The organism is Bradyrhizobium sp. USDA 3311, assembly GCF_054062495.1.
Genome location: NZ_JBSSFI010000001.1, coordinates 7,444,267 through 7,501,627, shown reverse-complemented (window position 1 = coordinate 7,501,627; position 57,361 = coordinate 7,444,267). Strand labels below are relative to the sequence as shown.

At 67.0% G+C, this 57,361-nt stretch carries 46 protein-coding genes, 1 pseudogene and 3 riboswitches (2 of these 50 running past the window's edge); of the genes and pseudogenes, 28 read left to right on the top strand and 19 right to left on the bottom strand.

The window, feature by feature from the left end; translation table 11 throughout:
* Together ACVWW6_RS35940 and ACVWW6_RS35935 are read left to right on the top strand one after the other, a co-directional pair.
* Positions 1-9,985 carry the 3' portion of a leukotoxin LktA family filamentous adhesin gene (locus ACVWW6_RS35940; RefSeq protein ID WP_456682412.1) on the top strand. 7,073 nt of this gene lie to the left of the window's left edge, so 9,985 of the gene's 17,058 nt are visible here — the last part of the coding sequence; its start codon lies off the left edge, out of view; it ends in the stop codon at positions 9,983-9,985.
* Positions 9,986-9,989: 4 nt separating this feature from the next.
* Positions 9,990-11,675 carry a ShlB/FhaC/HecB family hemolysin secretion/activation protein gene (locus tag ACVWW6_RS35935; protein WP_456682411.1) on the top strand — a complete coding sequence of 562 codons (1,686 nt, stop codon included), beginning with the start codon at positions 9,990-9,992 and terminating at the stop codon, positions 11,673-11,675.
* A gap of 125 nt (positions 11,676-11,800) precedes the next feature.
* Here the strand turns inward: ACVWW6_RS35935 and bluB are convergent, their stop codons facing one another.
* The 3 genes from bluB to cobU are packed head-to-tail and all read right to left on the bottom strand — an operon-like array spanning position 11,801 to position 13,720.
* Positions 11,801-12,433 carry a 5,6-dimethylbenzimidazole synthase gene (gene bluB / locus ACVWW6_RS35930; RefSeq protein WP_011086038.1) on the bottom strand — a complete coding sequence of 211 codons (633 nt, stop codon included), beginning with the start codon at positions 12,431-12,433 and terminating at the stop codon, positions 11,801-11,803.
* A gap of 4 nt (positions 12,434-12,437) precedes the next feature.
* Entirely contained in the window at positions 12,438-13,220 is a 783-nt protein-coding gene (gene cobS / locus ACVWW6_RS35925) for an adenosylcobinamide-GDP ribazoletransferase (RefSeq protein ID WP_456682410.1), read from the bottom strand.
* The gene (gene cobU / locus ACVWW6_RS35920; RefSeq protein ID WP_456682409.1) at positions 13,217-13,720 is read right to left on the bottom strand and encodes a bifunctional adenosylcobinamide kinase/adenosylcobinamide-phosphate guanylyltransferase; all 504 of its coding nucleotides are present in this window, start codon (positions 13,718-13,720) and stop codon (positions 13,217-13,219) included. Before cobU ends, cobS begins: the two co-directional genes overlap by 4 nt.
* Before the next feature lie 127 nt (positions 13,721-13,847).
* Between cobU and cbiB the strand changes: the two genes are divergently transcribed.
* Entirely contained in the window at positions 13,848-14,789 is a 942-nt protein-coding gene (cbiB, locus tag ACVWW6_RS35915) for an adenosylcobinamide-phosphate synthase CbiB (protein WP_456682408.1), read from the top strand.
* Positions 14,790-14,800: 11 nt separating this feature from the next.
* A complete protein-coding gene (gene cobD, locus ACVWW6_RS35910; RefSeq protein ID WP_456682407.1) occupies positions 14,801-15,766 on the top strand; it encodes a threonine-phosphate decarboxylase CobD in 966 nt (321 codons plus the stop codon).
* On the opposite strand, the gene ACVWW6_RS35905 is transcribed toward cobD, so the two are convergent.
* Positions 15,755-17,203 carry a cobyric acid synthase gene (locus ACVWW6_RS35905; protein WP_456682406.1) on the bottom strand — a complete coding sequence of 483 codons (1,449 nt, stop codon included), beginning with the start codon at positions 17,201-17,203 and terminating at the stop codon, positions 15,755-15,757. The two genes, cobD and ACVWW6_RS35905, sit on opposite strands and share 12 nt — an antisense overlap.
* Positions 17,204-17,214: 11 nt before the next feature.
* On the bottom strand, positions 17,215-17,850 hold the full coding sequence (gene cobO, locus ACVWW6_RS35900; protein ID WP_060911286.1) for a cob(I)yrinic acid a,c-diamide adenosyltransferase: 636 nt from the start codon (positions 17,848-17,850) through the stop codon (positions 17,215-17,217).
* Positions 17,851-17,890: 40 nt separating this feature from the next.
* A riboswitch (cobalamin riboswitch) is annotated at positions 17,891-18,110 on the top strand.
* Positions 18,111-18,206: 96 nt separating this feature from the next.
* On the opposite strand from cobO, the gene ACVWW6_RS35895 reads away from it, so the two are divergent.
* Genes ACVWW6_RS35895 through cobJ form a run of 7 tightly spaced genes read left to right on the top strand, consistent with a single transcriptional unit; the run spans position 18,207 to position 26,129 of the window.
* Positions 18,207-18,581: a DUF1636 family protein gene (locus ACVWW6_RS35895; RefSeq protein ID WP_060911287.1), complete on the top strand. Its 375-nt coding sequence runs from the start codon at positions 18,207-18,209 to the stop codon at positions 18,579-18,581.
* Entirely contained in the window at positions 18,578-19,627 is a 1,050-nt protein-coding gene (cobW, locus tag ACVWW6_RS35890) for a cobalamin biosynthesis protein CobW (RefSeq protein WP_011086046.1), read from the top strand. The genes ACVWW6_RS35895 and cobW overlap by 4 nt, the downstream gene beginning before the upstream one ends.
* Complete coding sequence (gene cobN, locus ACVWW6_RS35885) at positions 19,627-22,875, top strand: cobaltochelatase subunit CobN (RefSeq protein WP_456682405.1); 3,249 nt, start codon at positions 19,627-19,629, stop codon at positions 22,873-22,875. Before cobW ends, cobN begins: the two co-directional genes overlap by 1 nt.
* Complete coding sequence (cobG, locus tag ACVWW6_RS35880) at positions 22,872-24,035, top strand: precorrin-3B synthase (RefSeq protein ID WP_456682404.1); 1,164 nt, start codon at positions 22,872-22,874, stop codon at positions 24,033-24,035. Before cobN ends, cobG begins: the two co-directional genes overlap by 4 nt.
* Positions 24,035-24,664, top strand: a complete 630-nt coding sequence (locus ACVWW6_RS35875) for a precorrin-8X methylmutase (RefSeq protein WP_456682403.1) — start codon at positions 24,035-24,037, stop codon at positions 24,662-24,664. Before cobG ends, ACVWW6_RS35875 begins: the two co-directional genes overlap by 1 nt.
* 2 nt (positions 24,665-24,666) lie before the next feature.
* Complete coding sequence (locus ACVWW6_RS35870) at positions 24,667-25,398, top strand: precorrin-2 C(20)-methyltransferase (RefSeq protein WP_271613364.1); 732 nt, start codon at positions 24,667-24,669, stop codon at positions 25,396-25,398.
* Positions 25,395-26,129: a precorrin-3B C(17)-methyltransferase gene (cobJ, locus tag ACVWW6_RS35865; protein WP_011086051.1), complete on the top strand. Its 735-nt coding sequence runs from the start codon at positions 25,395-25,397 to the stop codon at positions 26,127-26,129. The genes ACVWW6_RS35870 and cobJ overlap by 4 nt, the downstream gene beginning before the upstream one ends.
* Here the strand turns inward: cobJ and ACVWW6_RS35860 are convergent.
* Positions 26,105-26,851 carry a cobalt-precorrin-6A reductase gene (locus ACVWW6_RS35860; protein ID WP_456682402.1) on the bottom strand — a complete coding sequence of 249 codons (747 nt, stop codon included), beginning with the start codon at positions 26,849-26,851 and terminating at the stop codon, positions 26,105-26,107. The two genes, cobJ and ACVWW6_RS35860, sit on opposite strands and share 25 nt — an antisense overlap.
* On the opposite strand from ACVWW6_RS35860, the gene cbiE reads away from it, so the two are divergent.
* The 8 genes from cbiE to cobT all read left to right on the top strand — a co-directional run bounded on the left by cbiE (position 26,850) and on the right by cobT (position 34,052).
* Positions 26,850-28,031, top strand: a complete 1,182-nt coding sequence (cbiE, locus tag ACVWW6_RS35855) for a precorrin-6y C5,15-methyltransferase (decarboxylating) subunit CbiE (protein WP_456682401.1) — start codon at positions 26,850-26,852, stop codon at positions 28,029-28,031. The genes ACVWW6_RS35860 and cbiE overlap by 2 nt on opposite strands.
* Positions 28,028-28,396: a cobalamin biosynthesis protein gene (locus tag ACVWW6_RS35850; protein ID WP_456682400.1), complete on the top strand. Its 369-nt coding sequence runs from the start codon at positions 28,028-28,030 to the stop codon at positions 28,394-28,396. Before cbiE ends, ACVWW6_RS35850 begins: the two co-directional genes overlap by 4 nt.
* Positions 28,393-29,175: a precorrin-4 C(11)-methyltransferase gene (gene cobM / locus ACVWW6_RS35845; protein ID WP_456682399.1), complete on the top strand. Its 783-nt coding sequence runs from the start codon at positions 28,393-28,395 to the stop codon at positions 29,173-29,175. The genes ACVWW6_RS35850 and cobM overlap by 4 nt, the downstream gene beginning before the upstream one ends.
* The gene (locus ACVWW6_RS35840) at positions 29,175-30,485 is read left to right on the top strand and encodes a cobyrinate a,c-diamide synthase (RefSeq protein ID WP_456682398.1); all 1,311 of its coding nucleotides are present in this window, start codon (positions 29,175-29,177) and stop codon (positions 30,483-30,485) included. Before cobM ends, ACVWW6_RS35840 begins: the two co-directional genes overlap by 1 nt.
* Complete coding sequence (cobA, locus tag ACVWW6_RS35835; RefSeq protein ID WP_028172122.1) at positions 30,482-31,213, top strand: uroporphyrinogen-III C-methyltransferase; 732 nt, start codon at positions 30,482-30,484, stop codon at positions 31,211-31,213. Before ACVWW6_RS35840 ends, cobA begins: the two co-directional genes overlap by 4 nt.
* A 50-nt stretch (positions 31,214-31,263) precedes the next feature.
* Positions 31,264-31,478, top strand: a riboswitch (cobalamin riboswitch).
* A gap of 37 nt (positions 31,479-31,515) precedes the next feature.
* The gene (locus ACVWW6_RS35830) at positions 31,516-32,193 is read left to right on the top strand and encodes an energy-coupling factor ABC transporter permease (RefSeq protein ID WP_304552042.1); all 678 of its coding nucleotides are present in this window, start codon (positions 31,516-31,518) and stop codon (positions 32,191-32,193) included.
* A 46-nt stretch (positions 32,194-32,239) separates the two neighbouring features.
* On the top strand, positions 32,240-32,989 hold the full coding sequence (gene cobF, locus ACVWW6_RS35825; RefSeq protein WP_456682397.1) for a precorrin-6A synthase (deacetylating): 750 nt from the start codon (positions 32,240-32,242) through the stop codon (positions 32,987-32,989).
* Positions 32,990-32,999: 10 nt separating this feature from the next.
* A complete protein-coding gene (cobT, locus tag ACVWW6_RS35820; protein WP_456682396.1) occupies positions 33,000-34,052 on the top strand; it encodes a nicotinate-nucleotide--dimethylbenzimidazole phosphoribosyltransferase in 1,053 nt (350 codons plus the stop codon).
* Between the two features lie 6 nt (positions 34,053-34,058).
* Here cobT and ACVWW6_RS35815 read toward each other — a convergent pair whose 3' ends face one another.
* Positions 34,059-34,631 (bottom strand): histidine phosphatase family protein, encoded by a 573-nt coding sequence (locus ACVWW6_RS35815; protein WP_060911296.1) that lies wholly within the window; start codon positions 34,629-34,631, stop codon positions 34,059-34,061.
* A gap of 72 nt (positions 34,632-34,703) precedes the next feature.
* Positions 34,704-34,905, top strand: a riboswitch (cobalamin riboswitch).
* A 113-nt stretch (positions 34,906-35,018) separates the two neighbouring features.
* Between ACVWW6_RS35815 and ACVWW6_RS35810 the strand changes: the two genes are divergently transcribed.
* Entirely contained in the window at positions 35,019-37,367 is a 2,349-nt protein-coding gene (locus ACVWW6_RS35810) for a TonB-dependent receptor (RefSeq protein ID WP_456682395.1), read from the top strand.
* A 12-nt stretch (positions 37,368-37,379) separates the two neighbouring features.
* Positions 37,380-38,801: pseudogene (locus tag ACVWW6_RS35805) on the top strand (PepSY domain-containing protein).
* Between the two features lie 155 nt (positions 38,802-38,956).
* Here ACVWW6_RS35805 and ACVWW6_RS35800 read toward each other — a convergent pair.
* Together ACVWW6_RS35800 and ACVWW6_RS35795 are read right to left on the bottom strand one after the other, a co-directional pair.
* Positions 38,957-40,324 carry an amidase gene (locus ACVWW6_RS35800; RefSeq protein ID WP_456682394.1) on the bottom strand — a complete coding sequence of 456 codons (1,368 nt, stop codon included), beginning with the start codon at positions 40,322-40,324 and terminating at the stop codon, positions 38,957-38,959.
* Positions 40,305-41,495, bottom strand: coding sequence for an MFS transporter (locus ACVWW6_RS35795; RefSeq protein WP_456682393.1), 1,191 nt, complete (start codon positions 41,493-41,495; stop codon positions 40,305-40,307). The genes ACVWW6_RS35800 and ACVWW6_RS35795 overlap by 20 nt, the downstream gene beginning before the upstream one ends.
* Positions 41,496-41,521: 26 nt before the next feature.
* On the opposite strand from ACVWW6_RS35795, the gene ACVWW6_RS35790 reads away from it, so the two are divergent.
* Positions 41,522-41,857, top strand: coding sequence for a hydroxyisourate hydrolase (locus ACVWW6_RS35790; RefSeq protein WP_304553749.1), 336 nt, complete (start codon positions 41,522-41,524; stop codon positions 41,855-41,857).
* On the opposite strand, the gene ACVWW6_RS35785 is transcribed toward ACVWW6_RS35790, so the two are convergent.
* From ACVWW6_RS35785 to ACVWW6_RS35770, 4 genes are read right to left on the bottom strand one after another with little or no spacing between them, the layout of a single operon-like run.
* Complete coding sequence (locus ACVWW6_RS35785) at positions 41,858-42,673, bottom strand: ABC transporter permease (protein ID WP_028172112.1); 816 nt, start codon at positions 42,671-42,673, stop codon at positions 41,858-41,860.
* A complete protein-coding gene (locus ACVWW6_RS35780; RefSeq protein WP_456682392.1) occupies positions 42,673-43,536 on the bottom strand; it encodes an ABC transporter permease in 864 nt (287 codons plus the stop codon). Before ACVWW6_RS35780 ends, ACVWW6_RS35785 begins: the two co-directional genes overlap by 1 nt.
* Positions 43,537-43,555: 19 nt before the next feature.
* Entirely contained in the window at positions 43,556-44,602 is a 1,047-nt protein-coding gene (locus ACVWW6_RS35775; protein WP_456682391.1) for an ABC transporter substrate-binding protein, read from the bottom strand.
* Between the two features lie 29 nt (positions 44,603-44,631).
* Positions 44,632-45,726 (bottom strand): ABC transporter ATP-binding protein, encoded by a 1,095-nt coding sequence (locus ACVWW6_RS35770; RefSeq protein ID WP_456682390.1) that lies wholly within the window; start codon positions 45,724-45,726, stop codon positions 44,632-44,634.
* An 88-nt stretch (positions 45,727-45,814) separates the two neighbouring features.
* Between ACVWW6_RS35770 and ACVWW6_RS35765 the strand changes: the two genes are divergently transcribed.
* A complete protein-coding gene (locus ACVWW6_RS35765) occupies positions 45,815-47,194 on the top strand; it encodes an amidase (RefSeq protein WP_456682389.1) in 1,380 nt (459 codons plus the stop codon).
* On the opposite strand, the gene ACVWW6_RS35760 is transcribed toward ACVWW6_RS35765, so the two are convergent.
* Both ACVWW6_RS35760 and ACVWW6_RS35755 read right to left on the bottom strand, forming a co-directional pair.
* Positions 47,195-47,944, bottom strand: coding sequence for an aspartate/glutamate racemase family protein (locus ACVWW6_RS35760; protein WP_456683219.1), 750 nt, complete (start codon positions 47,942-47,944; stop codon positions 47,195-47,197). It abuts the gene before it with no gap.
* Positions 47,945-47,946: 2 nt separating this feature from the next.
* A complete protein-coding gene (locus ACVWW6_RS35755) occupies positions 47,947-48,681 on the bottom strand; it encodes a GntR family transcriptional regulator (protein ID WP_370163210.1) in 735 nt (244 codons plus the stop codon).
* A gap of 174 nt (positions 48,682-48,855) precedes the next feature.
* On the opposite strand from ACVWW6_RS35755, the gene ACVWW6_RS35750 reads away from it, so the two are divergent.
* From ACVWW6_RS35750 to hydA, 5 genes are read left to right on the top strand one after another with little or no spacing between them, the layout of a single operon-like run.
* Positions 48,856-49,860 carry an ABC transporter substrate-binding protein gene (locus ACVWW6_RS35750; protein ID WP_456682388.1) on the top strand — a complete coding sequence of 335 codons (1,005 nt, stop codon included), beginning with the start codon at positions 48,856-48,858 and terminating at the stop codon, positions 49,858-49,860.
* On the top strand, positions 49,844-50,695 hold the full coding sequence (locus tag ACVWW6_RS35745) for an ABC transporter permease (RefSeq protein ID WP_161535640.1): 852 nt from the start codon (positions 49,844-49,846) through the stop codon (positions 50,693-50,695). Before ACVWW6_RS35750 ends, ACVWW6_RS35745 begins: the two co-directional genes overlap by 17 nt.
* The gene (locus ACVWW6_RS35740; protein WP_011086077.1) at positions 50,695-51,471 is read left to right on the top strand and encodes an ABC transporter ATP-binding protein; all 777 of its coding nucleotides are present in this window, start codon (positions 50,695-50,697) and stop codon (positions 51,469-51,471) included. Before ACVWW6_RS35745 ends, ACVWW6_RS35740 begins: the two co-directional genes overlap by 1 nt.
* A 3-nt stretch (positions 51,472-51,474) precedes the next feature.
* A complete protein-coding gene (locus ACVWW6_RS35735; RefSeq protein ID WP_456682387.1) occupies positions 51,475-52,212 on the top strand; it encodes a maleate cis-trans isomerase family protein in 738 nt (245 codons plus the stop codon).
* Positions 52,173-53,633 carry a dihydropyrimidinase gene (gene hydA, locus ACVWW6_RS35730; protein ID WP_456682386.1) on the top strand — a complete coding sequence of 487 codons (1,461 nt, stop codon included), beginning with the start codon at positions 52,173-52,175 and terminating at the stop codon, positions 53,631-53,633. The genes ACVWW6_RS35735 and hydA overlap by 40 nt, the downstream gene beginning before the upstream one ends.
* A 45-nt stretch (positions 53,634-53,678) precedes the next feature.
* Here the strand turns inward: hydA and ACVWW6_RS35725 are convergent, their stop codons facing one another.
* The 4 genes from ACVWW6_RS35725 to ACVWW6_RS35710 form a co-directional block, all read right to left on the bottom strand.
* Positions 53,679-54,515, bottom strand: a complete 837-nt coding sequence (locus ACVWW6_RS35725) for an ABC transporter substrate-binding protein (RefSeq protein WP_456682385.1) — start codon at positions 54,513-54,515, stop codon at positions 53,679-53,681.
* A 71-nt stretch (positions 54,516-54,586) separates the two neighbouring features.
* Complete coding sequence (locus ACVWW6_RS35720; protein ID WP_456682384.1) at positions 54,587-55,075, bottom strand: MaoC family dehydratase; 489 nt, start codon at positions 55,073-55,075, stop codon at positions 54,587-54,589.
* A gap of 10 nt (positions 55,076-55,085) precedes the next feature.
* On the bottom strand, positions 55,086-56,669 hold the full coding sequence (locus ACVWW6_RS35715; RefSeq protein WP_456682383.1) for an acyl CoA:acetate/3-ketoacid CoA transferase: 1,584 nt from the start codon (positions 56,667-56,669) through the stop codon (positions 55,086-55,088).
* Positions 56,670-56,685: 16 nt separating this feature from the next.
* Positions 56,686-57,361 carry the 3' portion of an acyl-CoA dehydrogenase family protein gene (locus tag ACVWW6_RS35710; RefSeq protein ID WP_028172101.1) on the bottom strand. Its footprint extends 467 nt past the window's final position, so 676 of the gene's 1,143 nt are visible here — the last part of the coding sequence; its start codon lies off the right edge, out of view; the stop codon is at positions 56,686-56,688.

The following is a 57,361-nucleotide window of genomic DNA, read 5'->3' as shown; positions in this document are numbered from 1 at the left end:
GGGCGGCAACGTCACGGGCACGCAAGTCAACGTCTCGGCCACCAGCGCCAACGCGGCCAAGATGTATCTGCTCGGCGCGGGCTTTGCCAAGAATCTCGGCATTGGCGCCGGCATCGGCTACACCAGCGTCAACAGCACCGTGGTCGCCAACCTCAGCGACTACGGACGCAACGGCGCCGGCGTGCTGGTGGCCGCGGATACGCCTTTGGCCGTCGCGGCGCCCGCCGTCAACGTCCTGGCGGTCGTCAAGGATGCGACCGACGGACCTTATGCCGGCAAGACCATCGATACCGAGGCGATCGCCGGCGGTGCGGCGCTTTACTTCGGCGCTCAGGCCTCGGTGGCGGTCGGCAATGTCAGCAACACCGTGGTGGCCTTGCTTGGCGGCCAGATCACCGGCACGGGGGGCAACGGCGTCGCCGTCCTGGCGCAGGATTCAACGAGCCAGGTCGTCTTCACCGGCGGCGCAAGTGCCGGCGCCGTGGCCGCCGGCGCTTCGGTCGCAACGGCAAGCCGAAACAGCTCCGTCACAGCGCGGGTCCTGGACGACGCTACCGTCAACACTTCGACATTGGGTGTCGGGGCCTCGGGCGCTGGCACCTTGACGACGACGGCAACGGCGCTCTCGGGCGGTATCGTCGCCGGCGCCGGCGCGGATGCAGAGGCCCACGAAAACTCGGGCGTGCTCGCCGAGATCGGATCCGGCGCAGTCATCACCACGTCTGCGACCGGCGACGGCACGCTGGTGGGAGCCGCGATCAAGCCGAATCTGTTGAGCGAGGCGATCGGCGTGTCGGTCGGCGGCGGCGCGGTCGGCGTCGCCATCGCCCAATCGACCGTCGGAGCCACGGTCACGGCCGATGTCGGTGACAACACCAGCTTCTCGGGTGGCAAGCTCGCCGTGACCGCCATGGCGCTCGTCCCCATCATCGGCACGCAAACGAACGGAACCACGACCACGCCGATCTATGGCACGACGACCTGGGCCAAGGCGCTCGCCGGCGGCGGCGGCTCGCTGATCGGCGCGCAGGGCAGTTTCGCAAGGGCCTCCGAAAACGCGACGGTCAAGGCCTATGGCGGGGCGGGAATCCGGCTCCCCAATGCCGACGTGTCCATCACGGCTGAAAACGACAGCTCGCAATATGCCGAGGGGACCGGTCTTTCGAGCGGCTTCCTGGCCCTCGGCGCCACCGTGGCCCAAACGTCGTCGGACGCGAAAACCTACGCCTATCTGGGCGCGCCCGCAGATATGGACGCCCTGAACCGCGCCGCCTACACCGGCAAGCTCACGATCCAGGCGGACGGCAGGGACACGAATTTCTCCAACGCGATAGTCGGCGCGGGCGGTACCTATGCCGGTGCGGCGGCGGTCGCCACCACCAGCTCGACCGCCGTAACCAATGCGCGGTTCGACGGCGGCTCGACGGACGACACGCTCTATCTCGGCGGCCTCACGATCGAGGCGACGCATACCACGAATTACGCCGCGAGCGGCGACGCCTATCAGGCGTCCACGGCGGGCGTGTCCGCCGGCAAGACCAGGAACGACGTCGACTCCACCACGACAGCCGAGATCGGGACGCATCTGATCATCAACTCGGCGGCCGGCGACATGGTCGTCATCGCCAACGACATCGTCAACCAAGCCGGCGGCGGCGCGCGATCGGGCTCGGGCGGCTCATTCTCGGGAGCGGCGGCGCTGAGCGAGTCCTTCGTGACCCAGCGCGTCAATACCAATATCGGCGCCGGCACGGTGCTGAGCCTCAACGACGATCCCAGGACCTCGACCGCGGTGATCAACATCGAGGCCTACAACACGCTGAGCACCAACGATACCGCGAGCCTCGCCACCGCCAGCTTCTTCGCCGGCGGCGGCGCCGAATCCAACATGACGGCGAATGCCACGCTCGCGGTCAACATCAACGCCCGCGAGCTGTTCAGCGCCGGCAAGATCTATGTCGGCACGGCCGCGAAGATGGCGGCGGCGAACAACGCCAATGCCAGCCTCTACGGCGCGATCGCGGGCGTCGGCGCCAGCACCAACAGTTGGGTCCATGCCAACCAGTCCGTCAATGTCGGCGACAACGCGAAGATCGTGGCCTGGCGTGACATCACCATGTATGCCGGCCTGTCCGGCGATGGCACCGTCTTCAGCAGCGTGCAGGCGACGGCGACGACGGTGGTCTACAACAACACCGCCATTCCGATCTCGGCGCTCTATCGCGGCACGGCCAATGCCGACGACACCACGAGCCTGACGCTCGCTCCGACCTCGAGCATTCTCGGCGCGCGCGACATCTATCTCGGCGCCACGCAGGGGCAGGTCACGGCCACCGGCAACGGCAGCAATTACAACCCGTATCTCGACATCTTCAGCGCCAAGAACAGCGACAACCACAGCCACACCAGTGGAACCGGCGACGTCGCGCTCAACGGCCGGGTGGTTGCTGGCGTCAACAACGATTTGACGATCACGATCAATCTGGGCGCATCCACGCCGACATTGAGCACGACCAGTCCGGACTCGACGCTGACCAACGGCTCCTCGTCGGTCCTCGAGTCCGTCTCCGACGTCAACCACTTCAGTCCGGTGATGAGCTGGAACCACCAGACGGTTCAGTACACTATCGTCGGCAACTTCAATCCTTACGATCTGGTCGTCAGCCAGCTGGCGACGCTGACCGGCCTGACCGCGACGCAGGTCCGCGCGCAGCTCGCGGCGGCGACTCCGACGGCGCCCGCCATCATGTCGCCGTCCGGCACCGATCCGACCGGCGACATCCAGCGGCAGATCGACACGCTGATCAAGCAGGCGCCGTTCACCTCCGACGCGCCCGGCAACGCCTTTGCGTTCGGCGACATCCTGGTGTCCGCCGGCAACGTCTCGATCCTGGCGCAGAAGCTCACCGGAAACAGCGGCACGAATCCTGCCGCGCCCGCGGTCATCGCGCGCAGCTCGCCATTGATCAAGATCGAGAACAAGGGCCTCGACTTCATGAGCCTGGGCAACCTCACGGTCACCGATGTGACCGGAGGTAACATCACCTATCGCCAGATCGACCATGTCGACCCGGATTCGCATTCCAATGTGACCTTCACCGCGATGCCGAGCGCGACGCCGGTCATCGACGTCTCCGCCACCTACAACCGCCTGGATCCCGACTCCGGTCAGGGCATTGACCAGAACGGCAACGTGCTGACCCGCACGCCCGACATCTATTTCAATGGCGCCGTCAACAACGCGAACGGCCTGCTCAAGATCATCAACAATCTCGGCAGCGTCGTCGCATCGCAGTCGCTCAGCGCCGCGACCGTCCAGATCGTGGTGCCCAAAGGCACCTTCACCTTCCTCGGCGGTATCGGGAGCTTCTACGACAGCGGCAGCGCGGTCACCTCGCAATGGGCCACCACTGAAAACAGGCCGGAAGACACGCTGACCGCGGTGATGACGGCGGCGACCTATCTCGGCGCCTACGGCGACTACTATACCGCTCCGCATATCGCTTCGGGAACCGATCACCCCTATTTCTATTACTGCTGCACCGACGGCAGCCACGGAGTGTATCAACCCGTCGGCAACGCCGACGCCAGCACGATCTTCACCGCGCGCATGCTGATGACGTATTACGACGGCACCTCGCTCTATTCATCGATCTTCCTGCCGGTGGGCAGGGGTACGCCTGGGAACACCAGCACTCCCGATGCCGGCAGCGTGCCTGACATCGCGACCCTCAAGATCATCGAGGGGCAGTCGCAGGACTCGGCCAATGTCGTGCTCGCGCAGTGGAAGAAAACGACTTATGACGGCCGCAACGTCTACACCGATAGCGGTCCGTACAAGACGCCGTTCAACTGTGCGTCAGCCTGCGACAGCTCGGGCTTCTTCCAGGTGATCAACATCCAGCCGGATGCGATCACGCCGAAGACCGCGGATTCGCCGGCCACCGCGACAGCCACCCGGACCATCAGCGGCCAGGCGGTCATCATCTCGGCGTCGGTGATCAACATCAACGGCATCATCCAGGCCGGCTCGAGCAGCAACTACTCGGTCAACATCGGCGCCGCTGCGTACGATGCCATCTATGGCAGCAACGGCCTCAAGAATCGCAACGGCGGCGCGGATTTTGCCGCGGCCCAGGCCAATGCGCGGAACGGCGTCTATTACGACATCTCGGGCTCCGTGACGGCGTCGGCCAGCGGCGACGCCAAGATCGGGGTCAGGTACAACGCTCTCACCGACCAGCTCATCCTGAATGGCGTGGCGCAGGGCGCCGGCGGCTACGTCTACCTCAACGGCAAGATCATCTCGACCTCGACCGACAACACCCAGACCCAGGGTAACATCGAGATCAAAGGCGGCGCCGGCACGGTCACCGTCAACAACACCAGCGGGCTCCAGCTCGTCACCAACACCATCAATACCAGCGTCACTGCCCAGAGCGTGGTCGAGATCGTCGACCAGCTCAAGGGGAAGACGACGTGGTGGGTTTACGATCCCAAGGCTGCAAGCAGCCAGCAGGTGTCGCGGTACGAGACCAACAGTGTCACTGCGGCCGCGATCGACCCGTCGATGCTTACGGCCAGGACCGGTACGGCGGGCGTCCAGTACGCGACGCAGGAGAACATGCTCTATCAATGGGTCGACACCGCGACGCTGGATCGTCTACCCACCAGCACGCAGTTCGACTATGGCTGGAGCTTCACGCCCAATCAGGTCACCGGCGAGAACTGGACCCGCTCGACCAACCTGGTTTCAGGCACGCAGAGCAGCAACTATCAGAAAGTCACCACCGCCACAGGCAGCTATCACTGGGCGGGAGGCGTGAATCCGGATGGGAGCCCCGTTGGACTCAACACCCATTCCAACGCGTGCTGCGGCGCGGACGCCCAGTACAACTGGTACCAGGCGATCTATGATCACCTGACGCTCACGCTGACCAACACGGTCAAGGCGTCGAACCCGATCAACATCAAGTTCATCGGCGGCAGTAGCAGCGACGTCGTGGTCAATTCGACCTCCGGCATCGTCATCAACGGGTCGATCAACAACCAGCAGGGCACGACGACGCTTGCCGCCACCGGCACCAACTCGTCGATCACCGTCGGCGCCAATGCCAACAACCCGGTGATCTCGGGGACGAGCGTGACGCTTCGGGGTGACGGCGGTATCGGCACGCTCGGCACCACCAAGGCGCCCGTCCAGGTGCAGCTCTATGGCGGCAGCCTGACCGCGAGCTCGATCGACCGCGACATCGCGATCTCGGCCATCGGGGCGCTGTCGATCAACCAGGTGAAGGTGAATGCCGCGGGCGCCACGCCGCAGGGCAACGTCCTCCTGTCGGCGACCGGCGACATCAACTCGGCTTCCGCCTACAACGTCGCCAACCCGGTCGTGATCGGCAAGAATATCGAGATCAACTCCACGTCCGGTGCGATCGGCGCGACGAGCGCCGTCGTCAACAACGCCTCCACCCTGACCAATATCAATCCGCTGGTGATCCAGGCGACGGGGACGGTTCAGGCGAGCGGCGCCGTCGATGGCGGCGTGCTCGACAGCTCTTCGGCCACGGGCACCTACATCATCCAGTCCAAGGGCGACCTTCGCCTCGGCACGATCCAGTCGACCGGCGGTCCGGTGTTCCTTGAGGCTGCCGGCTCCGACGGCAACCAGGCCAGCATCCTGAACGGCCGGGCGGCGGTCGGCCTCACCCAGGCGCAGAGCCAGCATCTGCAGGATGTCTGGGCCAGCCTCGACCTGCTCAGCGGCAACGCCGCCACCAACGCCGTCAACAGCTACCAGTCGATGGTGACGTCGGCCTATAACGACTACTTCCAGCTCAGGAACATCGCCTTCCCGAACGGCAGCACCTACAATCCGACCTCAGTGGGGCAGACGGTGCTGCGGGCGCAGGTGGCGGCCAAACTCGGCATCGACCCGGCCGACGTCACCACGACGCAGATGAAGACCGAGGCCACGACGCGGTTCCTGCGGGATCAGTTCCTGCTCGGCAAGATCACCACCGACGAGCTCAAGACCTCGCTGACCAGCCTGCTCGGCAGCGCTCCTTCGGATCCGCTCGGAACGCTGTTCGGCAGCTCGCTGTCGTCGACCCTGTTCACCAAGTTGTTCGACGGCGTCTCGACGGCCAATCAGCGCATGCCGACCAATACGGCGCTGCAGACGGCGCTGAACGCCTATAATGCGACCTACAGCTACACGCTGGCCTCGACCGAGCGGGTCTACGGCATCATCACGGCGGGCTCGCAGTGGACGCAGAGCCAGCTCGCCTACACGGTGTCGCCGTCGGCCGTCGGCGCGGCGCCGCCGCCGATCGACGACAACGTGGTCGCCAATGTCAGTGCGAACCAGATCATGCTCTACGCGCCGCGCGGCTCGGTCGGCAATTCGGCGGCGCCCCAGACGTTCACCTTCACCAGCGTCGATGCCTCCTCGCTGACGCCGGAGCAGAGGGGATTGCTGGCCACCGCCGGTCCGGGCCAGCTCACCGTCGGTGCGGTCACCGATCCCACGACCCATGTCACGACCTATACGGTCAGCCTGTCGCAGCAGAACCTCGTCGTGGTCGACAACCCGATCGCGATCTCGGCCAAGGCGCTGACCAACATCTACCTCGGCAGCAAGAACAGCCTCGCGCTCGGCGGCGTCACCGCGAATTACGGCCCGATCGCGGCCGCGCAGGCTGGCGGCATCCAGGTGACCGGCCGCGGCGACGTCAAGCTCGACGCCGTGACCAGCATCTTCGCCAATGTGAGCGGGCCGGTCATATCAGGTGATATCGGCAACCTGACCCTGATCGCGGAGCGCGGCAATGTCGGTGCAGCCGGGGCCGCCGGAAGCAATCCCGCGACCAACACGAACGCGCTTCAGATCGCGTTCGCCGATCCGAGCAACGACCAGCTCGACCAGGTTTCGTCGGCGCAGGGCATCTACGTGAAGCAGACCACCGGCGATCTCGTCCTCGGCAATATCGCCGCCGGCAATGCGATCCAGCTCGCCGCGACGGGCAGCATCTACGCCGAATCCGACTTCACGGATCGCACGGCGATCCACATCCTGGGCGTCGACCTCGATCTGCGCGCCGGCGGCAATATTGGCTTCAACGGTTCGACCTTCCAGCCGCTGCAGGTGAACATCTCGGGCGCGGTGACCGGCTCGGCGGTCGGCGACCTCAGCATCCTCGCGGTCGCCGGCGATCTGATGGTCGGCACGAGCGGCGCCTATGGGGCGCTGACGGCCGGCGGCGCACTGACGCTGAACGTGCCGCGCGGCGCGCTCACCATCAATACCAGCATCACCAGCGACGGCCTGATGCAGCTGCTCGCCAACCGCGGCATGACCTTCGCGGCCGGCGCCAGCGCGGCGCCGGTGGTTGCGACCAGCAGCTCGGGCGGCGTGACGCTGGTCGCCGCGACGCTGTCGATGGGCGCCTATTCGGCCATCAACGCGGCTGGTGTGATCTCGGTGACCACCACGGGCGATGCGACGATCGGCCAGCTGAATTCGTTGCTGTCTTACGCGGCGGCCTCGAACGCGCCCTCGATCATCGTTACCGCAGGCGGCGTCGCCTCGCTCGGAGCGATCATCGACAATGGCGACGGCCAGACCAAGTTTGTGGCATCCGGCGCGGGCGCCGGGGTGTCGCTGAACGCGTCGAACGGCATCGGCAACGCGACGAGTCGGTTCACGCTCAACGCGGTACGGCTGTCGGCGAGCGCGAGCGCCGGGGGCATCTACCTGAAGGCGCTGACCGACACCGAGGCGAGCCTGCTCTCCGCGGTGAAGGGCAACGTGGACATCATCGGCACCGGTGGGCTAACGCTCGACCAGGTGCTGGCGGGCACCGCGACCGGTGCGAGCGGCAGCTTCAGTGTCGTCGCCAACAACGGCAGCATCGTCATCGGCACCGCCGACAGCAGCGGCTCGCAGACGGTTCATGCCGGCCAGAACGTGACATTCAAGTCGCTCGCGACCACCGGCAACAGCGGTGACGTCGGCAACATCAATGTCACTGCCGACAACGGCTTCATCCTGGCCCAGACCGTGACATCAGGCGGCGTGACCACCCTGGGCGCGGTCTCGGCCAACGGCTCGGCGACGCTGCTTGCCGCCACGACCATCACCGGCAACACGCTCGCTACGACGACGGGCTCGGCGCTGCTGACGGCCGGCAGCGGCCCGATCAACTGGAATACGCTCAACGTCGGCACGACGCTGGGCGCGATGGCAAGCCAGGGCAGCATCACCTTCCGGACCGCGCAGAGCGGCGGCACGCAGACCATCCGCGCCCGCGACAACGTGACCTTCAACGCCCTGACCGCCACGGGCATCACCGGCGATGCCGGCAGCATCAATGTCACCGCTGACAACGGCTTCATCCTGGCGCAGACGGTGACGTCGGGCGGCGTGACGAGCCAGGGCTCGGTCTCGGCCCATGACTCGGCGAGCTTGGTTGCCGCCACGACCATCACCGGCAACACGTTCGCCGCCACGACCGGCGCGGGGCTGCTGACGGCCAGCGGCGGCCCGATCAACTGGAACGTCCTCAACGTCGGCACGACGCTGGGCGCGACGGCGAGCCAGGGCAGCATCACCTTCCAGACCGCGCAGAGCGGCGGCGCGCAGACTATCCACGCCCGGGACAACGTGACGTTCAACGCCCTGACCGCCACGGGCATCACCGGCGATGCCGGCAGTATCAATGTCAATGCCGACAACGGCTTCATCCTGGCGCAGACGGTGATGGCCGGTGGCGTGCCGACGCTGGGGTCGGTCACGGCCAACGGCTCGGCCAGGCTGATCGCGGCGGGCACCAACACCGGTCATAACCTCACAGCCTCGACCGGCAACGCGGTCCTGGGCGGAACGGTCGTTCATTGGGATAATCTCAACGTGGGCGGCACGCTCGGCATCACCGCGACCGCGGGGGGGATCACCGTTGGCACCGCCACCAGCGGCGGCACGCAGACCGTGCACGCCGTGAACGACATTGTCTTCAGCCAGCTTACCACGACGGGTATCCCGGGCGATGCCGGTGACCTCGACGTCAAGTCCGACACGGGCTCGCTCCGCGGCGGATCAATCTCAGCGCACGGCGATACACATTTCGAGGTGGCCGGATCGGTCTCGTTCGACCGGATCAGCGGCGACACCGTCAAGATGACCTCGTCGGGTGACCTGACGATCGGCTGGGTCAGCGTCGTCAGGGAGCTCGATCTTGCGGCAGACACGATCAACGTCAGGGGCGAGCAGATCCGCTCGAACCCAGCGGTCCCGCTGATCATGAACATCACCGGCTACAACGGCGGCGTTGCGAAGTCCGCCAACATCTCGATCGACCCGGACAGCATCATCGTCAACCAGTTCAAGGTGGTGGACGCGAACTTCTTCACCGATGCGCACGCCGTGACGATCCTGAACGGCTATGTCCCGGGCCAGCTCCTGCTCACCACCGCCACGCAGCAGGTGTTGCTCAACAACCGCACGCTGGCGCCGTCCAACGGGCCGACGATCCAGCTGTACCAGCCGGACGGCGTGTTCACGATGAGCCAGGTCGGCAACGCCAATGTCAGCAATGCCTATGTGGTGTTCTACACCGGCGACATCTCGGCAACCGTCACCAATTACGGTCCTAACCACATCTGCTGCAGCAACTTCACCGGCGCCAGCATGGTGCGCAACATTTCCGTCGACGGCGAGGGTAGCGAGAGCATCGAAACCTGGATTGCGAAGAAGGACGGCGGGACGTTCTACCTGCTCGGCCTCTCCGGCCAGGCTCGTCTCGATGCGCTGCTGACGCCGCGACCGGTCGAAACCATCGGTTCCGGTCCCGCCGTCAATATCGAGGGGCTGAGCGACATGCGCAAGCTGCGCCGCCAAGGGCAGCGTACGGGACGTCAGGGCTGGAAGGACGCCGCGATTGAAACAGCGAAGCCGGCCGTTGGCCGTCTCGCGGAAGCGTGGTAGCGGGATGCGGATCCTGGGGGCAGCATTGGGGGTCGGGCTGGCAGCTTGCTGCATTGTCTCCGCGCGCTCCCAGTCGATCAATCCCGGCGTGATCCAGAACGACGTCGACCGGCAGCGCCGGCAGCTCGAACAGCAGAGCGCGCCGCCCAAGATCAACGGGCCGGCGGTGATTGGCGGCGAGCGGGAGAAGTCCCAGCTGTTGAAACCGGGCGGGCCGAAATTCCGCCTGCGCAAGGTGGAGTTTGACGCGTCGAAGTTCATCACGCCCGCGGAGCTCGACGAGATCGCGAAGAAATATGTCGGCAAGGATGTCGACATCGCCTCGCTGTTGCAGCTCGTCGCCGACATCAATGCCGTCTACACCGCGCGCGGCATCGTCACCGGCATCGCGACGCTGCCCGATCAGGATGCCAAGGGCGGGGTGGTCAAGATCAAGCTGACCGAAGGCCGGCTCCAGAAGACGACCATCGAAGGCAACAAGCAGACTCGCACCGACTACATCCTTCAGCGCGTCAAGGAGCCGGAAGGCGAAGTCCTCGACGTTCCAAAGCTCAATCGCGACGTGATCTGGTTCAACCGCACCAACGATGTGCAGATCAAGGCGCTGCTCCAGCCCGGCACGAGCTTCGGCCTGACCGATCTGCAGTTCGCTGTGATCGAGCCGCCGATCGATACCTTGCAGCTCTTCGTCGACAACCAGGGCGTGGAGAACACCGGCCGTTGGGAAGGCGGCACGTTCTACAAGCGCCACGGCCTGTTCGGCGTCGACGACCGCCTGACCTTCTATGGCGTGCGCTCCGACGGCAATCTCAACGGCAACGCCGCCTACAGCATTCCGGTCAATCCCTGGGGCGGCCGCGTCGGCGTCAGCTACACCGAAGGCAAGATCAAGATCATCCAGGGACCGTTCGTCGCGCTCGACGTCACCGGACGCTCCAGCCAAGCCGCGATCAATTTCAGCCAGCCGATCTGGGTGACACAGAACTGGCTGGTGCTGTTCAACGCCGCCGAGACCGAGGGCAAGACGGTCAGCCGCTTCGCCACGGTCGCCGTCACCGACGATCATTACGACAAGGCCACGGCCGGATTTTCGGTGACCAATTCCGGCAACAGCTATTCGATCACGGTCTCGCCGGCGGTGAACTACATCGCGTGGCAGGACCACGTGCTCGGCAACAACCGCGCGTTCAACACCTATACCGGCTCGTTGATCGCGACCAGCGCGGCGGGACCGGCGAATTTCAGCGCCAACGTGCTTGCGAGCTGGCAGTACACGCAGGAGAAGCTGCTGCCGGGCGACCAGATCTTCTCGATCGGCGGTCCGACCACTGTGCGTGGTTATCCCTCCAACTCGGCGTCCGGCGACAGCGGCTATTATTTCAACGCCGAGCTGCACTACAATTGGTCGTCATGGCTCAAGGGCTTTGACACCTACATCTTCACCGACTGGGGTGCGGTGTATTCGACATTCCCCGGCGTCACCGAACTGGGCTCCGTCGGCGTCGGCTTCTCCTGGACCTACGCGCCGTTCATGACCTTTGAGGCAAACTACGCGACGCCGCTGAAGATGGCGGTCTCGACCCAGAACCACTACGAGGCCTATGGCCGCATCATTTTCCGGCCGCTGTTGATGTTCCAGAAACAGGAAAGCGCCGCGCCCGTGGCGGCGGTTGCCGGCAGCAAGTCGTAGCGGCAGGTTGCCTCTCTCTCCGTCGTCATTGCGAGGAGCTCTTGCGACGAAGCAATCCAGACTACCTCCGCGGCAAGATTCTGGATTGCTTCGCTACGCTCGCAATGACGGAGGAGGGCGCCGCCCTAGCGCCGCAGCGTGAATTCGTTCGCGCTGCGCCGGTGCTCCCATTTCGCCTGCTCCAGCTCGGGCTGGTCGCATTCGACTTCCGGATAGCCGATGCAGAGATAGGCGATGAATTTCCAGGTATCAGGCACGTCTAGAATAGTGTGGATGCGATCGGGATGCAGGATCGACACCCAGCCGAGGCCAATGCCTTCCGCACGTGCGGCGAGCCACATTGCGGTGATCGCCGCGACGACTGAATACTCGGTCGTCTCCGGCATGGTCGCGCGCCCGAGGCCGTGCCCGGTGTCGCTGGCCTTGTCCGCGAACACGGCGAGGTGGCCGGGGGCCTGTTCGAGGCCCGACAGCTTTAGGGTGGCATAGCGCGCGGCGCGTTCACCGGCATACGCATTCAGCGCGTCGCCGTTGCAGGTCCTGAAATCGTCGATCACGGCAGTGCGCCGTGCGGCATCGTCGACGATGACGAAGCGCCAGGGTTGGCTGAGGCCGACCGACGGGGAAAGACAGGCCGTCTCAATCAGGCGTTCCACCGCGCCGTCCGGCAAGGGATCGGTGCGAAAGCGGCGCACGTCACGGCGCCATACGAACAGCTCGCGCAAGTGTTGGCGGAAGGTGTCGTCGAACTCGACCATGAGGTCATCGTCCCATCTGGAAGGCCGCGGCAACGAGCAGGATCACGATTTCGCCGGTCTGCTCGAAGGCGCCGAGAATGTCGCCGGTCTGCCCGCCGATCTGGCGGATGGCAAGCCGTGCCAGGATCAGGCCTGCGAGCGACAGCAGGATCAGGCCGACCAGTGCCTTGCCCGGACCAAGTGCGAGGGTGAGAACGAGAGTTCCAACGGCAAAGGCGATGGCGACGCTGCGGCCCGGCGGCGCTCCGGCGCTTGCCGACAGGCCGTCAGGCCGCGCCGGCGGTACCAGCGACATGAACGCCGGCACGCCCGCGCGGGCTGCGCAATGCGCAGCGCACAGCGCCAGCGTCACCAGCCACGGATTGGCGATCGCCGCGAGCGCGCTCCAGCGCAGGCCGAACGACAGGATCAGTGCGCAGACGCCATAGGTCCCGATGCGGCTGTCGCGCATGATCTCGAGCTTGCGCTCGCGCGTGCGGCCGCCGCCGAGCCCGTCGGCGGTATCGGCAAGCCCGTCCTCGTGCAGCGCGCCGGTGATGAGGGCGGTCGTGGCCAGTGCGAGCAGGGCGGCAAGGTTCGGCGTCAGTCCGAGCCGGCTGGAGATCTTGTAGATCAAGGCGCCGGCAAGTCCGACCAGCAGTCCCGCGACGGGCAGCGCCCAGGTCGCGCGCGCGATGGCGCCGTCGGCCGCAGGCTTTGACGATCCGACCGGCAGGAGCGTGACGAACGACGCCGCGATCCTGAGATCGGCGATGACGTCCCGGATCGTTTCGGTGCGAGGGATCATTTCAGCTTCATCGGCAGTCCGGCGACCACGAACTCGACCTCGTCGGCAACGCCGGCGAACGTCTGGTTCATGATTCCGGCAGCATCGCGATAGGCGCGCGCCAGCGCGTTGTCGGGCACGATTCCGAGGCCGACCTCATTGGTGACCATGATGACCGGACTGCGCAAGCGAGGGAGAACCTCAGCGAGGTGCGTCACCTCGCGCGACCAGTCGCGCTCGGAATGCAGCAGGTTGGACAGCCAGAGCGTCAGGCAATCGACCAGCCTCGCGCCGCCGCCCTCGGTCTCGACCAGGGCCTGCACAAGGTCGAGCGGCACCTCGCGCTCGATCCAGTCGGCTCCGCGTCGCGCGCGGTGCTTTGCGATGCGGTCCGCCATTTCGGCGTCGAGCGCCTCGGCTGTGGCAATGTACACAGGCCGCCCGGGAAAGGCCTGCGTGCGCGTCTCCGCACGTCGGCTCTTGCCCGATCGCGCTCCGCCCGTGATCAAGATGACGGCCATAAAAGTCTCCTGTCGGCCAGCACTAATCACCAAACGGGGCCAAAGACAAAGCCGAAATCAGGCGGCCAGGGGCTTGCGCTCGGCCGCCGTCTTGCGCAACAGGGGCGGAGCGAGACGGGAGATTTGTGTGGGCTTTGCGGGTGCGATGGCGGTGGCGATGGCGGTGGATGCCCTGTTGGGCTGGCCGGCCCCGCTGTTCGCACGGATCGGCCATCCCGTGACCTGGCTCGGCCGGCTGATCGCGGCCATCGACACCGCCTGGAATCGCGGTTCCGATCCGCCGGCGCTGCGCCGTGCCGCGGGCATTGCCGGAGCGCTCCTCGTGATCGCGGTCTCGGCCGCACTCGGTTGGGCGCTTCAGTCCTTGCTTCCCTCAGGCTGGATCCAGATCGTGCTGGCGGGTGTCCTGGCCTGGCCGCTGGTCGCGCTGCGCTCGCTGCATGATCATGTTGCCGCCGTTGCCGCACCTTTGCAGGCCGGCGACATCGCCGGCGCGCGCGACGCGGTCTCGCGCATCGTCGGCCGCGATCCCGCGGCGCTCGATGAAGCCGGCATCGCGCGCGCGGCGATCGAGAGTCTTGCGGAGAACGCCTCCGACGGCATCGTGGCGCCCGTGTTCTGGGGCGCGCTGTTCGGTCTGCCCGGCATTTTGGGTTACAAGGCCATCAACACGCTGGACTCCATGATCGGCCATCGCAGCGAGCGACACGAAGCCTTTGGCTGGGCGGCGGCGCGGATCGACGACGTCGCCAATTTCATTCCGGCGCGGCTGACCGGGTTTCTGTTCGTGCTGCTGGCGCCGCACAGGGCGGAAGCATTGTCGTGCACGACGCGCGATGCGCGCCGGCATCGCTCGCCCAATGCCGGCTGGCCGGAAGCGGCGATGGCGGGCGCGCTCGGCGTGCGGCTCAGCGGTCCCCGGATCTACCACGGCAGCATCACGAACGAGCCCTGGCTGAACGAAGGTGCGCGCGATCCGCTCGCCGCTGACATCAGCGAGGGACTGACGGTCTACCGCCGCGCCATGCTGCTGCTCGCCGGCCTCCTTGCGATCCTCAGCTTCGCGTGAAAGAACGGGACATGCGTGAGCACGGCGGAAATCTCGATCTGGCCCAGCAGCGTTTTGGCGGACGCGCGGAGGACTGGATCGATCTCTCGACGGGGATCAACCGGCTGCCTTATCCGGCGGGCGAGGTGAGCATGCGCGCGTGGAGCGCGCTGCCGTCGCGTGCCGAGATCGATGCCTTGCATCAGGCGGCGCAGCACGCCTACCGCACGAGCGCGGCGCTCGTCGCGATGGGCGGCGCGCAAGCCGCAATTCAATTGCTGCCGCAGTTTGGGCCGCGCGGCCGCGCCCGCATCCTCGCGCCGACCTATAACGAATATGCCGGAGTCCTGTCGGCTGCGGGCTGGGATGTCCTGGAGGTCGGCGATCTTGACGCACTGGTGGGCGCGGATCTCGCCATCGTCGTCAACCCCAACAACCCCGATGGCCGGTGCCATACGCCGCAGGATTTGCTGGCACTGCTGCCGCGCGTCGGCCGTCTCGTCATCGACGAGAGCTTTGTCGACGCCGTTCCGCAGCTGTCGCTTGCGCCGGAAGCGGATCATCCGGGGCTGCTGATCCTGCGCTCCTTCGGGAAGTTTTATGGTCTGGCCGGCCTGCGGCTTGGGTTTGCACTCGGTAGCGCGGCCGACATCGCCAGGATTGCGGCGATGTCGGGGCCATGGCCGGTCTCGGGGGCGGCGATCGCGATCGGCTGCCGCGCATTGCGTGATGATGCCTGGGCGGGGTCCACGTCAGCGCGGCTTGTGCGCGACTGTGCCCGTCTCGACGACATGGCGCGAGCGCAGGGCTGGCGGTTCGTTGGCGGCACGCCGCTGTTTCGTCTCTACGAGACGCCGGATGCGCTGGCCGCGCAGGAGAAGCTCGCGCGCGGCCAGATCTGGTCGCGCGTCTTCGCGCAGAAGCCGACATGGCTGCGGCTCGGACTTCCGGGCAGCGAGCCCGAATGGACGCGCCTCGCCGAGGTCCTAGCGCGCTAGCGAAAGCAGGCCTTCGACGTCGAGATGCTTTTCGATGTGATCGGCGAGCGCATCGAGCGCGCTCTCGACCCTGCTGTGATAGGGCTCGTCGCCTGCCGGGATGTCGAGCTTGGTCAAAAACGCTTTCCGGAAATCATCCGACGTGAACAGGCCGTGCAAATAGCTACCCTGTACGCGGCCATCGCTGGAGATTGCGCCATCAGGCTCGCCATTCAGTTTGGCGAACGGACGGGCGCGATCGGGCCCGTCGGTGCGGCCGATGTGGATTTCGTAGGCCTCGATCGGCTGGTCGGTCGCCGCATGCACGGCCGCAACCCGCGTCAGCGTCTTCTGCGGACTCATCACCGTTTCGACATCCAGGAGTCCGAGGCCCGGCGTGTCGCCGGCAGGGCCTTCGATCCCGTCGGGATCGGCAACGCTGCGTCCGAGCATCTGATAGCCGCCGCAGAGGCCGAGCACGTGGCCGCCGCGGCGATAATGCGCCAGGAGATCAATGTCCCAGCCCTGCGCGCGCAGGAAGGCGAGGTCGCCGCGGGTGGATTTGGAGCCGGGGATGATGACGAGACGCACATCGCCAGGGATCGCTTCACCCGGCCGCACCATGACGAGATCGACGCCCGCCTCGAGCTTGAGCGGATCGAGATCGTCGAAATTGGCGATCCGCGACAGCGCAAGGCAAGCGATCTTGCATTGGCCCGGCTTTCGCGCATCACTCAGGCCCAGCGCGTCCTCGGCGGGCAGCTCGCCGGCGCGCGCAAACCAGGGCAGCACACCAAAACCGCGCCAGGCGGTCTTTGCTTCGATCAGCTTGTAGCCGTCATCGAACAGCGTGGGATCGCCGCGAAATTTGTTGATGACAAAACCCTGGATCATCGCGGCATCGTCGGGGTCGATCACCGTCTTGATGCCGACGAGCTGGGCGATGACGCCGCCACGGTCGATATCGCCGATCAGCACGACGGGCACGTCGGCCTTGCGCGCAAAACCCATGTTGGCGATGTCGGCCTTGCGCAAATTGACCTCGGCGGGGCTGCCGGCGCCTTCGACCAGCACGAGATCGGCGCGCGCCTTCAGCCGCTCAAAGCTCTCCAGCACCGCGCCCATCAATGACGGTTTCATCGCCGCGTATTCGCGCGCCCGCGCGGTCTTGATGCGTTTGCCGTGGACAACGACCTGCGCGCCGACATCGGTCTCGGGCTTCAGGAGCACCGGGTTCATGTCGGTGTGCGGCTCGACGCCGGCGGCGAGGGCTTGCAGTGCTTGGGCGCGGCCGATCTCGCCGCCGTCGACGGTCACGGCGGCATTGTTCGACATGTTCTGCGGCTTGAAGGGAAGCACGCGCAGCCCACGCCGCGTGAAGGCGCGCGCAAGGCCGGCGACGATGAGCGACTTGCCCACGTCCGAGCCGGCCCCCTGGATCATCAATGCGCGCGCCATCGCGTGTGTCTTCAGAACTCGACGCCGGCTTGCGCCTTGATGCCGGAGCGGAACGGATGCTTGACCAGCGTCATCTCGGTGACGAGGTCGGCGATCTCGATCAGCTCGTCCTTGGCATTGCGCCCGGTGAGCACGACATGTGTCATCGCAGGCTTTTGCGTCGTCAGGAACTCGACGACCTCAGCGATATCGAGATAGTCGTAACGCAGCGCGATGTTGATCTCGTCGAGCACGACCATGCGCAGGTTCGAATCCAGGATCAGCTCCTTGGCCTTCTCCCAGCCGGCGCGCGCAGCGGCGATGTCGCGGGCGCGGTCCTGCGTCTCCCAGGTGAAACCTTCGCCCATCGCGTGGAACTGGCAGAGATCGCCGAAATGGCCGGTGAGCAGGCGCCGCTCGCCTGTATCCCAGGCGCCCTTGATGAACTGCACGACCGCGCAGGGGAAGCCATGGGCGACGCAGCGCACGATCATGCCGAAGGCGGAGGAGGACTTGCCCTTGCCGGCGCCGGTATGGACGATGATGAGGCCCTTCTCGCCGCTCTTGGTCGCCATGATCTTGTCGCGGGCGGCCTTCTTCTTCGCCATTTTCGCGGCGTGGCGGGCGTCGGTTTCCTCGGCCGTTTGGGTATCCGGTTCAGGCGTCATCGGACGGGGTCCTTCGGCTTGACAAGAGGCGGCCAGGGGCAAATGGTGGCCCGGCGTTGGTTCCTGTCCTATGACAGGCGAAGAGGGAATGCGATAGGGTCCGAATCGGCAAGATTTGGGTCCAAAATGCAGCCGCCCCCGCGACCGTGACCGGAGAGATGCCCGAGGCCACTGATCCCTAACGGGATCGGGAAGGCGGGGATCGAAGGGCAAGACCCTGCTCCGCAAGCCGGGAGACCTGCCAGCGCGGACGATTTTTGGACCGGCGGACGGGGTGTTCCGCGACGGGGAAACGGACCCTCGCAAGACCGGTTCGTGGGCCTCTTCGCCTCCCGCTGTTTATTCTGGAAGAGGCGATGACCGTCACACTTCACGTCTGCATTACCTGCCGTGCCGGCGAGACGCTTGGCGAGGGCGAAGTCACGCCGGGCAAGCGCCTTCACGGTGCGATCGTCGACGCCGGCGTGCCCGATGGCGTCAATGTGGTTCCCGTTGAATGCCTGTCCGCATGCAGCCAGGGCTGCTCGGTCGCGCTCAGTGCGCCCGGCCGCTGGTCCTATGTCTATGGCCGCCTGTCGGATGCCAACGCGCGCGACGTGATCGCAGGCGCCGCCGCCTATGCGGCCGCGCCCGACGGCCTCGTGCCCTGGCGCAGCCGTCCCGAGATCTTCCGCAAGCAGTCACTTGCGCGCATTCCCCCCATTGCTGTCGTGCCGGAGGCCGCCGAATGAACTCGCTCGCAAAAGTCCCGGTCACGGTGGTCACCGGCTTTCTCGGCTCCGGCAAGACGACGCTGATCCAGCATTTGCTCGCCAACCCCAACGGCAAGAAGCTCGCGGTGCTCGTCAACGAGTTCGGCAGCGAGGGCGTCGACGGCCAGATTCTGAAGTCCTGCGCCGATGCCAATTGCCCGGAGGAAAACATCGTCGAGCTCGCCAATGGCTGCATCTGCTGCACCGTTGCCGACGATTTCATCCCGACCATGGAGCTGTTGCTGGCGCGGCCGGTGAGGCCCGATCACATCCTGATCGAGACCTCGGGCCTGGCGCTGCCCAAGCCCTTGCTTAGGGCGTTCGACTGGCCGGAGATCCGTTCGCGCATCACCGTTGACGGTGTGATCGCGCTGGCCGATGCCGAGGCCGTCGCCGCCGGCCGTTTCGCGCCGGACCCGGCCGCAGTGGAAGCGCAGCGGGCGGCGGACGAAAATCTCGATCACGAGACGCCGCTGTCGGAAGTGTTCGAGGACCAGATCGCCTGCGCCGACATCGTGCTGCTGACCAAGGCCGATCTTGCCGGCCCGGCGGGACTCGAAGCGGCCAAGGCTGCCATCACCGCCGAGATGCCGCGCCGCGTGCCGATGCTTGCCGTTACCGACGGCGCGATCGATGCGCGCGTCATCCTCGGTCTCGGTGCCGCCGCCGAGAATGATCTTGCCGCGCGCCCGTCGCATCACGACGGCGAGGAGGAGCATGAGCACGACGATTTTGCGTCCGTCGTGATCGATCTTCCGGAAGTCGGCGACGTCGATGCGCTGGTCGCCTCGGTTCAGCGCCTGGCGCGCGAGCAGAACGTGCTGCGTGCCAAGGGTTACATCGCGGTCGCGGGCAAGCCGATGCGCCTGCTGCTCCAGGCCGTCGGCGAGCGCGTGCGTCACCAGTTCGACAAGCCCTGGGGCGCGCTCGCGCGGCAGTCAAAGCTCGTCGTGATCGGCGAGCACGGCGATATCGACGAGGCCGCGATAAGAGCGGGACTTGGTCTTTCAGGATCTGGCATCTGATGCACGTCGTCTTCCGCGAGAGCCGCGGTCTCGAGGAGACCGCGACGCCAAGGGACATCGGCCAGGACCCGGCCGATCTCGTGGTGCTCTCGTATTCGGATTCCGATCTTGCCGCGTTCGCGGCCGGCTGGCGGCGTGGCCGCGACAGCCTGCCGTCGCTGCGGCTCGCCAATCTCGCCGAACTGCGTCATCCGCTTTCGATCGACACCTACATCGAGCGCACGCTGGCCCAGGCACGCGGCATTCTGGTCCGCCTGATCGGCGGCGAGTCCTATTGGCCCTACGGTCTCGCGGCTCTCCAGCAACTCGCGCAGGCGCGCGGTATCGTGCTCGCCGTGCTGCCGGCCGACGGCCGCGACGACACGCGGCTCGATGCATACTCAACTCTGCCGGTCTCGACGCTGCGCCGGCTCAAGGTGCTCTGCGACACCGGCGGTCCGGTCGCAGCGCAGGCCGCGATCGCACAACTTGCGCTGGCCTCGGGCCTCTATGCCGGTCCGGTCGTCGGCGAGACGACCGTGCCCGAGATGGGCTTTTACGAGCCCGCGCGCGGTGTCATCGCCGTGCCGACCGCCGGCGAGGGCAAGCCTCGCGCGCTGGTGACGTTTTATCGGTCGTACCTGACCGCCGCGGACACCGGCCCGGTCGATGCGCTGATTGCCACGCTGCGCGAGAAGGGATTTGACGCCTATGGCGTGTTCGTCACCTCGCTGAAGGCCGCGGGCGTCGCGGACTGGCTGCGGCTCCAGCTCGTGGAAAATCCTCCGGCCGCGATCGTCAATGCGACCGCGTTCTCCGCGGTCGGCGACGACGGCACGACACCGTTCGATGCGGCATCGTGTCCCGTGTTCCAGGTCGCGCTCTCCACCGCGCGGCGCGAGGACTGGGCGGAATCGCTGCGCGGCCTGTCGCCCGGCGACCTCGCGATGCATGTGGTGCTGCCCGAAGTCGACGGCCGCCTGTTTGCGGGGGTGGTGAGTTTCAAGTCGGCTGCGGAACGTGATCCCGACCTGCAATTCGCGCATCTGGCCCATCGCCCGGATCCAGGGCGCGTGAAGGCTATCGCCGCGCGCGTCGCGGCCTGGCAGAAGCTCGTGGTGAAGCCGGCCGGCGAGAAGCGGCTGGCGATCGTGCTGTCCAACTATCCGGGCCGCCCGCACCAGATCGCGCACGCAGTGGGTCTTGACGCGTTGGCCTCGGTCGAAGCCTTGATGTCCGATCTTGCGGGGACCGGCCTCGATGCCGTGCCGGTCCAGGCTCTCGGTGAGACGCTGCTGAGGCGGCAACTCACCTGGAGCGTCGCCGAATACAGCGCGGCGCTCTCGCGTCTTCCGCAATCCTTGCCGGATGATCTCGCGCAAGCCTGGGGCGCGCCGGAGAGCGATCCGAGCTGCCGCGGCGGCGCGTTCCACTTCGCCGCAATCCAATGCGGCAAGTCGATCATCGCGGTTCAGCCGGAACGCGGCGATGCAACCACGCGCGACGCCGACTATCACGATCTCGCCCGCACGCCGCGCCATGCCTATGTCGCGTTCTATCTCTGGCTCCGCCAGCAGGGCTGCGATGCTGTCGTTCACATGGGCGCGCATGGCACGCTGGAATGGCTGCCGGGAAAATCCGTGGCGCTGTCATCGAGCTGCTGGCCGGAAGCCCTGATCGGTGACCTCCCTGTCATCTATCCCTTCATCGTCAACGATCCCGGCGAGGCCGCGCAGGCCAAGCGGCGCATCGGTGCCGTCACCATCGGCCACCTGCCGCCGCCGCTCGAAAAGTCCGCCGTGCCGGATGGCCTGCGCAGGCTCGAACAGCTCCTCGACGAATATTCGACGGCCGATGGTCTCGATCCCGCCCGCCGCCAGCGGCTGATCGCCGCGATCCGGGACGAAGCCCGCGTGGCCGGACTGGAGGACGATCTCGGCCTCGATGCATCGGCAGCGCCAGCCGAAGCGATCCCGCGGATCGACCGCTTCGTCTGCGATCTCAAGGAAAGCCAGTTCGGCGACGGCCTGCACGTGTTCGGCCGCGGCGCCTGCGGCGAAGCGGAGCGGGACGCGCTGCGCGCCGCACTTGCGGGCCGGCGCATTGCGCCGGGGCCGTCGGGCTCGCCCTATCGCGGGCGCCAGGACGTTCTGCCGACGGGACGCAATCTCTTTGCCGTCGATCCGCGCGCCGTGCCGACGCCGTCGGCGCATGCGCAAGGCATCAAGCTCGCGGAAGAGCTGCTTCGCCGCCATTTGCAGGATCACGGCGACTGGCCGAAAGGCCTCGTGGTTGATCTCTGGGGCTCGGCGACGATGCGCACCGCCGGCGAGGAATTCGCGATGGCGCTGCATCTGGCGGGACTTGCGCCGCGCTGGGATCGCGCCTCCGGCCGCGTCACCGGCTATGACATCATCGCGCCGGCCGAGCTCGGCCGTCCCCGCATCGACGTCACGCTGCGGCTGTCGGGCCTGTTCCGCGATGTCTTCTCCGGCCTCGCCCAGTTGTTCGAGGCGGCGGCCGAGGCGCTCGCCGCGCGCGAGGAGGAGGGCTACGAGAATCCGTACCGACACCGTGCGTCCCGCGTGTTCGCGCCGCGTCCCGGGCAATACGGCGTCGGCCTCTCGGCGATCCCTGATGCCTTCACGGCGGAGACGCGCGATGCGGCCGGCGAGGCCTGGCTGTCGGCGTCGTCCTGGGCGTTCTCCGCCGACGGCGAGATCAAGCCCGATCGCGCCGGCATCGAGAAACGGCTCGCGTCGGCCGATGCTTTCGTTCACGTCCAGGACTTGCCGGAAACCGATCTTCTGCTCGCCGCCGACTATGCCGCGCATGAAGCCGGCGTTGCCGCGGCCGCAGCACATCTCGGCGCGGCGGGACCATCGCTCTATCATCTCGACGCGACGCGGCCCGAGCAGCCGCATGCGCGCACGCTGACGGAGGAAATCTCACGCGTGGTCCGCGCGCGCGCGGCCAATCCGGCCTGGATCGCCGGCATGATGCGCCATGGTTTTCGCGGCGCCGCCGAGATCACCGCGACACTCGAGCACATGGCCGCCTTCGCCCATCTGGCCGGCGCCGTGCCGCCGCATCTGTTCGATCTCTACTACGATGCGACGCTCGGCAACGACGACGTCCGCGCCTTCATGGCCCGCGAGAATTCCGCGGCGCTCGCCGCGATGGAGACGTGCTTCACCCGTCTGCATGAGGCCTCACTCTGGCGAACGCGTCGCAATTCGATCGCGGCAGCGTTGCGGGAGGCGTCATGAGCGCGGCCAGGGTCAAGGGCTGGTGCCCCGGCGCGCTGCGGCCGATGCAATCGGGCGACGGGCTCGTGGTCCGCGTGCGCCCGTTCGGCGGCCGGCTCGATGCGGCGCAGATCTCCGGACTGGCGCGTCTGGCCGAACGCCATGGCAACGGCCTGATCGATGTCACCAGCCGCGCCAATCTCCAGATCAGAGGCGTCAGCGAAGGCAGCCACCGGCTGCTGCTCGACGGTCTTTCGCAACTGGCGCTGCTCGATCCCGACGCCGACACCGAATCCCGGCGCAACATCCTGGTGACGCCGTTCTGGCGCACGGGCGACGAGACCCAGGCGCTTGCCGCCGAGCTCGAGGAGGCGCTCGAGAATAGCGTGCTCGCGCTTCCGACGAAATTCGGCTTTGCCATCGATGACGGCACTTCGCGCGTGCTCGCCGGCGATTCCGCGGATGTGCGGATCGAGCGTGATGGCGCCGGCGGACTGCTGGTGCGGGCCAATGGCGCCAGCCTCGGCCGTTCCGTCGGACGCGGCGAGGCTGTGACCGCCGCCCTCGCGCTCGCAACCTGGTTCGTGACATCAGGCGGTGCCCGGGACGGGCGAGGGCGGATGGCGGCGCATCTTGCCGCTGGCGCAGCCCTGCCTGACGCGTTGCGCGGGGAGGCCGAGCCGGTGCCGATCATGGCTGCGGCGCGCCCCGGTCTTTATCCGCAGGGCGCGATGGTCGGCGTCGCCTTCGGGCAAATGCCGCATGCGACGCTCAGCCAGTTCGCCGGCTGCGGACATGCCCTGCGCATGACGCCGTGGCGGATGGTTCTGAGCGAGGGCAAGCGGACCATGCCGTCCACGCCCGGCCTCATCACCGAGGCCTACGATCCGGCGCTGCGTGTCATCGCCTGCAGCGGCGCGCCGCGTTGCCGCGAGGCGCATGCCGATACCCGCGCGTTGGCGGCAGCGCTCGCGCCGAACATCGGCGCGGCCGCACGACTTCACGTCTCCGGCTGCGCCAAGGGCTGCGCTCATTCTGGTGCGGCCGCGATCACGCTGGTCGCGACCGGCGCCGGCTTCGATCTCGTGCGCGGGGGGTCGACGCGCGACGAGCCCATCCTGCGCGGCTTGAACCGCGATGACATCGTCGGCAATCCCTCCATGCTGATGGGAGGGCACTGATGCCGCATGTCTACGAGACCGACGGCGCGGCGATCTACCGGCAATCCTTTGCGACCATCCGCGCCGAGGCCGATCTTGCCCGCTTCACGCCCGATGAGGAACCGGTCGTCGTGCGGATGATCCATGCCGCCGGCATGGTGGGCCTGGAAGCGCATATCCGCTTCACATCAGGCATGGCGACCGCCGCGCGCGTAGCGTTGCAGAAGGGGGCGCCGATCCTGTGCGATGCGCGCATGGTCTCCGAGGGCATTACGCGCGCTAGACTTCCGGCGGCCAATGCCGTCATCTGCACCCTCGGCGATGCCGCGGTCCCGGCGCTGGCGCAATCCATGCGCAACACCCGCTCGGCCGCGGCGCTGGAGCTGTGGCGGCCGCATCTCGCCGGCGCGATCGTCGCGATCGGCAACGCGCCGACCGCGCTGTTCCATCTCCTCAACATGCTGGAGGACCGCGACTGCCCGCGGCCGGCGGTGATCATCGGCTGTCCGGTCGGCTTCGTCGGCGCGGCCGAATCCAAGGCCGCGCTGATGGCCGATCCGCCGGTGCCGGCGTTGACGGTCGAGGGCCGCCTTGGCGGTTCCGCGATCACCGTTGCGGCCGTGAATGCGCTGGCGAGCCGGAGCGAATAGTCATGGGACGCATCATCTGCTGCGGTCTCGGCCCGGGTGATCCTGACATGATGAGCGTGCGCGCCGATCGTACCGTGCGCGGCGCACAGCACGTGGCCTATTTCCGCAAGAAGGGCAGGCCGGGCCAGGCGCGTCGTATCGTCGAGGGCATGCTCGCCCGCGATGTCACCGAATATCCCATGGAATACCCTGTTACGACCGAGATCGCTTTCGACAGCGCGGAATACGTCCAGTTGCTCGCCGGCTTCTACGACGAATGGGCCGAGCGCCTGGCGCGGCTGGCGCGCGCGGTCGACGTGGTCGTGCTCTGCGAGGGCGACCCCTATTTCTACGGCTCTTTCATGCATCTGCACACGCGCTTGCAGGGACGCGTCGAGATCGAGGTGATCGCGGGCATTCCCGGCATGGTCGGCTGCTGGAATGCCGTCGGCCAGCCGATCGCGCTCGGCGACGACGTGACGACGGTGCTGATGGGCACGCTCGCGGAGGACGAGCTCGAGCGCCGCATGCGGGACTCCGATGCGCTGGTCGTCATGAAGACCGGCCGCAATCTTGCGAAAGTGCGCCGCGCGCTTGCCGCCGCCGGAAGGCTGGACGATGCCTGGCTGGTCGAGCGCGGCACCATGCCGGGCGAGCGCGTCGCGCGGCTCGCCGAGATCGATGCCGCCGACTGTCCCTATTTTGCGATCGTGCTCGTGCACGGCAAGGGCCGGCATCTGGACGCCGCCGAATGACGGGCACGCTGACCATCGCGGGCCTCGGCCCGGGCAGTGACGCGCTGGTGACGCCCGAGGTCTCCGCCGCGCTGGGCTCCGCCACCGATATTCTGGGCTATGCGCCCTATGTCGCGCGCGTGCCGCCGCGACCGGGGCTCACGCTGCATCCATCCGACAACCGCGAGGAGCTCGCGCGAGCGAGCGAGGCGCTGCGCCTGGCCGCCGAAGGCGGGCAGGTCGTCGTCGTCTCCTCCGGCGATCCTGGCGTCTTCGCGATGGCATCGGCCGTGTTCGAGGCGCTCGAGCAGGCGCCGCAATATCGCGAGCTCCCGATCCGCGTGCTGCCCGGCATCACTGCGATGCTGGCGGCGGCCGCGCGTGCCGGCGCGCCGCTCGGCCATGATTTCTGCGCGATCAATCTCTCCGACAATCTCAAGCCATGGGCGCTGATCGAGAAGCGCCTGCGGCTGGCCGCGGAAGCGGATTTCGCGATCGCTCTGTACAATCCGCGTTCGGCGAGCCGGCCGGAAGGATTTGGCCGCGCGCTGGCCGTGCTGAAGGACGCCGGCTGCGGCGAGCGGCTCGTGATCTTCGCGCGCGCGATCAGCGCATCCGACGAGACGATCGAGACCGTCACGCTCAACGCGGCGCGGCCCGAGATGGCCGACATGCGAACGCTGGTGATCGTCGGCAACTCGCAGACGCGCCGTGTCGGCCGCTGGATCTATGCGCCGAGGCAGGTGCGATGACCAAGCCACTGCATGATCTCGGCCACGCTCTCGACCCGCTGGCGCTCGGGCAACTCCGGCCGTGCGATCATGATCACGGGCAGGCCGAGCGTGCGGGCCGCGTCGATCTTGGCGCGCGCGCCATCGCCGCCGGAATTGCGGGCGACGATCCATATGACGCCGCGCGTGCGCAGCATCTCCAGCTCGCCATCAAGCGTGAACGGTCCGCGCGACACGATCACGTCGGCCGGGAAGGGCAGCGGCGATTCGGGCGGATCGACGAAGCGCAGTGTGTAGGCGTGCTGCGGTTTATTCCCGAACGGCGCGATGTGCTGGCGGCCGATGGCAAGGAACACGTTTGCCGGCAACTCGGGCAGAGCGGCGACCGCTGCATCGACGTCGCCGACCTCGATCCAGTTGTCACCGGGTGTTTTAGCCCAGGGGGTGCGTTCGAGCGCGATCAACGGCGTGCCGGTTTCCGCGCATGCCGCGACGGCGTTGCGGCTCATCTCGGCAGCGAAAGGATGCGTCGCGTCGATCACATGCGTGATGCCTTCACGGCGAATGTAATCGGCAAGGCCGCTCAGGCCGCCGAAGCCGCCGACGCGGGTCGGCAGCGGCTGGTCGGCAGGCGCACGGGTGCGGCCGCCATAGGAATAGACGGCATCCATGCCGGTGCGCGCGATCTCCGCCGCGAGCTGGCTCGCATCGCTCGTTCCGCCCAGAATGAGGGCGCGTGTCATGGCTGATCCCTGGCTGACCATCATCGGTATCGGCGAAGATGGCCTTGCCGGGCTGTCGGACGCAAGCCGAAAGGCGCTGCGTGAGGCCGAAACCGTCTTCGGCGGCGAGCGTCATCTCGCGCTTGCCGGTGTGACCGGGCGCGGCCACCCGTGGCCGGTGCCGTTCGGTGCGGAGGTCGTGCTCAGCCGCCGCGGCCGGCCGACCGCGGTGCTGGCCTCCGGCGATCCGTTCTGGCACGGCGCCGGCGCAAGCCTTGCCGAGAAGCTTGAGGCGGGTGAGTGGGTCGCACATTCGGCGCCGTCGACATTCTCGCTCGCCGCTGCGCGGCTCGGCTGGCGTCTTGAATCCGTCGTCTGCCTCGGTCTCCACGCCGCGCCCTTCGAGCGCCTCGTGCCACACCTTGCGCCTGGCGCGCGCATCATTTGCCTCGTGCGTGACGGCAAGGCCGCAGGCGACCTTGCAAAGTGGCTGAGCGAGCGCGGATGGGGCGCCTCGGCATTCTGGACTCTCGCCGCGCTCGGCGGGCCACGCGAAAGCATTGCGGAACATCGTGCCGATGGTTTTACTGGCGATCTCGCCGGAAACCTGGTCGCGGTGGCCGTGGAGGCGAAGGGAGCTCGGGGCATTCCTCGCAGCGCAGGACTTCCCGACGATCTCTTCGCTCATGACGGCCAGATCACCAAGCGGCCGGTGCGTGCGCTCGCGATTTCGGCGCTGGCACCGCGCCCGGGCGAACGGTTGTGGGATATCGGCGCCGGATCGGGTTCGATCTCGGTCGAGTGGGCGCTCTGCGGCGGGACGGCGACGGCAATCGAGATGCGCGAGGATCGCGCCGCGAATATCCGCAGCAATGCGGCGGCGTTCGGATTGGTGCATCGGATCGCTGTTGTCACGGGCCGTGCGCCCGAAGCTCTCGCTGGGCTGGACGCGCCGGATGCGGTCTTCATCGGCGGCGGTCTCGATAGCGCAATGTTCGATGCCATTCGGTCGCGCATCGGGGCAGGCACACGGCTCGTTGCACATGCCGTGACGCTGGAGACGGAAGCGCTGCTTGGCGAACTGCACCAGCGCCACGGCGGCGAGTTGATGCGGGTCGAGATCGCCCATGCCGGCCCGCTCGGCCGCTACCGGTCCTGGGAGGCGGCGCGTCCCGTGGTGCAGTGGAGTGCGGTCCGATGAAGGTCGCCGGGCTCGGATTCAGGCAGGATGTCACGCTGGCCTCGTTGCGTGAGGCGCTGCTGGCGGCGGGCGGCGCTGAAGGCCTTGCGGCGGTGGCGACCGTCAGCGACAAGGCCGATGCAGAAGCGCTGCAGCAGCTCGCGCGCGAATGCGGTGTGCCGATCAAGGCGGTATCGCCCGAGGTGCTGGCCGGCATCGACACGCCGACGCAGTCCAGGCTCATCGCGGAAAAGTTCGGGACCGGATCGGTCGCCGAGGCCGCGGCGCTCGCCGCGGCCGGCCCTCGCGCCCGATTGATTGCGGCGCGGGTGGTCTCGCAGGATCGCACCGCGACGGCCGCGATCGCGGAAGGAGACGGCGCATGACGGTGCATTTCATCGGCGCCGGGCCGGGCGCTCCCGATCTGCTGACGTTGCGCGGACGCAACCTGATCGCCGCCTGTCCGGTCTGCCTCTATGCCGGCTCGCTGGTGCCTGAGGGCGTGCTGGCGCATTGTCCGCCGGGCGCGCGGATCGTCAACACCGCGCCGTTGTCGCTTGACGAGATCATCGCCGAGATCGCCGCCGCGCATGCGGACGGCAAGGACGTCGCGCGCCTGCATTCCGGAGATCTCTCGATCTGGTCGGCGATGGGCGAGCAGCTCCGCCGCCTGCGCGCACTCGGCATTCCCTTCACCGTGACGCCCGGCGTTCCGTCTTTCTCGGCCGCCGCCGCGGCACTCGAGGTGGAGCTGACTTTGCCGGGGCTCGCTCAGACCGTGGTGCTGACGCGCACGCCGGGCCGCGCCAGTGCGATGCCCGAAAGGGAGAGGCTCGCCGCCTTCGCTGCGACCGGTGCGACACTCGCCATCCATCTGTCGATCCATCTGCTCGACCAGGTGATTGCGGAGCTGCTGCCTCACTACGGCGCGGATTGCCCGGTCGCCATCGTCTGGCGCGCGAGCTGGCCGGACCAGCGCATCGTCCGCGCCACGCTTGCGACGCTTGATGCCGCCGTCGGCACCGAGATGGAACGCACCGCGCTCATTCTCGTCGGCAAGACGCTTGGCGCCGCGGATTTCGACGAGAGCCGCCTCTATGCCGCCGACTACGACCGCCGCTATCGGCCGGTCGGCGCCGAGCCGCGCTTTCCGGAGGCCTCCTGATGCCGGCAGGGCTCGTCATCTCCGCGCCTGCCTCCGGTGTCGGCAAGACGACGCTGACGCTGGCGCTCGCGCGCGCCTGGCGCAATCGCGGACTGAGCGTGCAGTGTTTCAAGAGCGGGCCCGACTATATCGACCCCGCCTTCCATGCCGCTGCGACGGGCCGCGCCTCCGTCAACGTCGATAGCTGGGCGATGGATCGCGGGGGAATCGCGCATCTCGTCGGCCGCGGCGCCGACGCCGATGTCGTGCTTGCCGAGGGCTCGATGGGTCTGTTCGACGGCGTCGCCGCGCGTGGCGTCTCCGGCACAGGCGCCACCGCCGACATTGCGGAGATGCTGGGTTGGCCGGTGCTGCTGGTGATAGATCCCTCGGGACAGGCGCAGACGGCGGCGGCGATCGCTGCGGGCCTTCGCGACTACCGCCCGGGCGTGCGCCTTGCCGGCGTCGTGCTCAATCGCGTCGCCAGCCCGCGCCATGAAGACCTCGTGCGGCGCGCGCTTAACAACGCCGGCATTGCCGTGTTCGGCGCGCTGCCGCGCCATGCCGAGATCAGCCTGCCGAAGCGGCATCTCGGCCTGGTGCAGGCCGAGGAGCAGGCGGAGATCGGAAAACTGATCGACGAGGCCGCGCGTTTCGTCGCCGAGCATGTCGATCTCGATGCGGTGCTGCAATCGGCGGCCGCCTGGGCGCCGCAACCGGCTGCGAATGGGTTGAACGTGACGCCGCCCGGGCAGCGCATTGCGCTTGCCCGCGATGCGGCATTCTCCTTCGTCTATCCGCATATGCTGGAAGCCTGGCGCGCGGCGGGAGCCGACATCTCGACCTTCTCGCCGCTTGCCGATGAGGCGCCCGACGCAAGCGCCGATGTCTGCTGGCTGCCCGGCGGCTATCCCGAGCTTCATGCCGGGAAGATCGCGGCCAACGCGCGCTTTCGCAGCGGCTTGCGCGCCTTCGCCGAGACACGACCGGTGCATGGTGAATGCGGAGGCTATATGGTGCTCGGAACCGCTTTGACCGACGCCGACGGTGTCCGCCATGAGATGGCGGGCCTGCTCGGCCTGGAGACGAGCTTTGCCAAACGCCGCATGCATCTGGGCTATCGTCTCGCCGAACTCGCCGCACCGATGCCGGGACATCGCCCCGGCGCGCGCCTGCGCGGCCACGAATTCCACTATTCGACGATTGCCGCCCAGCCCGACACGCCGCTCGCGGTCGTGCACGACGCGACCGGTGCGGTCATCGCCGAGACCGGTTCGCGCCGAGGCAATGCCACCGGCACGTTCTTCCATCTGATCGCGGAGGACCGGTGAGCGGTTTTGTCTCCTTCATCTCCGCCGGTCCCGGCGACCCCGAGCTTCTCACGCTCAAGGGTGCCGCGCGGCTGCGCGAGGCCGATGTCGTGCTTTATGACGACCTCGCGTCCGGCGCGATTCTCGATCTCGCCCGTCCCGGCGCCAATCTCGTTGCGGTCGGGAAACGGGCCGGGCGGCCCTCGACCAAGCAGCATCACGTCAACCGCCTGCTGGTCGATTATGCCGCGACTGGCGCGCGCGTGGTGCGGTTGAAGTCGGGCGACGCCGGCATCTTCGGACGGCTCGAGGAGGAGCTCGAAACGCTGCGCGCGGCCGGCATCGGCTACGAGATCGTTCCCGGCGTCACCTCGGCCTGCGTGGCCGCTGCGCAAGCCGGCATGCCCCTGACGCGGCGCCACACCTCGCGCCGGGTGCAGTTCGTGACCGGAGCCGACGTCACCGGCGAGCTGCCGCAAAACCTGAACTGGGCGGCGCTGGCCGATCCGGAGGCGACCACCGTGGTCTATATGGGCCGCCGCACCTTTCCGGCGCTTGCCGCAAAATTGATCGCGCACGGCCTCGCGCCGACCACCCCGGCGCTGTTCGCCGAATCCCTCGGCCGCCCCGACGAGCGGCTGGTCCGCACCACGATTGCCGAGCTTGCCGAGCAGCTTGCGCGGGGCGGGGCTGCCTCGACGGCCGCCGTGATCCTGTTCGGCGCACTGGCGGGAGAATACCCGTCATGACGGCCACCGCCGCCGTTCGGCCCTTGACGCAGGCTGCGCGAAAGGGGCACACAGGACAAGCATGGTGCTCGAGGTGGCGCAAAGCGCCGGAGCATAATCGGGAATGGGGATGGGCGGACCCAATTGCGGCGCCCAAAACCTCAGCCGCCCCCGCGACTGTAAGCGGTGAGGGGCTCCGAACCGCCACTGGATCGCTAGGTCCGGGAAGGCCGGAGAACCCCAGTGAACCGCGAGCCAGGAGACCGGCCGTGCATGTTTTGAGGCCAAGGCCGTCGGGTGTGACGGCAGGAAAGGACTGAGCCATGCATATCGAACCCGGGATCGTGACGGGCGCCAAGCTCGTGTTGAGTTACGCAACCGGCATCGCCGCAGGCGGCGTTGCGCTCAAGCTCGCGGTCGAGACCGTGCGCGAACAGGGCATCACGTCGTTCGCGGCGCGGACCCTCGCCACCACCGGCCTCGTCTTCACCTTCTTCGAGATCCTGCCGCACTTCCCGGTCGGCGTGTCCGAGGTGCACTTCATCCTCGGCTCGACCTTGTTCCTGCTGTTCGGTGCTGCGCCCGCGGCCTTCGGCCTCGCGCTCGGCCTGCTGTTCCAGGGCGTCTTCTTCGAGCCGGCCGACCTGCCGCAATACGGCATGAACGTCACCACGCTGCTGGTGCCGCTGTTCGCGATCCAGGCGATCGCCACGCGGATCATTGCCCGCAACACCGCCTATGTCGATCTCAGGTATCGCCAGGCGCTGGCGCTTTCGACGACCTATCAGGCCGGCGTCATCGGCTGGGTGGCGTTCTGGGCGCTCTATGGCTCCGGTTTTGCTATGACCAACCTCGTCAACATCGCGACCTTCGCGGCCTCCTATGCGCTCGTCATCGTGATCGAGCCGCTGGCCGATCTCGCCGTGCTGGCGCTGGCGAAGTCGCTACGCGGCGTCACCGCGCCCGGCCTCGTCACCCCGCGCCTGCACAACGCGGCCTAAGAGACAAGCGAAAGGGCGGCCGTCATGGCCGCCCTTCGCGAATATGATGCTCACGCTCTCCCTGATAGGCATCGGTTGCGGCGATCCCGAGCAGCTCACGCACGCCGCGACCCGCGCCATCAACGCGGCCGATCTCGTCCTGATCCCGCGCAAGGGGAGCGCAAAGTCCGATCTCGCCGATCTCAGGCGGACGATCTGCGCGGATGTGCTGACCAGCGACAACACGCGTATCGCCGAGTTCGATCTTCCCGTGCGCGACGCTGGCGAGGCGGACTACCGCAAGGGCGTGGACGATTGGCACGATGCGGTCGCCGCGAAATGGTCGCAGACCATCACAAGCCATCTCGGAGGTAACGGCAGGGTCGCGCTGCTGATCTGGGGCGATCCTTCGCTCTACGATTCCTCGCTGCGCATTGCGCGCCGGCTCGATCCCTTGCCGACAATCGAGGTCATCCCCGGTATCACGTCGATCCAGGCGTTGTGCGCGGCGCATGCGCTGCCGCTGAACGACATCGGCGAGCCCTTTCTGGTCACGACAGGCCGCCGCTTGCGTGAAGGCGGCTGGCCGGTAAGCGCAGACACCGTGGTCGTGATGCTCGATGGTGGCACGGCGTTTCAGTCGCTCGATCCGGCCGGGCTCCAGATCTGGTGGGGTGCCTATCTCGGCATGCCCGATCAGATCATCATGTCCGGCGCGCTGGCCGAGGTGGGCCCGCGCATCGCCGCGCTGCGGCAGGAGGCGCGCGAGCGGCACGGCTGGATCATGGACTGCTACATCCTCAAGCGCAGGCCGTAAGCGAGGCAGCATGCTCCCCGAATGGGTCTACCATAAGTGCCCCGAAATCTCCGCGGTCCATCGCGACGCGGCGATCGTGCGGCAGGCGCAACTGACGAAGCCGACCGGCGCGCTCGGCCGGCTCGAGCAACTCGCGATCGAGCTCGCGGGCCTGCAAGCGACCGAGCAGCCACGCGCGGCACGCGTGCCGATCATCATCTTCGCGGGTGACCACGGCATCGTTGCGCAAGGCGTGTCGGCCTATCCGCAAGCCGTGACCATCGCGATGATGGCGAACTTCGCCTCGGGCGGCGCCGCGATCTCGGTGCTGGCGCGTGAGGTGGGTTCGCACCTGGAAGTCGTTGACGCCGGCACGCTGGCGCAGGAGGCGATGCCGGGAGTCGTCACCGACAAGCCGCGCAGCGGCACGCGCGATTTCAGCGTCGAGGCTGCGCTCACGCTCGCAGAGCTGGCCTTCGCCTTCGAGGCCGGCGAGCGTGCGGTTGCGCGCGCGGCAGCCAGCCAGCCCGATCTTCTGATCTTCGGCGAGATGGGCATCGGCAACACCACGACCTCGGCGGCGATCGCGGCGAGTCTGCTCGGCGTGAGCGCCGAGGAAATCGCGGGCAGCGGCACCGGCGTCGATGCCGCCGGCCGTGCGCACAAGGCGCGCGTGATCGATGCCGCGGTTGCGCGCCATGGCGTTGCGGCTGCGTCGCCCGAAAAAATCCTGTGCGCCGTCGGCGGCCTCGAGATCTCGGCCATTTGCGGTGCGATCATCGCGGCCGCGCAACGCCGCATTCCCGTATTGATCGACGGCTTCATCGTGTCGGTCGCGGCGCTGGCGGCCGTGCGCCTCAATCCGTCGTGCCAGCCGTTCCTCTTGCCGTCGCACCAGTCGGCGGAGCAGGGGCATCGTCTGGTGCTGCGCGCCCTGAACGTGCAGCCGCTGATCAGCCTCGATCTCAGGCTCGGCGAGGGATCGGGCGCCGCCATCGCGCTGCCGCTGGTGCGATCGGCCTGTGCGCTTCACAACGGCATGGCGACCTTCGCGCAGGCCAATGTGCCGGATCGCCCGGCCTGATCCGGCTCACACCACGCGCTGATTGACCGACACGACGCGCCAGCCGGTCGCGAGCCGGTCGATCCTGGTGAGCGACAGCGGATCGATCACGAAGCGCAGGGCAGCTTGCGGCGCAAGATCCAGCGCGATGCACAGTGCGGCGCGGATCGTGCCGGAATGCACGACGAGCGTTGCTGGCCCGGCGCCGATCCGTGACAGGCCCAGGCGGACGCGCGCGACCTGATCTTCGAAGCTTTCGCCGCCCGGTGGTCTCAGGTGCGCAGGGTCGCTCCAGAATTGCGCGTAGACTTCGCCGCCCATTGCGGCGAGTTCGTCATGCCGCCGGCCGGTCCAGTCGCCGAAATCCTGTTCGCTGAAGTTGCCCATCAGCTCCGGTTCGAGCCCCAATGCGCGCGCCGTCTCGACCGTGCGCCGCGACGGGCTGGCATAGCTCGCAGAGTCCCACGGCAGGCGCTGGCGCAACGCTTCCAGTTGCGCGCGATCGCCGAGATCGGCAGGCGCGTCCTGCGCGTGAATCGTCCCCGCGACGCCGTCGACGGGTGCATGGCGTATCAGCCAGAGGAAGGTCTCGCCTTCCATGCCTATCTCCAAGGAAGTTGGTCGCTGTGGCAATAACGCCGCAACTGCCACATTGACTCTGTCTCGATCGTAATCCTAGATGCTCGCGACGGTTTCCCCCGAGAGGGGATGAAAAGGGAATGCGGTGCGGGGATGTTTCCCCAATGCCGCGGCTGCCCCCGCAACTGTAAGCGGATAATCCTTCGTCAGAAGCCACTGGGTCCTCGGTCCCGGGAAGGCGACGAAGTGGTGACGACCCGCGAGCCAGGAGACCTGCCGTCAGCCGTGGTCACACGCGAAGATGTCGGTCGGGGAGTACAGACATTCGGCTTCATCGGACGGCTGAAAGGCCAAAGGTGAGACCTCGTTCGCTGTGACGTGCCACTGACGTCATACCGAGGTCCCGCTGTGTCTTCTATCCGTATTGTACGGTCGCGCCGTTTCCCGCTCGCCTCTGCTGCTCTCACGTCGTTTACAGTCGCCGATCTGCCCGCCGCGCAGGCGCAGCAGGTCCGCGAACCGCTGCCGCCTGTCGAGGTGTCGCCCGCCCAGTCCCGCAAGCCGGCCAAGCCGGCTGCCCGGGACGCGCAGAGTGCGCGCCGCGCGACGCCGCGCAGGCCAGCGGCCGCATCGGCGGCGCCCAAGCCCGCCGTGCCAGGCGAAGCGGCGCCAACGCCGCTCAACAGCAATGCGGTGGCCGAGAGCGCCTCGCGTCTCGGCCTCACCGTGCGCGAGACGCCCGCGACCGTCGAGGTGATCTCGGCCGAGACCATGCGCGAGCAGGGCTATCGCACCGTGTCCGAGGTGGCGCAGGGCGCAGTCGGCGTCACCTCCGGCGACGCGCCGGGGGAGCCGGCGGGCTTCTCGATGCGCGGCTTCACCAACAGCCAGATCAACACGCTCTACAACGGCATCAAGATCGGCCCGCAGAACATGACCTCGCGGATCATGGACACCGCCAATCTGGAGGCCGTCGAATTCCTGAAGGGCCCGGCCTCGCTGATCTCGGGCGAGGGCGCCGCCGGCGGCTCGATCAACCTCGTCACCAAGCAGCCGCACACCGGAGCGATCCGCAACGAGGCGGACTTCTCGTACGACTCCCTGAACTCGTTCCGCGCGCATTACGGCTCGGGCGGCAGCACCAACGTTCAGGGCCTCGACTACCGCTTCGACATCAGCCGCTCCTCGCTCAACGGCTTTGTCGACGACACCAACACCAAGACGCTCGACGTGTCCGGCCAGCTCAACTACCGCATCTCCGACAGCCTCAAGGTCTGGGGTGCGATCGAGTACCGCGAGGATCGCGGGAAGGCCTATTGGGGCGCGCCGCTGGTGCCGATCGCTTTCAGCGGCTCGCATGCGACGACGGGGATTGTTTCCGGCACCTACTTCAACAGGACCGACCTCGGGGCCGTCACGATCGACGACCGCACCTTCAACACCAACTACAACGTTCTCGACAACCGAAACGTAGCGCAAGAGGTCTGGTTGCGCGGCGGCTTCGAGCTGAAACTGGCGCCGGACCTGACGCTGAAGAGTCAGGCCTATGGTTACGGCGCGGAGCGGTCGTGGTTCAACAACGAGATCGAGGCGTTCGATTCCACGAAAAACCAAGTGTATCGCGAGCGCTTCTATGTCGCGCACAGCCAGCGCCTTGTCGGCAATATCACCGACCTGATCTGGGACACGAACATCGCAGGCTTCGACAACCGGCTGGTCACGACGCTGTCGTCGAGCTATCTCGACTTCGTCAGGCCAGGCGCGGCGAAATTCCCGAACGACTATGTTCCGCTGGTCGATTTCGATCGTGGCTATTACGGACTGCTCGCGACCAAGCAGCAGACCGCGCGCATCGACAACGAGGCGCTGTCGTTCGAGGACCGGCTGAAGCTGACGCGGACCTTCGCGCTGATCGGCGGGCTGCGCGTCGAGCATATCGGGCTCGACCGCAACTCGACCGACGAGAACGGTCTGGTGAACGCGGGCTTTCCGTTCACGAAGGACTGGGCGCCCGTCACCGGCCGCATCGGCTACACCTGGGAGGCCGTTCCGGGCCTCACCTTCTTCAGCCAGTACGCGACCGGCGCTGATATCTCCGCCAACAACATCTTCCTGCTGCTGCCGACCCAGCCGCTGGACCTCACGACCGCGCGGACCTACGAGACCGGCGTCAAGCACCTGTTCTGGGACAACCGGGCGGAGTGGTCGTTCTCGGCCTACGACATCCTGCGCAAGAACGTCTATGCGGCGGCCGGCGGGCAGGCGCTCAATATTGCGGGACGGCAGGAGTCGAAGGGCGTCGAGCTCGCCGCCTCGGTGCGGCCGATCGAGCCCCTTCGGCTGTGGGGCAACATCGCTTATGTCGATGCCCGCTATGCCGACTACAATTTCGTCGGCGGATCGTTCTCGGGCAACACGCCGCCGAACGTGCCGCGCATCGTTGCCAATGCTGGCGCCTCGTACCGCTTCTTCACGCCGTGGCCGGTCGAAGTCGGCATCACCGGCCGTCATGTCGGCGACCGCTACAATACCGATGCCAACACGGTGACGATGAAGGCGTATACCGTCGCCGACGTCTATGCCTTCGTCGACATCCCCAAGGCGGTCTTCAATGCGGTCGACCAGGCCCGCCTGACCTTCCGGGTGCGCAACATCGCGGACAAGCGCTACGCGATCTGGGGCGATCCGTTCTATCCCGACCAGATCCTGCTGGGCGCGCCGCGAACCTATGAACTCTCGGCCGCATTCAAATGGTAGGGCGCTGACCACATGATGGGCGCGATCGTCCTGCTGCATCGCTGGCTCGGGATCGCGTTCTGCCTGCTGTTCGCGATGTAGTTCGCGACGGGAATCGTGATGCACTTCGTTCCGTTTCCATCGCTGACGGAAGCGGAGCGGATTGCCGGTCTCGCGCCGGTGGATCGTACGGAGGTGAGGATCGGCGTTGCCGATGCCGTGGCTGCGAGCGGCATCGCCGATGCCACGCGCCTGCGCCTGATTCAGCGGAGCGACGGGCCGGTCTACGTCGTGTCGGGGTCCTCGCACCTTCGCGCGGTTCGCGCGACAGACGGGCAGGATGCATCGGTGCGGTCGCCCGAGGCCGCGCTCGCCATCGCGCAGGTGCATGCGCGCCAACGCGGGCTCGATGCCGCGCATGCGGCTGTCGTTGCGCAGGCGGACTACGACCAGTGGAGCGTGCCGAACGGCTTTGATCGTCACCGGCCCTTGTTTCGCGCAACGCTCGGCGACGCGGCCGGAACGGAGCTCTACGTCTCGTCGCGCACCGGCGAGGTTGTGCTGGATACGACGCGAAGCGAGCGCGGCTGGAACCTCGTCGGCAGCGTCCTGCACTGGATTTATCCGACGGTCCTGAGAAGCAACTGGGCGCTGTGGGACGGCGTGGTCTGGACGCTGTCGCTGTTGGCGCTGATTGCAGCCATGCTGGGTGCAGTGCTCGGAATCGTGCGTTCCAGGATGCGAGGATACCGGATCTCCTCGCCTTATCGCGGCTGGCACGCCCTTCATCATATCATCGGCCTCGTGGCGACCGTCTTCGTGCTGACGTGGATCTTCAGTGGATGGCTCTCCATGGATCACGGCCGGCTGTTCTCGCGAGGGCAGCTGACCCCGGCCGAAGCCGGCGTGATCGATGCACCGCCGGACTGGACGACCGCCCCATCGGCGGAACGGAAGCGAATATCGCCCTCGGCCCGAGAGGTCGAATGGTTTGCCGTTGACGGCAGCCTCTATCGACGCGAGCGGATTGGTCTCGAGAAACAGGTTGTGGTTGGGCCCGACAGCGAGGAGGCGCCGGTCGTCAGTGCGCGGGTGATCGGGAGCATGGTGACGAGGCTTGCGACGGCCTGCAATGCGCCGTCCATCCTCGCGGATAGCGACGATTATCCCGCGCGGTCCGTCGTCCCCGGTGCACCCGTCTATCGTTCCCGCTGCGGCGGCCTCTGGTTCGACATCGACAGCGCCGATGGCCGCGTGCTGCAAAGGCTGGATGCGTCGCGGCGAGCCTATCGCTGGTTCTACAGCGCGCTCCACACGCTCGACTTTCCAGTCCTGCTGGCGCATCCGCGTTTGCGCGATGTCCTGATCGTGGGCCTTTGCGCGCTCGGACTGGTGTTCTCCATCACCGGCATCGTCATCGGCTGGCGGCGGTTGCGTCTGTCTTTCGCCAGCTAGGACGCCCGATCAAACAAAAAGTGCGAAAACAACCCCATGCACAGTAGCCGGTGATAGTGGAATCAACGGCTTACGCAGGCATCGGCGCGATTTGACCCGTCGGGCAAAACAGGGGTATATTGCGACTATTCCGAAATCGTCGCGATCTCGCAAAGCTACGCCCGCAACTGCGCCTCGATCTGCCGGGCGGCGCGCAGCAGCGTGCGGTCCTGGCCGCGCCGGGCGATGATCTGGAGACCGAATGGAAGCCCGCGGGCGTCGGTGCCGCAGGGAAGCGAGATCGCCGGCAGGCGGGCGTGATTGACGAACGGCGTGAACACCGCATGCGCGCGCGGGCTCGCCGCGCGGCCGCCGATCATGTCGGGTCCGAGCTGGGTGAACGGCCAGGCGACACAGGGGACTGTCGGCGTCAGCAGCAGATCGACCTCGGCGAAGAAGGCCGCGAATGCATTGGCGATCGCGGCGCTCGCGACCAGCGCACCCGCGACGTCCGCGCCTGACCAGGACAGCCCTCGCTCGATCTGCCTGGCGATGTCAGGGTCGAAGACAGTCGGGTCCTTGCGAAAAGCGTCTCCATGGAGCGCGGCAAGGCCAGCGTGCTGAAGCGGCATGAGGGCCTCTTCCGCCGCACCTGCCGGCCAGGTGGGATCGCGCAGCGCGATGCTGAGGCCTGCGGCGGAGAGACGCGCGACTGCGGAAACGAGCCCGTTGGCGACAACGTCATCGACCGCAACGTCGAGCCCGAGCCGCGGTGAGAAGGCGATGCGAAGGCCGGCGATGTCCTCGGCTTCTTGCGCAATGCCGGCTGCATCCGGATCGCGCGGATCGGCGCCGGCCATGGCTTCGAACGCCAGCGCGATATCGGCAACATCGGCGGCGATCGGCGCGATGACCGACAGGCCGAAGAACGGCTCGGCGAAACCGGGCCCATAGGGGATCGCGCCATAGGACGGCTTGAAGCCGGCGACGCCCACATGGGCCGGCGGCCTGCGGCTGGAGCCGCCCGCATCGGTGCCGATCGCGAGGGGCACGAGGCCGGCTGCGACGGCGGTGGCGGGTCCACCCGAAGAGCCGCCCGGCGTCAACGCGGGATCCAGGGGATGCCGCGTCGGGCCGAACAGCGGCGATGTCGTGACGCCCTTGCTGGCGAATTCGGAGGTTGCGCCAATGCCGACGATGACCGCGCCGGCCTTGCGCAGGCGCTCGATCGCAATTGCATCCTGTGGCGCGATGAAATCGGCGAACAGGCGCGAGCCCTGCGTGATGCGCCAGCCGCTGGCCCAGATGTTGTCCTTGACGAGGATGGGGACGCCGGCCAGCGGCATTGTCTCGCCGGCACGCAGGCGATCGTCGACCGCCGCCGCGTCGGCCAGCGTGCGTGCGGGATCGGTCGTGACCACTGCGTTCAAGGCCTTGGCGGCGTCTATGCGGCCAAGGGCGGCCTTCGCCGTGTCGACGGCGGTCATCCGCCCGGCGGTGACGGCGGCTGCGATCTCGCGCGCACTATGCGTCGGTTTTGTCATGGCCTCCCCACATCAGCGCCAATGTGCCGCAGAGGGCAAGACAGGCCAAGGCGAAGAACGCCGCGCCAAGGCCGGCCACACCGTCCAGGATCGACACCACGGCCGGCGCCGCCAGCAGGCCCGCATAGGACGCGGTCAGCACCGCGCCGGTGGTCTCGCCGATCCGGTCCTGCGGGGCGAGGCGCGCGATCTCGGCGATGAAGACGCCGTTCCAGCCCGACGCCGTCAGGCCGAACAGCGCCGCAACTGCGAACTGCCAGGTGCGGCTGAGCGATCCGCCGTCGAGGCCGAGCAGTGCGGCGCAGAAGGCCATGCCGAGGCCGATGACGATGAGCACGGCGCGGGGGGCGTCGAGGCGCATGGCGACGTAGCCCCAGCCAAGCCGGCCGACGAGGCCGCCGGCTTGCGCGCAGGCGAGCGCCATGCCGGCCTCGATATGGCCAAGGCCAAGCTCGCGGGTGCCGAGCGTGACGAAGACGGTGTTGAGCGACACCTGCATCGCGCTGAACGGCATCGATGCCAGCGCCAGCATCGCGATCCGCCGGTCCGCGGTCACCAGTGCCAGCCGCGCGCGCAGATCGAGCTTTGGGGGCGGGACGAGCTTGCCGGCGTAGGCCGGCCGCAGCCACTCGAACAGCGCGATCGCGAACAGCGCCAGGGCAGCAACGGCCGCATAGCACCAGGCCGGCCCGAACGCGATGGCGATCGCGGGCAGGGCCAGCGAGCCGCAGACCGCGCCGATCTGGTTGCCGGTCTGGCGCACCGAGAAGACGAAGGCGCGGCGCTCGGCGGTCACCAGCCGCGCCAGCAGCGCTGCGCTTGCCGGCGTCTCGGAGCCCATGGCAAGGCCGAGGCAGAGGCCCGCGGCGAGCAGGGCGGCGCTCGATCCGAGCGAAGCCAGTGCCATGCTGACGACGATGGCCGCCGCGCAGAGGCTCGCGATCCGCAGCGAGCCAACCCGCGCGATGAAGCCGCCGCCCCAGAACGAGGCGGGGATACCGACGGCGAACACCGCGCAGGAGAACATCGAGAGCTGCCAGACCTCGATATGGGCGCGCGGCGCGACCACGCCGGGCGCGAACAAGGCGAGCGCGACCAGCGCCTGGAGCCAGGTCATCGCGCCCAGGGCTGGCAGCAGTGCTGGCCGAGCGGCGGCGTTTCCGTCTACCATGGCGGCACGCTCAGGGGAGGGACATGATGGCAGGCGGTATTTCCATTCACGCGGTCGATGTGGCGAGCGGGCGTCCCGCGCAGGGGCTGCGCGTCGAGATCTGGCGGATCGATCCCGACTCCTCCCGCATCGCCGACGGGCGGCTCGGCGCCAATGGCGTGCTGGATCACCCCATAGCGCAAGGCGCCGGTGTGACGGCCGGCGAGTACGAGGTCCTGTTTCATCTCGGCGAGTTCTTTGGCGACAGCGACGGTTTTCTCACGGTGACGCCGTTCCGCTTCCGCATCAAGAACGTTGACGAGCATTTTCACCTGCCGCTGAAATTTACGCGCTGGGGTTATTCGCTGTTCCGCGGCGCCTGATCAGTTCGTCAGCCGCCGCGACAGGCCCGTGACGCGCTCCATGACGGCAACCAGCGCGACGGTCGCAATGATCAGCACGCCCGACAGGGCAGCGATGGTCACATCCAGCTTGCCCTCAAGGTCTTGCCACATCCGGATCGGCAGCATGTCGGTGGCGGCGTCGCGCAGGAACAGCGACACCGGCACATTGTCGAACGACGACATGAAGGCGATGAAGGCACCCGCGATGATGCCCGGCCGGATCAGCGGCAGCACGATCCGGCGGAACGTGTAGAGCCGGCTCGCCCCCAGCACCGCCGAGCTCTCCAGCAAGGTCGGCTCGAGCTGGGCGAGCGCTGCGACCGTATTGCGCACGACGTAGGGCACGCACACCACGGTGTGGCCGATCACCAGCGTCAGCGGCGAGACCGGCAGGCCGACCAGTGAGAACAGCATCAGGGCGGCAAGCCCGAAGGCAAGCGCCGGCAGCACCAGCGGCGACATGAACAGGGAATCGAGCAGTCGTGCCGACAGCGTCCGCGAGCGCGAGATCGCAAGCGCGGCGGCAACGCCGAGGACGACGGACAGGCCCGTCGCCCACAGCGCGACGATGAGGCTGTTCTTCGCCGCGAAGTGAAGCTGCCAGGCCTCCCACAGTTCGGCGTACCAGCGCAGCGAGTAACCCGGCGGCGGGAAGCGCAGCGAGAAGCCGCTGGTGAAGGAGACGATCAGCACCACCAGCGACGGCGCGATGATGATGATCAGCGCGATGACAGCGATCACGGTCATGGCCAGCTCGAAGCTGATCGCCTCCAGGGTGCGCTTGCGACCGCTCATCACGCGCCTCCGTAGCCGCGCGACAGGCGGCCGAGCGTGGTGAAGACGGAGACGACCGCGAGCACGGCGAGCAGGAAGATGATCGAGATCGCGGATGCAAAGGGCCAGTTCTGCAGCGTGGAAGCCTGCTGATAAAGATACATCGGCATGAACAGCATCTGTCCGCCGCCGATCAGCGACTGGGTGATGAACGCCGTGATCGCGGCGGCATAGGTCAGCGTGCAGCCGGCGATGACGCCCGGCAAGGACAGCGGCAGCACGATCCTGAAGAAGGTGCGCCAGCTCCCGGCGCCGAGCGAGCAGGAGGCATCGTCGAGATTGGGATCGATGCGGCCGAGCGCGGTGATCAGCGGCAATGTCATCAGCGGCATCTGCACCTGCGCCAGCGCGATCACGACGCCGAACTGGGTGTAGAGCAGCTTCAAGGGCGTATTGATGATGCCGAGCGATTGCAGCGTCGCGTTGATGATGCCCTGGCGGCCGAGGATGACAATCCAGGCGAAGGTGCGGACCACGACGCTGGTCAGCAGCGGCAGCAGCACGATCAGAATGATGATGGTCTGGAGCTTTGGCCCGACCCGCTGATAGAGCCAGGCGATGGGAAAGCCGAGCACGAGGCAGACGGCCGTCACCTCCGCGCCTAACAGCAGCGTCGAGCCGAGCACCCCGAGGCTGAAGGGATCGGTGAGGAAGTGCAGGTACTGGCCGAGCCCCCAATGGAGCCCGGCCGTGTCGTTGTGCAGCGAGAGCCAGAGCAGTTGCAGCAGCGGCGCCACGAAGAAGACCAGGAAGAACAGCGCCAGCGGCACTGCCAATCCCATCCCGTAGGAGGTCACGTCCCGTGATGTCGGTGCTGCGCCCATCGTCAGGTCCTTGGAGCTCTTAGATCTTGATCTCGCGGTTGAAACGCTCGATCCAGGCCGAGCGCTGCTCGTTGATCTTCTTCCAGTCCTGGAACACGAACTTCTGCTTCAGCTCGGCGGTGTCCTTGGCGAGCACGCGCGCGATCTCGCCGCCCATCGTCACCTTGGAGTTGGTGGGCACGATCAGGTAGGGCGGGTTCATCAGCGTGGTCTGCACCTCGGGCGTCAGCGCGGCCTCGATCAGCTTGAAGGCGAGCTCGCGGTTGGGCGAGTTCTTGACGATATGGATCGTGGTCTTGAAGGCGATGGCGCCTTCCTTCGGGGCCACGAACTCGACCGGCACGCCGCGCGCCTTCAGGATCTGGATGGCGTTGAAATTGCCGGGTGAGATGTCGATCTGGCCTTGCTGGAACAGGGTCGCGAGCGCGCCGGGATTGGCGGCGACCGCGGCGAGATTGGGCTTCAACTCCTCCAGCGCCTTGAAGCCGGGATCGACATTGGCTTCCGAGCCGCCGCGCATCTTGGCGATCTCGACCAGCCATCCGGTGCCGAGCGTCGAGTTGAGATTGGTGATGCCGACGCGGCCCTTGAACTCCGGCTTCCAGAGATCGGCCCAGGAGGTCGGCGGCGTCTTGACGGCTTCCGGATTGTAGGTGAGGCCGACGACCTGGAAGAACGGGGCGGGGCCCATCGGCTCCTGCGCCTCGGCGATCAGGTCCTTGTAAGAGGCGCTCTTCTCGACCGGATAGGGCTCGACCAGGTCCTGGCCGATCGCGACGAGGGCGGGGCCGGGATCGTGCAGCATGACGTCGATCGGCGGATTGGCCTTGGCGGCATTGACCTTCGCGATCTGGTCGACCGAGAGCATGGGATCGAGCACGATCGCGGCGTCCGCGTTGGCTTTGCGGAACGCGGGAACCAGCACGGCCTTGTGCGCCTCCTCCCAGCTTCCGGTGAAGGTCGCGAACACCAGCGGGCGGGCCTGGGCGAAGCTCAGGCCGGGAAACGCCTTCATGGCGCCGAGTGTGAGTGCGGTCGTCATCAGGCTTCGGCGGTTCATGATCATGTGGAACTCCCTCTGGACAAGAACTGGATCTAAAGCGTTGCGGGAAAGGCGTTGGCGAGCGATGGGGCGAGCGGTGCGAGGCGCACCGCCGCGCCGTTCTCCAGCGCGCGCGTCTCGCCGATGCGCGCCTGCGAGACCTTGACGCCGGAGCCGTCGGCGGTCGTGACTTCGTGCACGACTGTGGCGCCCAGCGGCAGCGACATGCCGACGACGCCGGCAAAGCCGGTTTCGTCGCCGACGAATTGCAGATGCTCGGGCCGGATGCACACGGTGACGCGGCCACCTTCGGCGAGCGCGCCGCCCGCGGGCCGTGCGATGATCTCCGCGCCGGCGTCGAGGCGGACCTTTGCGCCGGAGCGGTCCGCCGAGACCACGACACCGGGCATGCGATTGGTCGAGCCGACAAAGGTATTGACGAACAGCGTCTGCGGACGGTCGTAGACGTCGGACGGCGAGCCGAACTGCTCGAGTTTGCCATGGCTCAGCACGGCGACGCGGTCGGCCATCGACAGCGCCTCTTCCTGGTCGTGCGTCACGATCAGCGTGGTGATGCCGGAGACGCGTTGCAGCCGCTTGACCTCGATCTGCATGTCGAGCCGCAAATTCTTGTCGAGCGCGGCAAACGGCTCGTCGAGCAGCAGGATCGACGGCTTGATCGCGAGCGCGCGGGCGAGCGCAACGCGCTGCTGCTGGCCGCCGGAGAGCTGCCGCGGCAATCGTTCCGCCATGGTCGGTAGTTGCACCAGCTCCAGCAGGCGCTGCGCCTCGCGCTGGCGGCTCGCCTTGTCGATGCCGCGCGCGGCGAGCCCGTAGGCAACGTTCTCGCTGATCGACAGGTGCGGAAACAGCGCGTAGTTCTGGAACACGATGCCGACCGCGCGGCGGTTCGGCGGCAGCGAATCGACGATGTCGTCGCCGATGATGATGCGCCCTTGCGTCTGCGCGATGAAGCCGGCGATGATCCGCAGCAGGGTGGTCTTGCCGCAGCCTGACGGACCGAGCAGGGCAATGATCTCGCCGCCCTTGATGTTGAGATTGATGTTCTCGACCGCGAGTGCGCCGCTCGGATAGCGGTGCGTGACGGCGTCGACGACGAGCGAACGTCCGCTTGGCGCATCAGCCATGATGTTGCCTCCCGTTGCTCCAGAGGAGAAAGCAAGTCTCGTGCCCGAAGCGCTCGCCTTTCGATGCGCGTTTTGGCATGGTGGGCCGATGACATCGGTTTGCGACCTCACGGCCACGGAGCTTGCGCGCGCTATCGCCAGGGGCGAGCTGTCCTCGCGTGACGCCGTCGAGGCGCACCTCGCACGGATTGCGGACCTCGATGCCCAATTGGCGGCGTTCGTCACGGTCGATGCGGAGGGCGCCCGCCGCGCGGCGGGAATCTGCGATGCGGCGCCCGCGCCGATCGGACCGCTGCATGGCGTGCCGATCGGGATCAAGGACCTCACCGATACCGGCGGGCTGACCACCACCTACGGATCGGCTCTGTTCCGCGATCACGTCCCGGCCGAGGACGATCTCGTGGTCGCGCGGCTGCGGCGCGCCGGTGCGATCATTCTGGGCAAGACCAACACGCCGGAATTCGGCTTCGGTGCGGTCTGCACCAACCGGTTGCGCGGGCCGACGCGCAATCCCTTCGATCCCGCGCTGACCTCCGGCGGATCGTCCGGCGGCTCTGCCGTTGCGGTCGCGGCCGGCATGGTGCCGCTGGCGCACGGCACCGATTTCGGCGGCTCGGTGCGCACGCCCGCAAGCTTCTGCGACGTCGCCTCGATCCGGCCGACGCCCGGCCGCATCCCGTCGCCGCGCCGCCCGCTCGGCTGGGATATGCTGGCCAGCCACGGCTTCCTCGCCCGCAATATCGACGATCTCGCGCTTGCGCTGTCGGTATGCGCGGGAAGCGACGCGCACGATCCGCTCTCGGCCGGCGTTGTCGGTGACGATCGAGCGATCGCAGGACCTCCCCGGATCGCCGTCACGCCTGACTTCGGCGTCGCACCGGTTGCGCGCGACGTTCGAGCGCGCTTCGCAGCCGCCTGCGAGGCGCTGGCGCGCGTGGCCAATGTTGTGCCGTCCTCGCCCGATTGTGGTGGCGCAATCGAAACGTTCCGCACGCTGCGTGCCGCGCACATCGCCAATAGCTATGGCGACCTTTTGAGGACCCGCCGCGCCGAGCTCACACCCACCGTGATCTGGAATATCGAGGCGGGCGCAACACTCTCCGCCGACGACTATCTCACCGCCGAGCGGCGCCGCACGGCGATCTATCGCAGCTTTCGCGAGCTCTTCACGCGCGCCGACTTCCTCATCGCGCCGGCGGCATCGGTCTTGCCCTGGCCGAACGAGATCAGCGACGTCACCGCGATCGACGGCGCCGCGCTGGAGACGCCGATCGACTATCTCGCCGTCACCTTCATCGTGTCGCTGGTCGGGTTTCCGGTCCTGACCTTGCCGGCACCCGGGGATGTGAACGAGCTGCCGTTCGGCATCCAGATCATCGCGCCGCCCGGCGGCGAATCCCGCCTGTTTGCCTTCGGCCGTGCCATCGAGAACGAATTGGGGTTTTCGCATCGCCGGCCGCCTCTCTGATCAGCTGTCGCGATGCTCGAGCCGGGCGGCGAGCGCCTCGGCAAGACCGATGGTCGGCTTGGCGGCGGGCCGGCGGAACGTGCCTGCCGTTGCCTTGCGCAGGCGCAGCGCATGAAGCGCTTCGGCCTGCTTCACCGAGGCGACGATTTGATCGACGACGGGGACGGGAATCCGGTCGGCCACGCGTTCGGCGAGGCCCGAGAGCGGCGCGCCCGCAAAAATCAGCACGTCGGCGTCATCCTCGACGATGGCGCGCTGGGCGAGATCGACCAGCACATCCTCCTTCTCGGTGCCGACCTCGGAGATCGCCTGGAACGGCGTGTCGAGCATGCGGATGCCGGCGCAGCGCTCCCATAGCCCGTGGGCGCGGACGCATTCCTCGTACCAGGGGCCCAACGCCTGCGCGAAGGTGACGATGGCGAAGCGGCGGCCCGCCATGCAAGCCGTCAGCATCGCGGCTTCCGCCATGCCGATCACGGGAATGTCGAAGGTTTCGCGCGCCGCGAACAGGCCGGGATCGCCGAAGGCGGCGATGATCGCGGCATCGACGTTCCGGTGCTGCTCGGCCAGCATCTCCAGCGCAATGGCGCCGCCGATCTGCGCCTCGGTCCGCGTCGCGATATAGGGCACGCCGCGGGTCGCGGTGCAGGGGATCAGCTCGGTGCCTGATGACGCCGCGCGCTGCCCGACCCCCATCATCAGGTGCGTGACTTCGGTGCTGGTGTTCGGATTGAGCAGCAGCAGCTTCATGGTCACGCCGCCGTCTGCTTGGCTTGAGAGGCGGCGATCACTTCGAGCAGGGCAGTGCCGGTGCGCCGGACATGGGCGCCGAGCAGGCGGCCGGCCGCTTCGCTGTCGCGCGCCTCGAGCGCTGCCAGGATATCGGCGTGCTCGTCGACCGAATTGCTCCAGCGGCTGTTAGCGCCGAGCGCGAGGTAACGCGCGCGTTCGGCGCGGGAGATCAGCGTCTCGTGCGCCTCGCGCAGCGGCGTGTTGCGCGCCATGCGGACGATGGTGTTGTGGATCTCGCCGTTGATGGCGAAGTAATCGTCGAGCTTGCCGTTGCGGTGATGACCCTCCATGCGGGTCTGAAGCGTGCGCAGGCGGGCGAGATCGCGCTCGGTGGCGCGCTCCGCGGCAAGCTCGGCGGCCAGCCGTTCGATCCCGGACAGTGCCTCGAACAGCTCCGAGATGCCATCGACCGCGATGTCGGCGATGCGCGGGCTTCGATTGGGGCGTAGCTCGATCAACCCTTCGGCCGCGAGCACCTTCATCGCCTCGCGCAAGGGCGTGCGCGACACGCCCAGCTCTTTCGACAGCCTGGTCTCCTGGGTCTGCGATCCCGGCGGCAGCTCGCCGCGGATGATCATCGTCCGCATCCGCGCGGCGGCGCGCTCATGCAGGCCCATCCGCTTGAGTTTGGGCGACTTTCGTCCCTTCGGCGCTTCCGATTTCTGCTGCACGCGTGCCTCACTGCTTCCGCTCATCTTAGCCGTTTTCAGCCCTTTGACTTGCCCAAAATACCGACGCATCTCGCTGAAAACAATGGCACAACGCGTAAATTGTATGCAGCATGCAGAATCCCCGTTGCGCTGCCGCAAAGGCCGGTCGATGATCTCCGGTGACGCGCGAGACCTCGCGCCTTCGAAACGGAGTGAGCGATGCGGACGAGTTTGCGATGGGGCCTCGTGGTGATGGCGGCGATGTTCGGTGGAAGCGATCTCGCCTCCGCGCAGACCGCCAAGATCAAGCTCGGTTACGCCAAATGCGCGCACTGCCTGCCGATGTCGCTGATTGCAGGCATGGCGAAGGGTGTCGAGGTCGAGGCCACCGGCTTCAACTCGGGCAATGACGTGCTCACCGCGCTGGTGTCGAAGAGCATCGACGTCGCGCAGGTCACTTACCTCCACTACATCACCGCGCTCGACAAAGGCTTTGACGTCGTCGCCGTGTCCGGCCAGATCAATGGCGGCTCGGAATGCCTCTCCTCCGCGAAACTGAACCTGCCGCCTGAGGATTGGACCACTTTCAAGACGACCGCTCTGAAGGCGAAGAGCGACGGCCAGCCGCTCAAGGTCGCGGCGTCCCGCGGCAACGCGCAGGACATCCACATGCGCGGCGCGTTCCTCAAGCAGGGCGTCGATCCGAACAAGGACATCCAGTTCATCAACATTCCCAATCCGTCGGACCATCTCGCGGCGCTCCAGCGCGGCGAGGTCGACATGATCTGCTCGGTCGAGCCGTTTGCCTCGCAGATCCGGCTCGCCGGCGCCGGCAAGCACTTCGTGCTGCCTTACGACCAGGCCGCGGGGAATCTCACCAACCTGATCGTCACCCGTTCCGACGTGATCGCGAGCCAGCGCGCCGGCGTCCAGGGCGTCGTCAGCGCCGTGGTCGAGCTCGACAACAAGCTGATGGCCGACAAGGGGCCGTGGATCGAGGTCATCAACAAGCTCACCGGCCTCGACAAGACGGTCGCGACCGAGGCGCTGAAGAACGCTTCGCCAGATCCCGCGATCCATCGCTCGCAGACGCTCGCGATCGCCGCGATGATGCGCGACCTCAAATACATCTCGAAGGACGTCTCCGCGGAAGCGGAGAAGAACATGGACTATTCGTTCCTGGAGCAGGCCACGGGAAAGGCCAAGAATGACCTCGGTTACTGACGTCTCTCCGGCCAAGCCGGCGTTCCGGCTGACACGGGCGTTCCAGGGGCTCGAACGCGTCGTCGTCCCCGCGCTGCTGATCGCGGGCTGGGAAGCCTTTGCCCGCAGCGGCATGCTGCCGCCGGCGCTGCTGCCGGCGCCGAGCGCGGTGCTGCATGCGCTCGGCGACTGGGTGTTCGGCTTCGACGAGACCACGCAGACCTATTCGGGGCACTGGCTGCGCGATGCGCTCGCCAGCGCGCTTCGCGTCTTCGGCGGCTTTGCGCTGGCAAGCTTGCTCGGCATTCTCGCCGGCGTTGCGATCGGCTGGTCGCGCCTGTTCGAGAAGACGCTGGAGCCGACGCTCCAGATGCTGCGGCCGATCCCGCCGGTGTCCTGGATTCCGCTGGCGATCATCTGGTTCGGCATCGCCGACAGGCCGGCGATCTTCCTCGTCTTCCTCGGCGCCTTCTTTCCCGTGCTGATGAACAGCATTCACGGGGTGAAGACCGTGGACCACAATCTCGTGCGTGCCGGCGCGATGATGGGCGCAAGCCAGCGGCAGATGTTGACCGATATCGTGCTGCCGGCGGCGCTGCCCTCGATCTTCGCAGGCCTGCGCATCGCGGTCGGATCGGCCTGGATGCTGACAGTCACGGCCGAGATGGTCGCGGTGAAGAGCGGCCTCGGCTACGTCCTGTGGGATTCCTACTACTTCCTGCGCTACGATATCGTGCTCGCCGCGATGATCTCGATCGGGCTGCTCGGCTATCTCTCCGACCTCGGCCTCAAGGCGATCATGGCGCGCACGCTGCGCTGGCAGCAGACGACCACCGTGCAGGGCAGGGCAGGCTGATGGCGGCAATCGAGCTTCGCAACATCGTCAAGGTATTCTCCGACAAGCGGCGCGGCCGCGATCTCCTGACGCTGGACAACATCAATCTCGACATCGAGGCCAATGACTTCGTCTGCCTGCTCGGCCCGTCCGGCTGCGGCAAGTCAACCTTGCTCAACATCATCGCCGGCTTCGAGCAGGCGACGAGCGGCCGCACGCTGGTCGGCGGCAAGCAGGTGGAGCGGCCCGGCTCGGACCGCGGCGTGGTGTTCCAGCAGCCGACCCTGATGCCGTGGCTGACGGCGATCGACAACATTGCGTTCCATCTCAAGCTCAAGGGCGTCGGCAAGGCCGAACGGCACCACCGCGCCATGGAGTTCATCGATCTCGTCGGCCTGCGCGGCTTCGAGCACCATCATCCGTCCGAGATGTCCGGCGGCATGAACCAGCGGGTCGGGATAGCCCGCGCGCTGCTGATGAACCCGAGCGTCATCCTGATGGACGAGCCGTTCGCGGCGCTCGACGCCCAGACCAAGCTCGAAATGCAGGAGGAACTGGTCGCGATCTGGCAGAAGCGCCGCTGCACCATCGTGTTCGTCACCCACAGTGTCGACGAGGCGCTGGTGCTCGGCAACAAGATCGTGGTGATGACCAAGCGGCCCGGCCGGATCCGCGAGGCCGTCAATTTCGACCTGCCGCGTCCGCGGGACATCACCAGCCCCGAATTCAACGACGCGAAGCGCCACATCCTGGCTCTGATCCGGGAGGAGTCGACGCGCCTCGCGCAGGCGTCGTAGAGTATGGTCATGCGCAAGCGTCTCGGCATGATCACGCCATCGTCCAACTCGGTGCTCGAGCCCGTCACCAGCGCCATGCTGCGTGGCGTGGCCGATGTCACCGCGCATTTCTCACGCTTCCGCGTCACCGAGATTGCGCTGGACGCCGCCGCGCTGAGCCAGTTCGACGCCTCGGTGATGCTGCCGGCGGCGGACCTGCTGGCGGATGCGAAAGTCGACGCGATCGCCTGGAACGGCACGTCCGCAAGCTGGCTCGGCATCGGCCGCGACAGGAACCTTTGTGAGGCGATCACGGCGCGCACAGGCGTGCCCGCGACGACGTCGACGCTCGCCTGCATCGATGCCGCCCGGGCGCTCGGTGCCAAACGCGTCGGCCTCGTCTCGCCCTACACCGACGACGTGCAGCGGCGCATCGCCGACGTCTGGGCCGAGGAGGGGATCGCGCCGCATGCCGAGCGGCATCTTGGACTTCGCGACAATTTTTCCTTCGGCGAGGTCGCGCCGGCGACGATTGCGGGTATGATCCGCGCGGTGGCGGCGGAAGGATCGGATGCGATCGTCATCCTCTGCACCAATCTCGACGGGGCCGCGCTGGCCGCCTCGCTGGAGCGGGAACTGGATATCGCCGTGCTCGATTCGGTCGCGGTCACGCTGTGGCGGACCCTGAGCCTTGCCGGCGGCGACATTGCGGCTCTTGCGGAATGGGGCCGGATATTCCAGACAATGTCAGCCATCAAGTGACGGAGACATCAGTGACGCAGCTCGATCTCGCCATTCGCGGCGGCACCATCGTGACGGCCAGCGACGAGTTCCGCGCCGATATCGGCATTCGCGACGGCCGCATCGTCAGCATCGCCGATCATCTCGAGGGCGCGGCGCGCGAGATCGACGCGACGGGCCTGCTGGCACTGCCGGGCGGCATCGACAGCCACGTGCACATCTCGCAAGCTTCCGGCCCCGACGTGGTGATGGCCGACGACTTCGCCTCGGCGACGCGCGCGGCGGCCGCCGGCGGCAACACCATGGTGCTGCCCTTTGCGCTTCAGGAGAAGGGCACCTCGCTGCGGACCTGCGTCGAGAACTACCGCAAGCTCGCTGAGGGCGAGTGCTACATCGACACCGCCTTCCATCTCATTATCTCCGATCCGACCGCGGTCGTGCTCGGGCAGGAACTGCCGGCCCTCGTCAAGGACGGCTACACCTCGTTCAAGGTGTTCATGACCTATGACGACCTCGTGCTCACCGACAAGCAGTTGCTCGAGGTCTTCGACGTCGCGCGCCGCGAGGAGGCGCTGGTCATGGTCCATTGCGAGGGCTACGACGCCATCCGCTTCCTGACCACCAAGCTGGAGCGCGAGGGCCATATCGCGCCCTATTATCACGGCGTCTCGCGGCCGCAGGCGGTCGAGCGCGAGGCGACCCATCGCGCCATCAGCCATGCCGAAATCGTCGGCGTCCCCATCATGATCGTCCATGTCTCCGGCCGCGAGGCGATGGAGCAGGTGCGTTGGGCTCAGCAGCGCGGATTGCCGGTTCATGCGGAGACCTGTCCGCAATACATCACGCTGACGGCCGACGACATGAAGGGCCTGAACATGGACATTACGGGCGCGAAATACGTCTGTTCGCCGCCGCCGCGCGATGCCGAAAGCCAGCAGGCGATCTGGGAGGGCATTACATCAGGCGTGTTCCAGACCTTCTCGTCCGACCACTGCCCGTTCCGCTACGACGACCCGAAGGGCAAGCTGACACCGAATTCGCGCACCTCGTTCCGCTGGGTGCCAAACGGCATCCCCGGTGTCGAGACGCGGCTGCCGATCCTGTTCTCCGAGGGCGTGTCGAAGGGAAGGATCAGCCTACAAAAATTCGTCGAGCTGACCGCGACCAACCATGCGCGCATCTACGGCCTCTATCCGCGCAAGGGCTCGATCGGTGTCGGCTTCGATGCCGATATCGTGCTGTGGGACCCCAAATTGAAGAAGCCGATCCAGCAGGCCGATCTGCATCACGGCGCGGACTACACGCCGTGGGAGGGCTTTGACGTCACCGGCTGGCCCGTCACGACCGTTGCCCGCGGCCGCGTGGTGTACGAGCACGGCAGGATCGTCGGCGACAAGGGCGCGGGCGAGGTGCTGAGCCGCGGCAAGTCCAGCCTGGTGTGAGCCTCACGCGATGTGAGGATCACATCGGGTCGGCGATCTCCGCCGTCAGTTCGTCGGCCCCTCGCCACGAATGACGAACGTCGTCGCCTTCAGCTTGGTCATGCCGAACTTGTCGAACAGCTTGTCATAGGTGCCGTCAGCGCGGATCGCGGTGAGCGCATCGGCAACGGCCTGGGCCAACAGCTTGTCGCGGAAGGCGAGGGTGATGTCGGTGCCGGCGATGTCGCGGACCCAGATCTTTGCGATGCCCTTCTGTTCGAGCGAGTTGGCGGTCTCGTTGATGTTGAGCGCGGCCTCGAGCTGACCGGCACGCAGCGCCGCCGAGGTGGCGGTGACGGTGGTGAAGGTGCGCAGCTCGATCGGCTTGAGACCCTTGGCCTCCATCGCGGTGCTGAATTCGCGCGCCTTGCGTTCGGTGTAGGTCGCAGATTCCACGCCCACCACGCGGCCGGCGAGATCCTCGAACTTCTCCAGCTTCAGGCTGGAGGAGGGATCGGTGTAGATGCTGATCGCCTGCTGCGCGTAGGGCACGAGGTAGAGCATCTTCGAGCGCTCCTCGGTCCAGAACAGGCCGGTGTTGATGGCATCGAAGCGGCCCGAGCGCAGCGCCGGGATCATCGGCGGGAAGTCCATGCGCAGAAACACCGGCTCGACGCAGATGCGCTTGGCGATCTCGCGGGCGAGCTCGACATTGAGGCCCTGCAACTCTCCCTTGTCGTCGACGAATTGCTGCGGCGGCAGCGTCGGGTTGATCGACATCTGCCATTTCGGCGCTTCGATCAGGCTCGATGCCGGCACCTTCGGCGTGCAGGTCTGGGCGCCGGCCGCCTGCGACAGGCCGATCAGCAGGGCGAAGGCGGAGAAGATCTTGGGAAATCGCATCTGAATACTCCGATCAAATCGTGGGTGGCAGAGGAGCCGTTCTCCGGTCCGACGTCTTCTTCATTGTCTCGTCAAATGGCCGCCGTCGCGTCGCGATCGGCCTGCCGGGTCAGGATCAGCGAGGTGTGGCGGGCGGTGGTCACCACCTCATCGCGCTGGTTGAGAAGGTCGAGCGTCTCGATGACGATGCCGCGCGCGGGATTTTTGGTCGGCCGCTTCTCGACGAAACGGAAACGCACGCGCAAGCTATCGCCGGCGACGATAGGACCTTTGAATTTGACTTCGTCCCAGCCGAGCGAGGCGACCGAGGTCTCTTCGTACAGCTTCAACTCCGACTTCAGCCCTTCCATCAGCGACAGGCCGAACAGTCCGTGGCCGATCACCGCGGGAAAACCGCGCGACTTCGCATAGCCGGCATCGAGGTGGAGCGGATGATGGTCGCGCGTGACGTCGGCGAAGACTGCGATATCGGCCTCCGTCACGGTGTGCGCGGCGGTCTCGAACTCCGCGCCGAGCGCAATGTCCTCATAGCGGAGATTGATCGGGGCGCTGGTGTCCATGCCGAATTCCTCAGGCGACCTTGCGCGGCCGCGCCGGCAGGGCCTTGAAGCTCCGCGCGATGCCCATGGGCCCGGAGCGGAAGATGCGCGGATCCATGTCCTTCAGTTGCGGGCTGATGCGCGGCCGAAAGCCCATATGGGCGAGAATGTCCTCGTCCAGGCGGGCCCCCGGCGCGATCTCGGTCAAGGTCACGTTGCCGTTCTCCAGTTCGAACACGGCGCGCTCGGTGACATAGCTGACGTGCTGGCCGCGCTGCGCGGCGAGCGAGGCGCTGAAGCTGATCTGGCCAACCTGCGGCACAAACTTGCGGAAGGCGCCGTCGCGCCGGATCGCGAGGCGGCCGTTCTCGACGCCGATATCGAACTTGCCACCGGTCATGGTGCCGCTGAAGATCAATCGCTTGGCGTTTTGCGTGATGTCGATGAAGCCGCCGGAGCCGTCGCGGCGATCGCCGAAGCGGGTGACGTTGACGTTGCCGGCCTCGTCCACCTCGGCGAAGGAGAGGAAGGCGCAAGACAGCCCGCCGCCGTCGTAGAAGTCGAACTGATAGGCCTGGTCGAGAATGACGCGCGGATTGATCGCGGTGCCGAATTCGCGCGCATGGCCCGGCACGCCGCCGACCACGCCGGATTCGACCGTCAGCGTGATCAGGTCGGAGATGCCTTCCTCGGCCGCGACGTTCGGGATCATCGCGGAGATGCCGACGCCGAGATTGACGACGTCGCGCGGGCGTAGCTCGAAGGCGGCGCGGCGGGCGATCACCCGGCGCTCGGTCAGCGGATCGGGCGTGATCATCGCCTCGGGCACACGCGTTTCACCGCAGCGCGCCGGATCGTAGGCGGTGCCGTAGGTCTGCATCTGATCGGGCTCGAGCACGATATGGTCGATCAGGAAGCCGGGGATCTTGACCATCTGCGGATGGATCGAGCCGCGCTTTACGATCCGCTTGACCTGGCAGATCACGGTGCCGCCCGCATTGTGCACGGCCTGCGCGATCGAAAGATCCTCGCGCGTCGTACCCTCGTGCTCCATGCTGACATAGCCGTCTTCGTCGGCGGAGGTGCCGCGGATGATGGCGACATCGGGCGGGGCGGGGACGCGGTAGAGCAGCCACGACTGGCCGTGCAGCTCGAGCAGGTCGACCAGCGGAGCGGTGGTGCGCTTGTTCATGCGGCCGCCGTCCTGGCGCGGGTCCATATAGGTGTTGAGACCGACATGGGTGAGCACGCCGGGATGTTTCGCCGCCATGGCACGGCAGAGCTGGCTCATCACCCCTTGCGGGAAATTGTAGGCGTCGATCAGCTCGTCGCGAACGAGGCGCATGAACGGCACTTGCAAGCCGAAATTGCCGCCGATCACGCGCGCGATCAGGCCCTCATGGGCGAGATGGCAGAGGCCTTTCTCGGTCACGGCGCCGACGCCGGTGATGTTGATGAGAGTCAGATTGTGCGGGCCCTGGCCACCGAGGAAACGCCGCTCCAGCGCGTCGAGAATGGCCTCTGCTGCCCCCGTGCCGCCATTGCCGCCGACGATCAGCGTATCGGCGTCGCGGATGAGGCCTGCGGCCTCTGCCGCCGTGATGATGCTCAGCATGATTGCACGCCCCGCATCACGCGGCCTCCTTCTCGACCTGGCGGGCGATGATCAGCCGCTGGATCTGGTTGGTGCCCTCGTAGATCTGGGCGAGGCGGACGTCGCGAAAGATCCGCTCGATGCGGTACTCGCGCGAATAGCCGTTGCCGCCGTGGATCTGCAGCGCGTTGGAGACGTGCTTCATCGCCATGTCGGTGGTGAACAGCTTTGCCTGCGCCGCCTCCTTGGCGATTGGCTCGCCGGCATCGTGCAGGCGCGCGGCGTGGTGGATCAGAAGCCGCGCGGCGGCGATGTCGGTCGACATGTCCGCGAGCATGAACTGAACCGCCTGGAAGCCGATGATGGCCTGGCCGAACTGCTTGCGGTCGCGGGCATAGGCGGTCGCGTCCTCGAACGCGGCCTGCGCCATGCCGAGCGCCATCGAGGCCATCATCAGCCGGCTGAAGTTGAAATTGCTCATGGCCATCTTGAAGGCCTGGTTCTCCGGCCCCATCACACTGTCGGCCGGCAGGCGCACGTCGGAGAAGGTGATCTGGCAGTCGTCGAGGCCGTGCATGCCGAGCAGCTCCTCGTTCTTGCCGCGGGCGATGCCGGGCAGGGCGCCGTCGACCAGCAGGCAGGAGATGGAACGGTGGCCCGCCTCGCTGCCGGTGCGCGCGAACACCATGATGCGGTCGGCGACACCGCCGAGC

What these genes read in the sequence shown, in the direction of transcription:
- ACVWW6_RS35935 (WP_456682411.1), top strand. Translation starts at nt 9,990, where the DNA reads ATGCGGATCCTGGGGGCAGCATTGGGGGTCGGGCTGGCAGCTTGCTGC.
- bluB (WP_011086038.1), bottom strand. Translation starts at nt 12,433, where the DNA reads ATGGTCGAGTTCGACGACACCTTCCGCCAACACTTGCGCGAGCTGTTC.
- cobS (WP_456682410.1), bottom strand. Translation starts at nt 13,220, where the DNA reads ATGATCCCTCGCACCGAAACGATCCGGGACGTCATCGCCGATCTCAGG.
- cobU (WP_456682409.1), bottom strand. Translation starts at nt 13,720, where the DNA reads ATGGCCGTCATCTTGATCACGGGCGGAGCGCGATCGGGCAAGAGCCGA.
- cobD (WP_456682407.1), top strand. Translation starts at nt 14,801, where the DNA reads ATGCGTGAGCACGGCGGAAATCTCGATCTGGCCCAGCAGCGTTTTGGC.
- ACVWW6_RS35905 (WP_456682406.1), bottom strand. Translation starts at nt 17,203, where the DNA reads ATGGCGCGCGCATTGATGATCCAGGGGGCCGGCTCGGACGTGGGCAAG.
- cobO (WP_060911286.1), bottom strand. Translation starts at nt 17,850, where the DNA reads ATGACGCCTGAACCGGATACCCAAACGGCCGAGGAAACCGACGCCCGC.
- ACVWW6_RS35895 (WP_060911287.1), top strand. Translation starts at nt 18,207, where the DNA reads ATGACCGTCACACTTCACGTCTGCATTACCTGCCGTGCCGGCGAGACG.
- cobW (WP_011086046.1), top strand. Translation starts at nt 18,578, where the DNA reads ATGAACTCGCTCGCAAAAGTCCCGGTCACGGTGGTCACCGGCTTTCTC.
- cobN (WP_456682405.1), top strand. Translation starts at nt 19,627, where the DNA reads ATGCACGTCGTCTTCCGCGAGAGCCGCGGTCTCGAGGAGACCGCGACG.
- cobG (WP_456682404.1), top strand. Translation starts at nt 22,872, where the DNA reads ATGAGCGCGGCCAGGGTCAAGGGCTGGTGCCCCGGCGCGCTGCGGCCG.
- ACVWW6_RS35875 (WP_456682403.1), top strand. Translation starts at nt 24,035, where the DNA reads ATGCCGCATGTCTACGAGACCGACGGCGCGGCGATCTACCGGCAATCC.
- ACVWW6_RS35870 (WP_271613364.1), top strand. Translation starts at nt 24,667, where the DNA reads ATGGGACGCATCATCTGCTGCGGTCTCGGCCCGGGTGATCCTGACATG.
- cobJ (WP_011086051.1), top strand. Translation starts at nt 25,395, where the DNA reads ATGACGGGCACGCTGACCATCGCGGGCCTCGGCCCGGGCAGTGACGCG.
- cbiE (WP_456682401.1), top strand. Translation starts at nt 26,850, where the DNA reads ATGGCTGATCCCTGGCTGACCATCATCGGTATCGGCGAAGATGGCCTT.
- ACVWW6_RS35860 (WP_456682402.1), bottom strand. Translation starts at nt 26,851, where the DNA reads ATGACACGCGCCCTCATTCTGGGCGGAACGAGCGATGCGAGCCAGCTC.
- ACVWW6_RS35850 (WP_456682400.1), top strand. Translation starts at nt 28,028, where the DNA reads ATGAAGGTCGCCGGGCTCGGATTCAGGCAGGATGTCACGCTGGCCTCG.
- cobM (WP_456682399.1), top strand. Translation starts at nt 28,393, where the DNA reads ATGACGGTGCATTTCATCGGCGCCGGGCCGGGCGCTCCCGATCTGCTG.
- ACVWW6_RS35840 (WP_456682398.1), top strand. Translation starts at nt 29,175, where the DNA reads ATGCCGGCAGGGCTCGTCATCTCCGCGCCTGCCTCCGGTGTCGGCAAG.
- ACVWW6_RS35830 (WP_304552042.1), top strand. Translation starts at nt 31,516, where the DNA reads ATGCATATCGAACCCGGGATCGTGACGGGCGCCAAGCTCGTGTTGAGT.
- cobF (WP_456682397.1), top strand. Translation starts at nt 32,240, where the DNA reads ATGCTCACGCTCTCCCTGATAGGCATCGGTTGCGGCGATCCCGAGCAG.
- cobT (WP_456682396.1), top strand. Translation starts at nt 33,000, where the DNA reads ATGCTCCCCGAATGGGTCTACCATAAGTGCCCCGAAATCTCCGCGGTC.
- ACVWW6_RS35815 (WP_060911296.1), bottom strand. Translation starts at nt 34,631, where the DNA reads ATGGAAGGCGAGACCTTCCTCTGGCTGATACGCCATGCACCCGTCGAC.
- ACVWW6_RS35800 (WP_456682394.1), bottom strand. Translation starts at nt 40,324, where the DNA reads ATGACAAAACCGACGCATAGTGCGCGCGAGATCGCAGCCGCCGTCACC.
- ACVWW6_RS35795 (WP_456682393.1), bottom strand. Translation starts at nt 41,495, where the DNA reads ATGGTAGACGGAAACGCCGCCGCTCGGCCAGCACTGCTGCCAGCCCTG.
- ACVWW6_RS35790 (WP_304553749.1), top strand. Translation starts at nt 41,522, where the DNA reads ATGGCAGGCGGTATTTCCATTCACGCGGTCGATGTGGCGAGCGGGCGT.
- ACVWW6_RS35785 (WP_028172112.1), bottom strand. Translation starts at nt 42,673, where the DNA reads ATGAGCGGTCGCAAGCGCACCCTGGAGGCGATCAGCTTCGAGCTGGCC.
- ACVWW6_RS35780 (WP_456682392.1), bottom strand. Translation starts at nt 43,536, where the DNA reads ATGGGCGCAGCACCGACATCACGGGACGTGACCTCCTACGGGATGGGA.
- ACVWW6_RS35775 (WP_456682391.1), bottom strand. Translation starts at nt 44,602, where the DNA reads ATGATCATGAACCGCCGAAGCCTGATGACGACCGCACTCACACTCGGC.
- ACVWW6_RS35770 (WP_456682390.1), bottom strand. Translation starts at nt 45,726, where the DNA reads ATGGCTGATGCGCCAAGCGGACGTTCGCTCGTCGTCGACGCCGTCACG.
- ACVWW6_RS35765 (WP_456682389.1), top strand. Translation starts at nt 45,815, where the DNA reads ATGACATCGGTTTGCGACCTCACGGCCACGGAGCTTGCGCGCGCTATC.
- ACVWW6_RS35760 (WP_456683219.1), bottom strand. Translation starts at nt 47,944, where the DNA reads ATGAAGCTGCTGCTGCTCAATCCGAACACCAGCACCGAAGTCACGCAC.
- ACVWW6_RS35755 (WP_370163210.1), bottom strand. Translation starts at nt 48,681, where the DNA reads ATGAGCGGAAGCAGTGAGGCACGCGTGCAGCAGAAATCGGAAGCGCCG.
- ACVWW6_RS35750 (WP_456682388.1), top strand. Translation starts at nt 48,856, where the DNA reads ATGCGGACGAGTTTGCGATGGGGCCTCGTGGTGATGGCGGCGATGTTC.
- ACVWW6_RS35745 (WP_161535640.1), top strand. Translation starts at nt 49,844, where the DNA reads ATGACCTCGGTTACTGACGTCTCTCCGGCCAAGCCGGCGTTCCGGCTG.
- ACVWW6_RS35740 (WP_011086077.1), top strand. Translation starts at nt 50,695, where the DNA reads ATGGCGGCAATCGAGCTTCGCAACATCGTCAAGGTATTCTCCGACAAG.
- ACVWW6_RS35735 (WP_456682387.1), top strand. Translation starts at nt 51,475, where the DNA reads ATGGTCATGCGCAAGCGTCTCGGCATGATCACGCCATCGTCCAACTCG.
- hydA (WP_456682386.1), top strand. Translation starts at nt 52,173, where the DNA reads ATGGGGCCGGATATTCCAGACAATGTCAGCCATCAAGTGACGGAGACA.
- ACVWW6_RS35725 (WP_456682385.1), bottom strand. Translation starts at nt 54,515, where the DNA reads ATGCGATTTCCCAAGATCTTCTCCGCCTTCGCCCTGCTGATCGGCCTG.
- ACVWW6_RS35720 (WP_456682384.1), bottom strand. Translation starts at nt 55,075, where the DNA reads ATGGACACCAGCGCCCCGATCAATCTCCGCTATGAGGACATTGCGCTC.
- ACVWW6_RS35715 (WP_456682383.1), bottom strand. Translation starts at nt 56,669, where the DNA reads ATGCTGAGCATCATCACGGCGGCAGAGGCCGCAGGCCTCATCCGCGAC.